Consider the following 57,432-nt stretch of genomic DNA (forward strand, 5'->3'; position numbering starts at 1 on the left):
CACCTGGACGGACACGACTTCAAACGGTCCGTCAAAGTATAAAGGGTGTTGTAGATCATGCTGCTTGCGTCCACTATGTGGTTCCCGGACAACAACACCGTTGTTGCTACCTGGAACACGAACCATGCCTCCCTTGTCCGGGGGGCGGGTTCACAACTTTTACCGCACTGCCGGCACCCACCACCGTTTTCGAACGGGTCGGGGGTTTCGGGACGTGTTGTAACCATTGTTTTCCCCACGCACACCTTGTTGGTTTTGGGTGTGTGGTGCGGGTGGAAGGGTTACGGCGGTCATAGCGTGGGGGAAACGCCCGGTCCCATTCCGAACCCGGAAGCTAAGACCCACAGCGCCGATGGTACTGCATCCGGGAGGATGTGGGAGAGTAGGTCACCGCCGGACAATATTTGAATAATCAGGGGGAGCCCGTACCAGTGTTGGTACGGGCTTCACTTGTTTAACGGCGGCAATCGTACCTGGTCAGCCACTGTGTTTCTTCCGACATCCAGGACCAGTCCGGAACGGCCCGCCGTGGTCGAAACGGACTGAAAGACTTGGTAAGATTAAGGAGCAGAACCCGAAAGGGCAGCCTGTAATCAATGACTTCCCGACGCATTGCCGTCGGGGCTAGGGTTACGGCGGTCATAGCGTGGGGGAAACGCCCGGTCCCATTCCGAACCCGGAAGCTAAGACCCACAGCGCCGATGGTACTGCATCCGGGAGGATGTGGGAGAGTAGGTCACCGCCGGACATACGTTGGGATAAGGATCCGCACAAGGATGTGCGGGTCCTTATCTGTTTAACTGCGCCTCCCGGCTCCTTTTCCTTCGGCCGAGGCTCGACCCGCTGTGGAATGTGCGTAAGCATGGTCCGGTGGCCGGCGAATACAGCAACAACATGGGGTTTGCCCGAGCGAATTCCGGGCCGGACCTGGACCGCACCATGTTCTTCAGCGACGCCGTCTTCGCTATCGCCATGACGCTGCTGGCCGTGGGTATCGACGTTCCCCAGGTGCCGGCCGGAGAGCTTGGGGGGGCCGTGGCGGCGCAGCTTCCGGAGTTCGGTGCCTACGTGCTGTCCTTTGTGGTGGCCGCCGCCTATTGGCTTAGCCATCACCGGCTCTTCCGGCTCCTCAAGGGATTTACCGGCCGGCTGCAGCAGCTGAATCTGGTGCTGCTGCTGTTCGTCGCCCTGCTGGGGTACGCCACCGACATGCTGGCGTTCTACGGAGACCAGCTCCTCGGCGTCGTAATTTATGCGGCTGCACTGGGGCTTATCGGCACCGCCAATACCGGGCTCTGGATCTACTGCAGCCGCGTGGGGCTTTTCCGGGATGACGTTGATCCCCGGCTTCCGGCCTTCGCGCAGGTCCGCGCTCCGGTCACCCCCGCGGTGTTCCTGGCCTCAATCCCCATTGCCGTCCTATGGAGTCCGCAGGCCGCCACCTGGTCCTGGCTGGGAATCATCGTTATCAATCTCCTGCTCCACGGCCTCGGCCGCAGACGAACAGGCTCGGCCTAAGCAGCCCCTCAAATGACGCCGATTCGTTGGTTTGGGCCTGTGTCGGGTAGTCTTATATCTGCTTCTACGGGAGCAAGCCTGGAGGATTCGCCTAGCGGCCTATGGCGCACGCCTGGAACGCGTGTTGGGTTAACGCCCTCGGGGGTTCAAATCCCCCATCCTCCGCCAAAGAGAAACACCCCGGTCTTCGGACCGGGGTGTTTCTCGTTAACCCGCTGGCTGCATCAAGGGCGCAGCGCGGCACGTGTGGCTACCGCGATGGAGCCGAAGCCAAGCGCCGCCGTCGCACCGGCAAGGCCCAGGTACACGGCCGGCACAATCGTCGGGAACGGCAGCCCGGAGACGCTCACGGCGATGCCCATCAGCGGCGGCAGTGCCAGGACGGTGCCGATGACGACGGCGGCCGCGACTATCAGCAGGGATTCCGCCCCCATCATCCGGCGCAGCTGGGTATCCGACGCCCCCAGGGTCCGCAGCAGCATCAGCTCGGGACGGCGCCGGGCCGTTGCCATCACCAGCGTGTTGACCACGGAGACGGCGAGATAGCCCAGCAGCACCAGCATCGCGATTACGGAAACCCACGCGTCGGCATTCCGTTCGGCGGCTCCGGCTGCCCCGAGCTCCTCCTTGTCCAGGAGGGTCAGCCCGAGCCCGGCCACGGCGGAGGCCAGTTCCCCCGGGTTCGTGTCCGCACTGACCAGCAGATAGTCGTTCAACCCGGTGGTGGTGTGGCCGCGCAGCGTTTCGTTCGCCACCGCCACATCACCGAAGCCCAGCCCGCGCTCGTAAGTGGCGACGACGACGGCGGTCGCCTCGGTTCCGTCCCCGTAGTAGAAGTCGAAGTCCTCGCCCATAGCCGTACCGGATTCCCGGGCCAGATCCACACTCAATGCCACCGTTCCGGGCTCCGCCAGCCGGTCCAGGGACCCGTCCCGCACATCCAGGTCCAGGGTTCCACCAAGGTCCTGCGGCGCCAGCCCCTGGATGGCGTAGGGCTGCACGCCGTCCTCCATACCGGCGAACCCGGCCTTGGCGAGGACCGCGGAACGGGCCACCGGTGACGTGGACTCCACCCCGGGCAGTTCCGCCACCTGCTCGGCCAGATCCTCGGAGACGCCGGTGCCCGGTGCGCTGACCAGATACCCGGCCACCACCCCGTCCCGGGACTGCCTGTCGGCTTCCGTTGCCACCGTTGCCGGCATAAAGAACTGCACCGATCCGAGGGCAATGGCCAGGGCCAGCGGAACGATCCCCGAGGCCAGCCGCCGCGGGAAAGCGCCGGCGTTGGCTTCCGCCAGGGCCAGCGAAGCGGAGGGGTTGCGGCGCAGCAGCGGCTGCACCACTTTCAATGCGCCCGTCACCAGCCGGGGGCCCAGAAGGCCGGCGCCGATCATCAGGAGCAGGATGCTGGAGGCTGCCGAGGCCAGCCCCGCAGTCCCCGGAACGGCGATCGGTACCAGGGCAGCAACCAGGCCGGCACCCAGCAGCGACAGTCCGGTGATGACGCGCCCGCGGCCCAGCCGTGATGCTTCGGTCGAGGAGTCCCGCAGCGCCGCCGTCGGCGCCGCCCGGACCGAACCCCGGGCAGAGACGAGCGAGGCACCCACCGCTGCGATGATGCTGATTACTACCGCGGCCAGGGCCGGCAGCGGACTGTAGGCCAGGACGAAGGTTTCCGGAAGCACCCCGCCGGCTGCGAACTGCCTGCCGAGGAACTCCGCAAGCAGGAAACCCGGTGCCGCCCCCAGCGCTGCGGCCGCGCCGGAAACCAGCAGGACTTCACGCACCACAATGCCCAGGGTCTGGTTGGCCCCGGCGCCGACGGCACGCAGCATCGCGAATTCACGCCGCCGCGCCATGATGGACAGGGACAGGGTGCCGGCGGTTACGAAGACCGCGGTCATCACGGCCACCCCGGCCAGCGAGCCGCTGAGCAGCAGCAGCGTGGACCGGGCGGGGGACCCGCCCAAGTTTTCCACGTCTCCGCGGCGGTCCCCGGTGTAGCCCACGACGTCGGCCACCTGCGCCTCGATGTCGGCGGAGAGCTGCTCCGGGCGGACGCCGGGCTCGGCAAGCACGCCCACGGTGGCCACCGTGTCACCGTGGGGCCACAGGGCTTCCGCGCCGGCGGTGCTGAGGAACGCGGCAGGACCGGTGTCCACTCCCGCTGCGGGAGCGGCGAGGCCGGACACGGTGTACTCGGACGGTTCCCCGCCGTGGGTGAGGACGAGGCTGCTGCCCGGGACCACTCCGAAGGATTCATCAACCACTACCTCAGCTGCCCCTGTGGGGGCGTCCCCGGAGGTGAGTGTGAAGGGCGTCAGGGCAGCGGCGTCCCAGGCAGCGGCGGACACCACCGTCCCGTCGGCAGTGGCCAGCGGAAGCTCGATGGTGCCGACGGCCCGTTCCACGCCGGGGACGGCGGCTATCTCGTCAACGGCGTCGGCAGGGAGCAGGACCCGCTCGGCGAACGGGGCGTCCGTGTCCTCGACCACCGGATGTGCCTGCGGGGCACCCACAACGACGTCGGCACCTTGCAGGCGCTGCGGGGCGATCCCGCCGCGGGTCCCGGATTCGATCAGGACGCCCATCGCGGTGATGAGCGCCGCGCACAGGAACACGGCTACGAAGACCCCGGCGAACCCGCCGCGGTGGTGCCGGATGGATGCTTTGGCAAGGGTCCACATGTCAGTGCTCCCCGAGGGTGGCCATGCGTTCGCTGACGTCGAGGGCAGTGGCACCGGTCATGCTGCCGTCGAGCCGCCCGTCGGCAAGGAAAATGACGGTGTCCGCGTGTCCGGCGGCCACGGGATCGTGCGTCACCATGACCACCGTCTGTCCCAGCGAGGAAACCGTGTGCCGTAGCAGGTCCAGCACCTGCCGTGCGGTGACGGAGTCCAGGGCTCCGGTGGGCTCGTCCGCAAAGACGGCGTCCGGGCGGGTGATCAGCGCCCGTGCAATGGCCGCCCGCTGCTGCTGTCCCCCGGAGAGCTCCTGGGGTTTCCGTTCCCCCAGGCCGGCCAACCCCACGGCCTCCAGCACATAGTCCAGCCACACCGTGTCGGTGCCGCGTCCGGCGAGCAGCAGCGGCAGCGTGACGTTCCGTGCCACCGTCAGCTGGGGGAGCAGGTTGTAGGACTGGAAGACAAAACCCACGTGGTCCCGGCGGAAGCGGGTCAGGGCCTTGCTGCGCAGACGCGAAATTTCGGTGGTTCCCAGCAGTACCTTTCCGCTGTCCGGGGCGTCCAGTCCGGCCGCGCACTGCAGCAGCGTACTTTTGCCGGAACCGGAAGGCCCCATGACGGCGGTGAAGGTGCCGGCCGGAATCGCCAGGGAGACATCGCGGAGGGCCGGAACCGTGGTGTTGCCGGAACGGTAGCTTTTGGACACGCCCTGCAGCTGTAGGGCTGCGGTGCCGGAGAGTTCTGAGGGGTCGGTGAACATCGGGTCATCCTTTGGGTAGGCCGGGGAGAACGGGATAACTTGCTGACGTCGACGCTACGGATGACGGGAACGGGATCCGATACAGCCAATAGCCCGGTTTGGGGTAGAGCTGGCTATACCGACAGCGGGAAGAGGGTCGGGCATAATTCAACGGATGAGACCTCCCAGCCGCGCCGGCACCCGAACCCGGGACGTGAGCTTCCTGGTGCGCGAGGGCGGCTACTGGCTGGTGTCCCTGGCCGTCCTGCTGGCCGGAATTGCGCTGCTTCCGTTCGTGGCCCTGGGGGTTGGCCTGTACGCGGTTCCGGGCTTCCTGGAGATCCTGAACCGCCTGGCCGGCCGGGCACAGACCCGCTCGGCGGCATTCTCGTCCGCCGTTATCCCCTTTGACCCGCGCCGCCTCAGCGGCCGGTATTCATTCACCGAGCTGGCCGCCCTGCTGAGCGCACCGGAAACCAAGCGGGACCTGTCCTGGCTGCTCTTCCACTGCGCGTTTGCCGTGCTCGCAGCAGCGCTGGCCCTCGCGCTTCCCTTCGGTGCCGTGCTCTATGTGGCGGCGGCACCCCTGTGGCAGCTCTTCCCGCCGGATGCACCGCTGGAACTAACCATCTTTGTCCGCAGCTGGAGCGACGCCGTCCTGATGGTGCTGCTGGGACTTGGATATGCGGCAGGGGCGTGGGTGCTGCTGCCCTGGCTGGCACGGCGGTTCAGTGCGGCCACCCTGGCTATCCTCTCGCCCCGCCGGTATGCGGACCTGGCCCGCCGGATCTCCGATCTCTCGGCGGCCCGGGCCAGCGCCCTCGCCGCCCACGCGGCCGAACTGCGCCGGATCGAGCGGGAACTGCACGACGGTGCGCAGAACCGGCTGGTCGGCGTCGTGATGATGCTGGGGCTCGCCCAGCGGGCAGCCGAAACCGACCCGGCCGCCGCCGTACCCTTCATCGGGCGCGCCCAGGACGCCGCAACCGAGGCCCTGGCCGGACTGCGCGCGGCCGTGCATGACATTTATCCGCCGATCCTGGACGAACTCGGCCTGGGCGGTGCTGCCTCCGCCCTGACCAGCCGCTCACCCATACCCTGCACCCTGGACGTAGACGGCCTGCTCCGTGCTCCTGCCGCGGTGGAATCAGCAGCCTATTTTGTCCTCGCCGAAGCGCTGACCAACGCCGCGAAGCACTCCAGTGCGTCTCGGATTGACGTGCTGCTGCGGACCGAATCACCTCCGAAGGGGGATGTCCTGGTGATCCTCGTGAACGACGACGGCCGCGGCGGAGCGAAGGTGGACCCGACCGCCGGCGCGCAGGCTGGCGCCGATGCCAACGGCTCCGGAACGGGGCTTGCCGGAATTGCCCGCCGTGCAGCCGCCTTTGGCGGCAGGCTGGTGCTGAACAGTCCCGACGGCGGACCGACGAACCTCAGAGTGGAGCTGCCGTGCGCCTTTTAATAGCCGAAGACGATGCCCTGCTGCGGGCCGGTCTCGAACTGCTGCTGCAGGGCGAAGGGTTCGAGGTGGTGGGCTCGTGGGACAACGCCGATGACCTGCTCGCGGCCTTTACCCCCGGCAGCGCCGACGGTGCCGTGCTGGATGTCCGGATGCCGCCGACCTTCACCAACGAGGGGCTGCGGGCCGCCCTGGAACTGCGGTCCCGGGTGCCCGACTTTCCGGTGCTGGTCCTGTCCGCCTACGTGGAGGACCGCTACGCCAGCCGGCTGCTGGCCTCCGGCGCCCAGGGGGTGGGCTACCTGCTGAAGGAACGCGTGGGCAACGTCGGTGAATTCGTGGACGGGCTGCGTCGCGTGGCCGCCGGCGGCACCGTGATGGATCCGGAGGTCATTGCCCAGCTGTTCAGCCGCCGCAGCAGCCGGGATCCCGTCCGGTCGCTGACCCCGCGGGAGTTCGAGGTGCTGGGGCTGGTGGCCGAGGGCCTGGGCAACACCGCCATTGCAAGGGCCATTTCCGTGTCCGAAACCGCGGTCAGCAAACACATCGGCAACATCTTTGCGAAGCTCGGGCTGGCCCAGTCGGACAGCGGCCACCGCAGGGTGCTGGCAACCCTCGCGTACCTGCGCTCCTGACCGGTTCCCCTGCGGCCTTTTCGCAGCGGGTCTTGTTTCCCGGACGGCACCGGTGACAAGGTGTGATGCACTACAGCCGGGCGCAGGAGGACACACGTGGAACAGGGCGGCGGAAAGGTAGCGCTGATCACCGGTGCTTCGCGGGGGATCGGCCGGCGGGTGGCGGAGCGGCTCGCAGCGCAGGGAACCGCCGTCGTCGTCAGTTACCGCCGCAACGCGGAGATGGCCAAGGAAGTGGTGGCCCGCCTGCAGGAACTCGGCGGCGGCGGGATAGCGGTGCAGGCGGACGTGGAAAACCCCGAAGACATTGTCACGCTCTTTGATGCCGCAGCGGACGAATACGGCCGGTTGGACTATTTCATCAACAATGCCGCCGCTGCCGCGTTCAAGAACGTGGTGGACCTGAAAACCCATCATCTGGACCGTGCCTACGCCGTGAATGTACGCCCGTTCGTCCTCGGCGCCCAGGAAGCGGTGAAGCTGATGGACGACGGCGGCCGGATAGTCGCGCTCACCAGTTACGGCAGCAGCCGGGCCTTCCCCACCTATGCCGCCCTCGGCTCGTACAAGGCGGCGGTGGAGTCCTTTGTCCGCTTTATGGCGGTGGAATTCGGCCCCTACGGCATCAACGTCAACGCGGTGAACGGCGGGCTGATCGAGTCCGATTCGCTGGACTACTTCTACTCCATGGACGGGATGGCGCCGATGGACAGCGTCATCTCCCGCCTCCCGAAACGACGTCCCGGCACCGTCGACGAAATGGCGGCCACGGTGGAATTCCTGCTGTCCCCGGGCGCCGGGTACATCACCGGCCAGGTACTGGCGGTCGACGGCGGTCTCTCGGTCATTGCCCCGCCGTTCCACGCCGAAGCGTCCGGTCCGCCGGTCACCCTCCCGCCCCGGCCCACCCGGGACCGCGGCCGGTAGCTGCCCGCCGTTCAAACCGAAAGGAAGCATCAGTGAGCTACGATCCCACCCGTTACCGGAACTACTTCGAGCACTCACTGACCTACGCGGCCGGCTTCGTCCGCAACGTGGCGCGCTATGCGGACCGCGTGGCCATTACCGATCCGCCGTCCGGCCGGGAACTGACGTACGCCCAGCTCGGCGACGCCGTGAACGCCGTGGCCCGTGCCCTGGCCGAGCGCGGCGTCGGGCGCGGGGACCGGGTGCTTTACCAGCTCTACAACAGCGTCGAGTTTGCCCTGCTGTACCTGGCTACCCAGCGGCTGGGGGCTATCAGCGTTCCGGTGAACTACCGGCTGGCGCCGGGGGAAACCGCGCACATCCTGCGGGACAGTGATCCGGCGGTGTTCGTTGTGGACGCCGAGCATACCGACGCCGCGGCGCAGGCGCTGGAGCTGGCCGGGGTTTCGCCGGTGGTCCTGGTGGCCGGCGGCTCGGGCCAGCTGGGTGAGGACTTCGACGCCGCCGTCGACGCCGCAACCGGGGAACTGCCGGATCTGCCCGCGGATTTCTCCACCTTCGAGGAGAGCACCCGTTTCTACACCTCCGGCACCACCGGCATGCCCAAGGGGGTGCCGCTGCCCTCCATCGCCGAAGTGATGAGCGCGCACGACGTGATTATGCACTTTCCGCTCTCCCCGGCCGACCGCACCCTGAACATGACCCCGTGGTTCCACCGCGGCGGCCTGCATTCCGGTGGTCCCAACCCGGTGTTCTATATCGGCGGATCCGTGGTGCCGATGCGCAGCTTCAATCCGGCCACGGTGCTGGACTGGGTGGGGGAGCAGGGCCTGACCTACCTGATCGGTGCGCCCACCACCCTGGAGCTGATCGCCGTCGAACAGGAAAAGAAGCCGCGGAACCTGGAGACGCTGCGCGGCATCGTCACCATGGGCGCACCGCTGGACCGTGCCGCGGCCATCCGGTACCAGGACCTGCTGACGCCGCGGATCTTCAACGGCTACGGAACCACCGAGGGCTTCTGGAACACCTTCCTGCGGCCGGAGGACCTCCCCGCCCATGCCGGCAGTGCCGGGCGCGCATGCACGGACGACGACGTCGCCGTCGTCCGCGTGTTCGACGGCCGGCGGGGGCAGCCGCACGAGCTGGCCGCCCGGGACGGCAGCGAAATCGGCGAGGTGATTATGCGCTCGCCGAAGTCCGGGTTCAGCTACGCCAATCTGCCGCAGGTGGAGGAGGAGAAGTTCCACGACGGCTGGCTCTACCCCGGGGACATGGCCACCTGGGACGCCGAAGGCTACCTCACGATCATGGGCCGGACGGATGACATGATCATTTCCGGCGGGGAGAACATCCATCCGGTGCAGGTGGAGGCGGCGCTCGCGGACCACCCGGGCGTCCTCGATTCTGTGGTGGTGGGCGTGCCGGATGACCGCTGGGGCCAGCGCGTGGTCGCCTACGTGGTGCGCCGGGACGCCGAGCTCGACGCCGAGGGGCTGGACGCGTTCTGCCTTGCCCATCCCGGGCTGGCGGATTTCAAGCGGCCCCGGGGCTACCGTTTTGTGGAGGACGTTCCGCTGACCGCGACCGGCAAGAAAATGCACTACAAGGTGGCCGATTCCGCGGCGCAGGACTGGCTGGGCGGCCGGATGGATGTTCCGGCGCCGGCCCGGAAGGCGGACTAAATGGACGAGCGCGTGGTCATCACCGGAATGGGGGCGGTGACGCCGCTCGGCGGTACCTGGGGTGAAACCTGGGCGGGGCTGAAGGACGGGCGCAGCGGCATCGACAAAATCACCGCCTTCGACGCCTCCGAGTTTCCCACCCGGATTGCCGGGGAGGTGAAGAACTTCGATCCGGCGCAGTATCTGCCGGTCAAACGGCTGCGCCGGTCCTCGCGGGCGTCGCAGCTGGCGGTGGCCGCCTCCCGCGAGGCAGTGGCCGACGCCGGACTGGGCGTCACGCTGGAGGACACGGACGCGGCGGTAATCATCAACAGCGCGGTCTCCGGGTATCCGGAAATCCAGGCCGCCACGGAAATCTTCGGCCGGGACGGGCTACGCCCGATCAGCCCCAGTTTCGTGGCGTCGTCGTTGACGAATATGCCCGCCTGCGAGGTGGCGATCGATTTGGCCGTCCACGGTCCGGTGAACGCCAGTGCCCTGGCATGTGCCAGCGGTACCTCCGCTTTGCTGGAGGCGCGCCGCACCCTGCTGGCCGGCGACGCGGACGTGGTGGTGGCCGGCGGAACCGATGCGGCCATCACGTCGGTGATGTTCGCCGGGCTCAACGCCATGCGCGGGTTGTCCCGGAACAACGATTCGCCGCAGGAAGCCAGCCGGCCGTTCGATGCCGGCCGGGACGGGTTTGTCTTCGCCGAGGGAGCCGTGGTGTGTGTGCTGGAACTGCTCAGCCATGCCCGTGCCCGCGGTGCGGACGTGTATGCGGAGCTGCTGGGCGGTGCACTGACGTCCGATGCCTTCCACATTGTCGCTCCGGCTCCCACCGGGGAATATGCGGCGGAAGCCATCTGCCGCACGCTGGACCGGTCCCGGTTGAATCCGGAGGATGTGGACCTGATCTGCGCCCACGGAACCTCCACGCAGGCCAATGACCGGACCGAAACGCTGGCGCTGCACACCTCCTTCGGCGAGCATGCGCCGTCGCTCGCAGTCACGGCGCCCAAGTCCATGACCGGACACCTCATTGGGGCTGCGGGGACCCTCGGATCCCTGCTCTGCGTGATGGCGATCGTTGAGGGTGTCATCCCGCCGACGCTGAACTACGCCACCCCGGATCCGGAGTGTGACCTGGACTATGTGCCCGGTGCTGCCCGCGAAGCACCGGTCCGCTATGCGCTCACCAACGCGTTCGGATTCGGCGGCCAAAACGCTGTGGCGGCTTTCGGGCCTGTCTGAGGTGCGTTCCGTGCCACCGCAGGGGGCCAGGAGCGTTTACTTGCAGTAGAGGTCGAGTCCGGCCTCGTAAGCCTCCGGATAGAACTCCACGGCCAACTCGAAGGTAGCGTCACTCCACTCGGCGTCCCGGCCACTCCAGGCCGACGACACGTAGTCCGTACTGAACTCGGGTTCCAGGCGGGAGTTCCAGATGTTCCGTTTTACCGGTGACGGATGCAGCCAACGGTCCGGTTCGCCGGTGCAGGCGGCATCCCAGTACTCCACAAGATCTTCATAGACCATACCGACGGCCAGCCTTCTGCCGTTATCCTTCGCGGCCTCATCGAGAACCCAGTCGGTGTACTGCTGGGCATGCTCCCGCACGCCGGGATCCACGATTTGATCGGTCTCGCGCTTTTGCCTGTAGGCCGCCGTCCCGCGGTGGTCGATGACGGCTTTTTCCCCCACCCGGTCCAGGTAGGCCTGGACTTCCGGCGACGTCATCACCGGGCTGTTCCAGAAGGCCTCGTAATCTTCCGCCGTCAGCTGCCCCGCCGCGTTGGGGTGCGTCTCCAAGGATTCCAGCAGCATATCTGCCTCATGGGTAACCGAGAACAGGAGGTTCATATCGCCCGGATGGCTGCTCTCCGGCGGTATCGGTAACTTGCAGAAACGGGGGAGGGCGGCTTCAAAGGCAGCAGGGTAGACCTTGGCCACCAGGCTGGTTGCCTGTCTTGCAGAGTCCTCGGATCCCAGCTGCGACAGGATTTGGGGCTGGGTGGTAGTCCAGTTTCGAATGGGATGACCGTTGGCCTGGTAGGAGACGTCGTCCATGTCCCAGCGGTGGCAGGTCTTTCTGGACAGCTGTGCCAAGTCGTCATAAACCGCACTCTTCGCACCCTGGACCGTGCCGTGTGAGACGAGCTCGGCTATCTCGTCCACGGCGGCCTGGGCGTTGGCACGTTTGGCTGGGTCTACGATCTCGTCCACCCTGTACTCCATGTGCTTCACGTCCTCTTGGAGACGCGCCTTCCATCCCTCGTTGATCACGTCCAGCAGTGCAAAGGCGTCCGGGGTGTTCAAGGCAGGTTCAGCCCAGAAGGCCGCGTAGTCTTCCTCGCTGATGTCTGCGGGGAGCGGGTCCGACGCGTAATGCACAGTGCTGCGTGAGGTCACCACTATGTAGCCTTCCGCCCGGGAATCCCCGGCGGCCTCGGTATACGTCAAGTACTCGACCCACAGATAGGCGGCGACAAGGGCGGCCACCACAAAGAGGCTCACAAAGGTTACGACTGCCACCTTGAGCGGGCTGAACCTGCGTGGCTTGGGAGTCAGATAGTCAGGCAGCACGATTGGATGTCCGCTCAACGTGCCGCCTCTCAGTAGGGGTGGTTCCCGCTGAGGAAGCCTACCGCACGGACGAGGCGAGCTCCGGCTCGACGTCGGGTGTTGCCGGCACCTTCCGGTTCCCGGCGTTCACGGCCTTGGCGGCCAGCCACACCGACACGGCGCCGAGGGCAAGTCCGGCAACCACGTCCAGGACGTAGTGCCAGCCGAAGTAGACCGTGGCCAGCGTGGTCAGAAGGACGTAGATCCACATAACCCAGCGGGCCACCTTGGGCAGGCGGGTCAGGTGTGCCACCAGTGCCGCCGTGAACACGATGGACGTGTGCAGGGAAGCGAAGGCAGCAATGCCGTGGACGGAGCTGGTGGCAAACGGATCCGCCAGCACTTCGATCCGGTTCTCGTACAGGGAGTCCTGCAGACCCGAGACGGCGGTTTCCGGCAGGTCGCTGAACGGGGCGGCGTTGTAGTAGATGGGTCCCATGGACGGCAGGGCGTAGTAGCTGACGGTGCCCAGAATCCAGTTGAAGGACAGGGCCGTGGCGTACCAGGCACCGCGCTGCAGGTTGTTGGACCACACCAGCGCCGCAGCGAGGGAGACCGGAACGAAGACCATAAAGAGCATGTAGACGCCGGAGAGCAACTCGGCGCTGAAGCCGGTGCCCAGCAGTTCCTGCAGGACGTCACCGGGGTAGTTGCCGCCTGCCAGCCACTTGTCCGACTCGTCCAGCATCGTGTCCGTCAGGTGATCCTGCAGGAAGGGCAGGAAGCTCTTGAGGTTCCGGTACGACATGTAGGCGAGGTAGAAGGTGATCAGTCCTGCCACTGCCACGGCCAGCCGGGGTCCGGACCAGCGGGTCCGCAGCACATCGGCGGCTGCGGCTCCGACGCCGCCCAGTTCACGCCGTCGGGCGAGAACCCGGGGGACGACGTCGGCCGCAATCATCAGGAGCACCATCAACGGCAGGCGCACGTAACTCGGGCCGAGGAATCCTTCCGGATCACGCACGGGGAGGCCCGCGAATACGGCGGCCACCAGCATCACCAGGGTAAAGGCGACCGAAACAATGAGGGGGACGCCGAAGAGGCGGCGCCAGGCAGGGCGGACGGAGCCGGCTTCGATAGTCATGAGACATTTTTATCTCACGATCGGTATAAACCTGTTATCGGGGTGCCTCTACCGTCAGTATGCTTTCGATCACACCTACTGCCGGTTCCGCCTCACGCCCGGCTAAGATGCCCGCGTCTACTTGTTGAGGGCTGCGTCCAGCTGTTCCTGGATGGCGCCGTAGTCAACGGAGTCCAGCTCGAGGATCCGGTCGTCGAGGATCAGCGAGGGCGTGCCGCGAAGCTGGAGGTCCTGGGCGTCCTCCAAGTCCCGGGCCACCCGGTCCCTCACGGAATCCGAGGCGTAATCAGCACGGAACTTCTCCATGTCCAGTCCGAGGTCCTCGGCATAGGAGACGAAGAGGTTTTCGGCGTCCTCCGTGCTCAGGGCCTTCCAATCCTGCTGGTGCTCGAAGACGGACGCAGCCATCTCCTCCAGGGCACCCTGCTCTGCGGCGGCTTCCACGGCACGGGCAGCCGGCGCCGCATTCTGATGCTTGGGCAGCGGGTAGTTCCGCACGAGGATGCGGACGTCATCTCCATAGTCCTTCTTGGCCTGCTGGATCACCGTGTCCATCTGCGCGCAGTAGGGGCACTGGTAGTCGGTAAACAGCACCAGGGTGGCTTTGGGGTCTGCGGGATTGGTGATTGCCCTCGCATCCGCGGGAGCCACCTGCTCCAGACGATCAGCCGGGATGGATGTCTCTGCCGACGGGCTGGCCGATGCTTCCGCCGTGGCGGTGCCTCCTGACGGTTCGGAATTCGACGCCGCACAGGAGACCAGGGTGCCGACTGCGAGCAGCCAGGCGATCAGCAGGGCGAGGATGCTCTTGCGCATAGTTCCTTTCGGTGACGAGTCAGGGGATTGTGGTTCGGCGCGCTTTGCGGGCCTTCAATGGCGATACCTGCCACGAGGCGACGTCCGCCATGAGACCAGGCTGCGCCCACTATTTTCGATGCTCCCACCGGATCGGCCGGCCCGGTAGCCCGCAATCCGGTATGGGTTTATATGCTTTTGATATGGCTCATGCGTGGCCGAACCTTCAGGTGCTGGAACTGTTTATTGCCGTCGTGGATGAGGGCAGCGTGGCTTCCGGGGCGCGGAAACTGGGCATGGCCCAGTCCAATGCGAGCCGGTCTATTGCCGAGTTGGAAGCGGAGCTGAAGGTTCCCCTGCTGGAACGCAGCCCGCGCGGTTCGGTGCCCACGGCGATGGGACTCCTGCTGGCCGATTCCGCCCGGGAACTGCTCGAGGCGGCGCGGCGCTTCAACAGTGTGGTGCGTACCAGCGGCGGAGAGGCGATGGAACTCCGGCTGGGCGCCAGCCACACCATCGCGGACATGCTGTTGCCGGCCTGGCTTGCCGAGCTGAAGCGCCGGCTGCCGCAGGCCCGTATCGACGTACAGGTGGAGAACTCGGCGCAGGTCATAGAAGAGGTGCAGCAGGGAACCCTCCAACTGGGGTTTGTGGAAACGCCGAATCTTCCGGTGCGGCTAAACGCCCTGGTGGTCCGTGAGGACGAGCTGGTGGTGGTCGTTGGTCCGGATCACGAATGGGCCAACCGTCCGGGCCGGATCGGTCTGCAGGAACTGGCGGAAACCCCGCTGGTGGTTCGGGAATCCGGGTCCGGTACCCGCGAAGCGCTGCAGGAAGTCCTCGCCGGGTACGACGTCGTCGAGCCCGCCCAGGTGCTCAGCAGCAATGCTGCGGTGCGGGTTGCTGTTGCTGCCGGAGCCGGCCCTGCCACGCTGAGCGAGCTGGTGGTCCGCGACCAGCTCGCCAGCGGGGAGCTGCTGCGGGTTCCCTTCGAAGGCGAGGGCATCACGCGTCCCCTGACGGCCATCTGGTCCGGTCCCCGGCGGCTGACCGGAGTCGCGGCAGAGCTTGTGGCGGTGGCGGCGGGGAAGACGTAGGTTCAACCCGGCGTCAGCAGCAGGGCTGGTTGGACGGTCTTGCGCATCACTGTCTTGTTCTTGCCGATGCGGCGCTCGAACGTGAATCCTGCCTTCTCGAACATGGCGCGCGTGCCGTTGTGAAGGAACGACGACGATGTTCTCTTGCCGGGGGCGAGTTCGTTGGGGAACGAGACCACCTCGCCTCCGCCTGCCAGGGCGATCAGTTCGAGGGCGCCGTCCAGTGCCTCCCGTGCCACGCCGGACCGTCGGTGGTCGCGGTCGACGAAGAAGCACGTGATGCGCCACGGCGCCGGCCTGGTCTCGCCGGCGTCGTACTGCTTGCGATGGTAGATCCCCGGCAGCTCGAGCGGACTGCCGTACTGGCACCAAGCGATTGCGTTGTCGCCGTCGAAAACGAGCGCGGCGTGTGCTGCGCCTTCCGCCACGAGTCGCTGCTTGAATGTCGGCCCGTCGTGCTCGCTTTTGGCAGTGTTCTCTGTGTCGCCGTGGAAATATGAGCAGTAGCACCCGCCCCAGACCCCGTTGTGTTTCTGCGCGAGTGCTAGCCACGCGGGGAAGGTCGCCGGAGTAAGCGGCTGAATTACGTGCGGCATCGCGTCCGTCCTGTCACGAGTTCAAGAGGGTCAAGATCCAGCCTCCGTCACAGGCATCTCGGCGACGCACAGGACCGCAGTGTTGCCGTCCTGGTCGGCAATCACAGTGAGCGACGGCGAACTAGCGTCATCTACGACGGTTCCCCCTGCGGCGACGGCGGCGTTGATTCGTTGCCCGGCCACCTCGGGCGCCACGTAGACCTCGACGTGGAACCGCTGACTCTCGTGTTCGTTGGCGTCGCCGAACCACAGGTTCGGTATCCGCCCCGTGGAGTCCCGGATCTCGTCGCTGGGTGACCCGTGGCCCTGGGCGTCTGCGTTGCCTGTCAGCAGGGCTGCCCACACCGGGGCGATGGTCGCGGAGTTTGCGGTGTCGAGGCCGAGTTCGAGGACGCTGACGGAGGCCGGGTCGGCGTCGATCCGGTGCTCCGCGGCGATCCCGGTGATCAGCCTCGCGAGGTCGACATCCTGCTGGGTGACCCATTCGACGACGTGTTCGGTGCCTTCGCCGTCGCGGTAGATGGCGTCTGCGCTGACCAATTTGAGGTCGACGTACCCGTTGCCGATCGACACGCTCGGGTAGTGTCCGAGCGCATTGCCCGCCTCGCCTATGGCGGTAACGAACCGGGCGCTAGTGCCGAAGTCATCGACCAGGTAGCGGGCGTGCAGTCCCTGGGCCAACTTGCGCCAGTCGGTCAGCCTGGCCTCGGCGATCGCCTCGCCGGACAGCATGTCTCTGTTCCGTGAGTTGATACGTGATTCAGCTGCAGCGTTTGAGCTCGTCATTTCTGAGTGCCTCCTGTGCGTGTGCGAACAGTAAATCCGACGTCGAATGCATCTACAAGGAAAATCCGCCTTTGGTGTCTTGGGGAATTCCGCCAAGACCCTCTTACTGCGAAGGTGCCCGCACGACGACAGAGATCGCTGGGAGTTCAGGGTCAGGTGCGGCCGCGGCGTCGTTGTCGGGACTGACATCAGAAGCAGAGGTACCCGCTTCGGCGGTCCCGACGGGCACGGCCAGTTCAGCCCGGTACACCGACAAGGTGCAGGGCGGGCGCGGCGGCTCGGCACCGCAGGCCTGCCCTTCCGGCTGCTGGTTCCCACTGCCTGGTTCTTCGGTTATCCGTTCGGTGTTCCCGAGCTGATCCATACCTCAGGATTTCATCCGGCACTGACATTTCGAGCCCAAAACCAGGCCGAAAACGGAGCTCCGGGAAACTTCAAATACCCGTCTTTTGAACGCAATTACCTGCCGCAAAGACGATGCCTTCCTGGCCTGGACACATGCCCGTCTGGCCCAGCAGTGTCGCATATTGCATCGCTAACGCTGCTGTTCCGCGCAATGGTCATCGACTGCCGCGGCGTCGGTGAAACGCACGGGAAGACCGGTCCGGGATGACTCGTAGACCGCCAGCAGGATCCGCAGGGCCTTGGTGGCGTCTCGGCCTGTGACCGCCGGTTCGGTGCCGTTTCTGATGGCCAAAACGAAGTCGCGGATCTGGCTGGTGTGATGCGGGATGAGTTGGCCGTTGATGGTGGCCAGGTCTACGTTTGGGTGAAGTCCGTCGGGGTGGACAGGTTCGGTATGGATGCTGTCGGACACGGCCCACAGATCCACGCGGCCGTCGCTGCCCTCGGGAAATTCGGTCAGCGAGGCTGAGGCGCCAGTTTCACCGGTAACGCGGAGCTGCACCCCGAGGCTTGGGGACACGGCCGTCGAGGCTTGCAGGGTGGCCATGGCTCCGGAGGCGAATGTAATGAGGGCAGTGGCGGAGTCCTCCACCTCAATGTCTTCGCGGTGCTTGTAGGTGTTGATCTTGCCGTAGATCTCAGCCACGTCTCCCATGAACCACTGGAGAAGGTCGATGTAGTGAATAGCCTGGGTCATCAATACCCCGCCGCCGTCGTTGGCCCAGGTCCCCCGCCACGCGTCACGGGAGTAATAGTCAGGTTCACGGTAAAGCATCACCGAGCACTGACCCATGGTGAGCCGGCCGAGGGCGCCATTGTCGATGGCGGCGCGGATACGTTGCGCCGCCGGCCAGAAGCGGCGTTGGAAGAGGACGCCCAGCTTTACACCGGCGTCATCACACGCACTGACCATGCGCGCGGCCGACGCCAGCTCGATGGCGATGGGCTTCTCGCAGAGCACATGGACGCCAGCAGCGGCCGCCTCACGAACCACTGCTTCGTGGGTGGGATGAGGAGTGCAAACGGACACGATGTCCAGCCCCAAGCCAAGCAGCTCTGCCACGGTATCGGCGGCTGTAGGAATCCCCCATGCCGCGGCGGTGGCGCGGGCCCGATCACTATCGATGTCGCAGACTCCCACGATTTCCACATCGTCGATGGCGCGGAACGCTTCAAGGTGGTTCCGGGAAATGGCTCCGCAGCCCGCTAATCCAACGCGAAGTCTACGGGGCTTTACGGGTGCTGGGGCGGTCACGGGAGGGCCAACTTTCTGAAGATGAGGTGTGGGAAAGCTGCGGAGCCCGGCTATTGCCCTGCGCAGGCTATGAGGCCATTGAGCAGGGCAACGACGTGGGCCTCGTCACCAGTTTCCCCACGGTCCAGACTCGGAACTTCGGCGCTGAGCGGCAGGTCCGCGGGTAGGGCCTCAACCAGCTTGGCCAAGCCGAACCTGCCCGTTCCTGGGACCATGCGTGAACTGCGGGATTCCTCGATGAGCCCCTCCCGGTCGGCGGGATGCTCGGCCGGGCCGTCGCACAGCTGCAGCATGGGTGCTGTGCCGATGTATTGGGCTACTTCGGCGTCCGTGCCGCCGAAGCGGCGGATGTGCAGGGAATCGGGCAACCAGAAACATCCGGCCTGGGCGGCGAGGGCGGCAGCCTCAGGGATCGAGCGTACGGACTGGTAAGAGATGGGCTCGAGCGTGGGGGTCACCCCGTATTGCCTGCCATCCTCGGTCAGCGCCGCCAGCGTGGCGGTAAGCCGGGCGCGGTCGGGGTCCGCGGCGGTTACCGTCAGAGTACGGGCGCACAGCTCCCCGCCGGCCTCCAGCATAGGTAGCCAAGTCTCAGGACCTACCGTGCCGTCCAGAGCGAGGAATTCAATGTCCACCACCGGCAACCCGGTCCCGGCCAGGATGGCTTTGACCTGTCTGAGCCGTGCTGAGCCCGGCAACAAGTTGAAGTCCGGCTCTGAGGCGGTCACGGGTTTGACCCGCAGGCCCACGAAATCGAAGCCGGTGTCCGCGGCGATCCGCACAAACTCGGCTGGTTCGGTGCCGAGCAGGGACAGGGGTGCCAGTCCGAGTAACCGGCGGTTCACCTGCCGCTGCCCTGGTGGTTCAGGCCCGGCGCGGGCGTGCCGTCGTCCTCGTAGGCGGTGGCCCCGGCGAGGTCCCGCCCGGCGACGTACCCGAAGGTCATGGCCGGTCCAAGGTTCACCCCACCGGCCGGATAGCTCCCGCCCATGATGTTGACCTGATCGTTTCCGGTTGCATAGAGGCCTCGGATTATGCTGGCGTCACGGCGCAGTACCCGGGCCTTGGAGTCCACGGCAATGCCAGCGAACGTGCCGAAGGAGCCGGGGAGGACCTTCACTGCATAGTATGGGCCCTTTCCCAGCGGGGCGAGCGTAGGGTTGGGCTTCACGTCGGGGTCTCCGCCGTAACGGTTAAAGGGGGTCTCGCCACGCCCGAACCCGGGATCCACGCCGCGTTCGGCATTGGCGTTGAACTCCTGGACCGTGCGCGCCAGCTGCTGCGGGTCGATCCCACACTTGGCCGCCAACTCCTCGATCGTGTCCGCTTTGATCAGGTACTTGAGCGCCTTGGTGTAAAGGAAGACGGGAAGGGGGCGGGGCTTGGCGAAGCCGAGCATGTAGGTGCGCAGCGCACGCTTGCCCGAGATCAACCAGGATTCGACCGGCTGGTCTTCGGGGACGGCTTTCATCATGCCGTCGACGTAGTCCCAGTAGCCGTTGGCCTCATTGACGAAGCGCTTGCCGTCACGCAGCACGCCGATCACCCCGGGCTTGGCACGGTCTGCGATGTGCGGAAACACCCCCGTGCGCCCGCCGGGAAAGTTTACGAGGGAGACAGGGCACCAGGCGGCGGCGGAGGTGACATCCGTGTCTACCCAGCCCCCGACGGACTCTGCCAGGGCTGCGCCGGCGCCGTCGCAGGTGTCCGGGGCCAGGGTCCAGTGCTCCCGGCCAGTCGGGGTGCGCTCAAAGGTCTGTCGGCGGCGTTCGATGTTGGCGGGGTAGCCACCCGTGGCCAGGACGACACCCCTGCGGGCGTTCACGCGCACCCGACCTGTGGGCGTGCTCAACCAGGCGCCGACTACTGCCCCGGCGTCGTCGAAGGTCAGCTCTTCCACGCTGGTGCTGACCTCGATCCTCACGCCGAGGTTGTCGGCGGACTGCAGGAGCCGGCCTGTGAGGGCCACACCGTTGACCATCTGCATGTTGCGGCGGTACACGGCCAGATCGAAGAGGTGGGTGAGTACCCGTCTGGCGGCGTGGTGGAAGCTGGACGGCTTCCGCAGGGCGGTAAGGAACTTGGAGAGGTCCTCGCCGGCCATGATGCCCATGCCCATGAAAGAGGTCATGTAGAACTGGTGTGCCAGTTTCCGCCGAATTTCGGGCCTGAGCTCGGTGCCGTAGAAGGGTTCCGGGGCCACGGACCGGTGTCCGGTGCCCGCGCCCGGAAACTTGCCATAGATGTCATTGACCTTTGTCCCGGGGACAAAACGCAGGGCTGTCTTCTCGTGGAAGAAGGCGACCATGTGCGGGACAGCCTCCAGGAAAGCCTCGATCCGCTCGGCGTCGTAGTGCTCGGCATCAATGACGTGCCGGAGGTAAGTGCGGAAGGCCTCGCGCGGTTCTTCAACCCCGGCAGCCTTGGCCAGCGGATTGCCGGGGGTCCACATCCAGCCCCCGGAACGTGCGGTCGCCCCGCCGCACGTGGGAGCACGCTCAGCAACAAGGACGTCCAATCCGTGGTAGGCCGCGGCGACTGCCGCAGATAGCCCGCCCGCGCCGCTGCCTGCCACGAGGACGTCAACGTCCCAGATGGGGAACTCTTTGGGTGTGGAGGTGCTCGGTGTCATCAAGATCCTTCAGGTTGAAGCCGACACGAATAGTTATGCCATTGGAAAGCGGCAGACCTTTTTTACCGCCTGAGCGGAGGAATTCTCCGACACTGTTCCAAATATTGGCAATGATTGCTATATATTGGGGCTGTAAGCATGACGTACATCACAGTCAGGGTCAAGAGGGAGTGGCATGGTCGCGGACAAGTCCGGAACAGCGGGCAAGGCGCTGGGAGTGCTTGTCTTGCTCGGTGAGTATCCGGCGGGGGCGACGGCCGGGCAGATTGCACGGGCCACCGGCTACCCCTTCAGTACCGCGTACAGGTTGCTGAACACCTTGGTAGATACTGACTTCGCCACGTACGACCCACCGGAAAAGCGCTTCCGTCTGGGACTGCGGGTCTACCAGCTGGGGCAGAAGGTCGCTCACCACCGCGGTTTCGAGGGCGCGGCAGCGCACACCCTCCAGCGGCTGACCGGAAAGACCGGGGAAAGTTCGATCCTGCACGTGCTTGACGGGGACCAGAGCCTGACGATCCATAAGGTCGATGGACCCCAGTTCCGTACAACCACCGACCCCGGAGACCGGGTGCCGCTGCACACCAGCGCCTCGGGCAAGGTCCTGCTCGCCTTCGCCGATCCGGCCACACGCCGCCACTTGCTGGACACCATCGACCTGAAACCGCGCACCGAATTCTCGGTCACTGACCGTGACGAACTCCGCCGACAGGTGGAACAGATCCGTACACAGGGCTGGGCCGGGCAGTCGGAGGAGAACGACGTCGGTATGGCCGCCGTCGCCCTCCCGGTTTTGCCTCCATCGGGTCGGCTGATCGGCACCCTCACCTTGGCCGCCCCCGTCTTCCGCACTAGTCTCGAGGACCTGAGGAGCCACCTGCCCGACCTGCGGAAAGCCGCCGCCGAGCTGGCCCTGGAACTGCCCCAGCGCTCATGACGCCTAACCTTCCTGTACCAACACCGGCATGAAGGCCGGCCGACAACAAGCGACTAGATGCAGGTGAGCGTCATCGATCCCACAAGTACCGGGCAAAACCCACTAAACGACTCCCTACCGAAGAGGGGACAGCGGCCGCTGATAGCCGGACGCTTGCTGGTGTTCATGGGCATCCTGCTCATGGCCCTCAGCGCACGGCTCGCAGTGGCAGGAGTTTCGCCGATACTTACAGCGATGACCGGGGATCTGCCGTTCGATGCAACCTCCATCGGCTTGCTCGGGATGCTTCCGACTGCAGGGTTCGCGTTGATGGGATTCCTGACTCCACAGCTGATACGCCGCATCCGGCTTGAGCCGCTGTTGCTCGCCTCGATTCTGCTGGCCGTCGCAGGACAGCTGGGCCGGGCTATGGGAACAAACCTGGCAGTCTTCCTGGGCCTCTCGCTGCTCACCATGGTCGGGCTGGGTCTGGGAAACATCGTGCTGCCGCCGCTGGTGAAGAAGTACTTTCCGGACAGGGTCGGATTGCTCACGGCCCTGTACGTCACGCTGTTCGCGATCAGCACGGCATTGGCACCGCAGCTCGCGGTACCAATTGCCGAGAGTGCGGGCTGGCGGGTCTCCATTGGTATCTGGTCAATCGTCGGCGTCGTGGCTGCGCTGCCCTGGATCGTCCTGCTCGTCCGAGACAGGTCGGCACGACAGGCCCCGAGCCCTCCGCCCACCGATGATCTGCCCGCAGGCCTTCCCAGGGTCCGGCCCTGGAGATCGCCGATCGGGTGGGGGCTGGCCCTGATCTTCGCTGGATGTTCCAGCAACACCTTTGCCCTCTTCACCTGGCTCCCCGCAGTTCTCATCGACCGCGGCATGAACCCGGGCACAGCAGGCTCCATGCTCGCCCTTTTCGCCATCATAGGGTTGCCCACCAGCCTCGTCGTGCCACTGCTGGTAGCCCGGATGCCGCGGCCGTTCCCCATCGCCCTCTCGTTCACGACGATGTTCGCAGTTGGCTACGCGGGATTGCTCCTGGCTCCCACCAACAGCGCACCCTTCTGGGTCATCATGGCAGGACTCGGCCAGGGCACGTATTCCTTCGCCCTCCTGATGATCAACAAACGCACCCGCACCACAACCGGTTCCGGTGCACTATCCGGCTTCGCCCAAGGCATCGGCTATTCGTTGGCGTGCCTGGGACCGCTGCTATTCGGACTCCTTCAGGACCTCAGCGGAACCTGGGTGACATCTTTCGCCATGCTCGGCGGATGGCTGCTCGCCCTCACCGCGGGACTACTCATGATCAACCAACCTCGCATGCTGGAAGACGGTCCAGGTGTCCTGGTAGACCAGACAAGGCGCTCGTGAGGATCCGGCTAACCTAGCGCAGCAGGATATCCACCGACCGGGAGTTGCCCATCGCCCGTTCCATCACACCGGACCGGTTGGTGACGTCGTCGCGCAGGATCTCCGTAACCGAGCCCAGGAAGCGGGAGAGGTCCACCTTGTCCTCCGGCGCGGCGAGCAGCAGCTGGAAGCCGAACTCGTGCAGCGCGTTGATGGACGCCTCCGCAAAGGACAGCGACGACTTCACGAACGCCTCGTCCATCATCACGGTGCCGTAGGTGCTGAACCCCTGGGACACAATGCCCAGCTGGTAGGCCAGCGCGGACGCCATGATGAACGCGGTGAACCGCTGGCCCTCGCCGCCGGACATCAGCGACGCCTGCAGGTTGGTGAAGGTGTTCCCGCTGGCAAGGCGGTGCGTGCAGGTGATGGTCACGTGCGAACGGACATCGAGCACCTCGGCCCGCCAGCGCTTCTCCTCGGGATCCTTCAGCCGGTCCACCAGACCCTCGAGCGCGGCGTAGCGGGCATCCATGTCCGCCCGGTCCTGCCGCGAGCCCATCATCGGCAGCGCGTTCTTCAGTTCGGTGCGGAACTTGTGCGCGGCGTCGGGAACGGTGGTGGCCACCTCGATCTCCAGGTGGCTGCCGGCGGAGTATTCCACCCGGCGCAGCACCGAGTTCAGCGGCAGCAGGCGCGAGGAGATGCTGCGGCGTTCCTCATCGAGCAGCTGCAGCAGGTCGCTGAAACGCTCATAGGTGCGGTTGTTGAAGTACTCGCGGAACTCCGCTTCGCGCTGCGGCAGGCCCTCCGAAATGATGTCCTCGAAGCGGTCCTCGTAGGCGCCGGCGGATTCCACCGACGTGCCGAAGTCCGACCCCCACTTGTCGCTGAACGTCTCGAACGTGCGTTCCAGCTTCGCGCGGGTTTCCAGCAGGGTCTTCTCCAGCCGGCCCTGTTCGGTGATCAGGGACCGTTCCACCTCGCCGGCGGCCTCCTTCAGCCGGGCCGGGTCGGTCAGGTCCCCGAACGGTTCGAACAGCTCGGCCAGCGCGGACCGCAGCCCCTCGGACAGTGCTTCGGGGGCCTTCGCCGAGAGTACGGTGCGGCGCTCGACGGCGGCGGCCAGGTCGGCGTCGAGCCTCGCGGCGTCGCCCTTGAGAACGCCGACCTTCTCGGTGGCTGCGGTGAGGTCCAGCTCGGCGGTGTCGAGCTCGAAGCGGATCTGCTCCAGATCGGCGTTGGCATCCCGGGCCGAGTCCAGCCGGTCATTGGCGACGGCGACGGCGGCCCGTGCGGCGTCGGCCGACAGGTCCTCCCACGTCCGCTCATCCGCGGCGATGGCACGTACGGCGGCGAGTCGGCGGACGAGCTCATCCTGCTCCTGAGCGTGCTGTCGGGAGAGGTTGTCGGCTTCCTCGAACACGCCGCGCAGGGCCAGCAGCTCGTTGCCGAGCGCCGCGACGGTGTCCTTGTTGTCAAAGCCCAGGACGTTGTCCGAGGCCTTGGTGTGCCGGTCATCCTTTTCCGTGGTGCTGCGGTTGCGCTTGACCGCACCGCCGAGGCTCACACCCTTGGCGACGTCGGCCAGCCCGGCCGGGTCCTCGACACAGACAAAGTCGTAGTGCGCGGTGATCTTGTGGCGGACCCACTCGCCCATTTCGGAGTCGTGGGTGAGCAGCTTGGTGATCAGGTCATCGGGGCCGGGCTCGGTGGGGCCGTCCACGGGAACGGAGACGTCGATGCAGCGGACGTAGCCGTGCATGTCGTTCTCGCTGAGGTAGCGGGTGACGGCGGCCATGTGCTCGCCGGGCACCAGCAGCGCGGTGGCGAGGGAACGCAGGGTGCGTTCGGCGGCCGGACGCCACTGGACGTGCTCGTTGGGCAGGTCGATCAGTTCACCGGCGAACGGCATGTCCGCTTCGTCGATGCCGGTGGCGGCGCAGATCCGGGTCCGCTGGTCCAGGGAATCCTGCCGGATGTTGGACGTGCGGCGGCGGAAGGAGCCGATCTCGTTTTCCAGCTTGGCGATCTGCCCCTTGAGGGACCACGCCTCGCCGTGCGCGTTGCTGCTGCGCTCGCGGGCGGCGTCGAGCTCGGTGCCGAGGGACTTCACCAGCTCCGCGGCGCGGCTGCGGGCGGTGACCAGGCCGGCGGGGGAGAAGTCGACGTCGATGCCCGCCGCGGCGAGCTCGTCCTTGGCGGCGTTCTCCACGGTTTCCCGGGAACGCAGCTGCGCGGAGGCGGCGGCGAGTTCGCGTTCCAGGGTGGCGATGGCTCCGCCGCCCTCTTCGGTGTACCGGGTGCTGAGGGCATCGCGCTGGTCCTTCAGCGTGGCCCGGCGGGTTTCGGCGGCGGAGAGTTCGGAGCGGGCTTCCGTTGCGGCAGCTTCCAGCTTCTGTGCGGTGCGCTGCGCGCCTTCGAGGGCAAGGCGCTGCCGGTAGGCGGGCAGGCCTTCCTTCGCAAGGGCACGGTTGCGCGCCAGGGCGTCCGCGGCTTCGCGGTAGCGGGTGTGCAGTTCGGGGACGTTCTGCAGGTGGTCGCGCTGCTGCCGGGCGCGTTCGAGCTGGCGGCGGATGCTGCGCAGGTGGCTGAAGTCCTCCACGGCCTCTTCGGCGGCGGTGAGGGTTCGCGGGGTGTCCAGCACGTTGTTGCGGAAGAAGTCATTGACGGTGCCGCCCAGGCCCTTGCCGGTCTGCAGGATGCGCAGCAGGTTGAAGGCCTTCTCGTCCTCCACACCCAGGGCGTGGCGGTAGCGTTCGGCGAACATTTTGTGCGAATCGAACACGGCCGCGCCGGGCAGCAGGGTTTCCAGGCTTCCCTTGGTGAAGCGGCCGCGCATACCGGCCTGCAGGGCCTTGAGGTCCAGCGGGCGGTTGTGCACCAGATAGTAGCGGCCCAGGTTGTGTTCGGTGCCGGTGGCGGGCAGGTCCATGACCACGGAGAGGCTGGTGATCTGACCCAGGCCGTTGTCGAACGTCAGGCAGACGGCGGACCAGGTGGCGCCGGGGCGCTGGTAGGCGGTGCCCGCGCCGTCGTCGGCTCCCTGGGTGCCCAGGCGTCCGCGCATGTAGGAGAACGCGTTGCGCTTCTCCTCGGCGTTGGTGCCGGAGTTGTTCTGCGCGGCCTCGTTCATTCGCGGCCGGGCATCCATGACCTGGAGCATGGCGTCGAAGATGGTGGATTTGCCGACGCCGGAATCGCCGGTGAGCAGGGTGCCGGCGCGGTCCACGGAAATGGTGTGCGCGCCGTCGAAGGTTCCCCAGTTGACGATCTGCACGGAGGCGAGCCGGTTCTGGCCGGGGTTGATCAGGTCTCCCATGGGGAGGGTGGTTTCGATGCTCATGCCGGCTCCTCGCCGTCGTTCATTTCGTCAGCGGGGGTGCCGTCCAGGTCCAGGGCGGGGACGGCGTCGTCGTCCCCGCCGAGGGTCTGCATAAAGGTGATGATGTCGCCGATCTGGCTGTACGGCAGGGCCAGCGGCAGGGCGTTGGAAATCACCCAGACGTTGTCCAGCTCGGTGGGGAGCAGCAGCCGGCGGTCCTGCACGAGCTTGCGGATGGCGGCGTCGGCCAGGTCCTCCACGGACTTCGCGTCGCGCTGGCCCGGGTCCACGTAGCCCTCGAGCACCTCGATGATGTCCTGCCGGGCGATGGTGGCCTCGTTCCCGGTGCCGGTGTGGCGGTCCAGGATCAGCCGCATGCGCAGCAGCAGCAGGGTTTCCTCGCGGGTCATTTCGCGCTGGCGCTGCAGGGCGGAGGTGTGCGGTTCGGCCATTTCCACCGGGCGCAGCAGGGCGACCTTGCGGTCCTCGTCAATGACCAGGGTCAGGAACAGTTCGCTCAGCCGGACGCGCAGCTGCTCCTGGTTGTCCACCACGGTCTCGTACACGTTGTCCGAGGAGTTCGCGTCCAGGTACGGGCCGCGCAGCAGCCGGATGAGGGCCTGGCGCAGCTTCAGCGGCAGGGAGCCGATGTCGCCGGGGAACAGTTCCGGGCCGTCGACGAGGAGGTCGCGCGGGGCGTCTTGCTCTGCTTCCAGCTCCGGGTCGAATTCCTCCGGTGCCTGGGACAATTCTGCGGTGGTCTCGCTCATTTTTCGGGGGCTTTCGCGACGGCGACGGCGGGCAGCAGCGCGGTGCGCTCGCTGCCGTCGATCTGGGTAAAGGTGACGGATTCAAGGGGATTGCTTGCATCGAAATAGGCTGAGCCACCGGCGAGCAGGGCGCGGATGCTGTTCAGGTGCCGGTGTTCGGGCGGCAGCTGCTCGAACACCTGGGCCACGGTGGCGCTGGCGCGGGTCGCCGTCGCCCGGGCGACGGCGTCGGCCAGTACCCGCCGGTCCGCGCGCGGAGTGCGGACCGAGCGGTGGATGTCCGCCTCGGTGAACTGCGGCGGTTCGGGCAGGGTGCGCGGGGCGGCGTGGTCTTCGGGGTTGTAGACCCGGACCATGCTGAGGGATTCGAAGCCCGAGCCGTGCAGCTGCGGTGCGGGTACGACGGCGGCCCGGCGGCGTCCGCGCGGAGCCTTGTGGATGGCGGTTTCGGCGGCGCGGATGAGCTGGCGCAGCTGGACGGATTCGCGGTACTCGTCGCTCTGCACATAGGTGTGCATGGATTCGGAGAGCCGGCCGTAAATCCGGTGGATTTCGGTGGCCTGGTCCCGCATGTCGCTGATCAGCCGGTAGAGGCTCTGCCGGTCTTCGGGGCTCATGTCGTCGGCGAAGTCCCGTTCCAGCACCTCCGCGATGGCGGCGCGGAAGCGGGCCTGCTGGTCGGCGTCGTTCAGGAAGGCGGTGAAGCCCTCGTAGGTGCGGCCTTCTGCGGTGCTGCGCAGCTTCTTGTCCGCTTCGAGGATTTCGCCCATGGTCAGGCCCTTGGCGGCGTTGGATTCCACCATTTCCTGGCGCAGGTCATGGAGCATCTTTTCCAGGCCGTCACGCATGCGTTTGAAGTCGGCGGGCAGGGCGGCGGCCAGGTCGAGGATGTCACGGGCGGCTTCGACGGCGGTGTCGTCCGGCAGGGGCGGAGGCGCCTCGCCGGATTCCAGGGCGCGGATCATGTCCTCGCGGCGGGCGACCTCTTCTTTAAGGACGGCGATGCGTGCGGCCGGGTCCGGGTTGGATTCCTGCGCGAGGTTTTCCACCCGGTCCAGCAGGGTGGCCAGACGGGAGGAGTTCAGCGAGGTTTTGTCGCTGGTGTAGCCGTCCAAGTAGGAGAGGAAGCGGGCGGAGGATTCGGTGAGTTCGTAGACGAACTTTCCGTCCGCGCGGGGGCGGGCCAGGAAGCGCCGGGCGACCCAGTCATCGGCGTAGTTCCGGCCGGTCCAGTCTTCGCGCAGCTGCACGCCGTCCATGCGGAGCCGGTTCAGGAAGGAGTCCGTCATCGCGTGGAAGTCGTCCAGCGGAACCCGCGGCCGGGTACGGGTGAAGGCCTCGCGGAAGAGCGCCGGGACCCAGGCATTGGCGTTGGTCAGTTTCCAGCCGGGGGAGGCCTGGAGCCGCTGCAGTTCGGCCCAGCGGGCAACGGCGTTCTCGATGAAGGACATTCTGCGCTTTCCGCCCGTGCGGTGGGGAAAAACGGGCCTCCTCGATTTTAGCCGGGTGGAGGGGCGGGGTGGGTCAGGGGCGTAGGGATCGACGCGAACGCGTGCGGTTACTTCTTATAGGTGCCCTTTACGACCGTCTTCTACAGGGCCTTGTGGTGTAGGCGCGTCTCTTCTGATTTCCTTTCGCCTGGTGGGCATCTTTGGGTGCGAGTCACTTTGCGGCAGGCGGCGAGATCCGGCGGGGTCTGTATCAAACCACAAATCTAAGAGGTAGCTGCGCCGACGGTCTCTCGGGTGAGAGGTGCTAGCCGCAGAGCTAGTATGGTCCGGGCAGATACGAGACACGAGGCGAACATCTTGTCGAGATTCTCGGCAGGCTTGCCAATGGTTCCTCGATCGCATAGCCTCTTCCCATACTAAGAGGTCAGACGCCCCTATTTCTAAGGACCAGCGATTGGCTGAGAGCCCCCGGTACGCCGGGGGTTTTTCTTTTAACTGTTGTTCTATTGGTTACAGTGGCGTATGTGAACACAATATCTGGACCCACCATGGAAACGGTTCCTCGATTAGGAGTGCTGGAACGTGCACTCTTCATGAGTGAGTCCATCGCCGCGGCCGCGGATCCGCGTGCGCACCTTTCGGTATCTGCGTGTTCGTTTCTGATTCCCCCAGCTGCTCTGAGTGAGAGCATTGAAGCCCTCGAGGCTTTTCGGAATGAGCCGGAGCATGCGTTCAAGGCGGTTGTCCCGGCTCTCAGGAGAGCCCAGCGATCTGTCGGGCGCAGTGCCGCCGTGAAGATTATGCAAGACCCGGCGATAGTATCGTTTTTGAATCTTGCCAAGGACGCCATCATCCGTGAGAACAATAAGGGCGTTCTGTTGGCGTTTCTAAAGACGAACCGAACGGCGTTAACCGAAGCGGCTGCCAAGGCGGCTAAGGTATGTGAGCATGGGCTGGCTTACCTTTCCGCACTCACTTCATCGATGGCGGGTCTCCTTGAAAGTCAAGAGAAATTCACGCGGGGCCAACAAACGCGGGTGTCCTCACTGTCGCGCGAGCTAGTTGCGGCTGTCGCAAACCAAGGTAGGACACCGGAGCTATTCGCTGCTTCGGTACAAGAAATAGTCGAAAGATGTGGAACAGCGACGGCTGTTGCGACCGAATTTAGGGCATACATGGATGTTGCTCCCCGCAACTTCCAAGTCGCGGTCGTTGTCGACGCAACTGTGCGGACCTTGGGTATAGACACACAGATTTTCCGCCGTATAGACCCGAAAGAGTCGGTAGGATGGTCCGCGCCTACATCAGCGTCGAAGCGACCAACTGCAGACATGGATCTAACACGATTCTGCTTGCGGCACTGGGGTATGGACGGCTCCGCCGATACAACAGCAAAACACGGCCTTCAATCGCAGATTCTAATAATGAAGGCCCGAGCATGGGACGGGGAGCAGGCGCGCCATGCTGCGCTTGATGCTGCCGAGGGGATTGTTGACCGAATCAACGCCGAACACCGAACGAGCCAATTCGGCGTGAAACGCAAAGTTATGGTTTGGGAGGAAGGCGACAAGGGTGCCTTCGAAGTCCTTTCAAGGAACAAACTGGTACCGACCACCCGCATGCTTAACATTTCGCAAAGTCCGAGCGTAAATAGATCTCTGCGTTTTGCATCACGCGCCGCTGGTGAGAGAGCTGGTTCGATGCAGGTCTTTTTCGCATGGATAGCCCTCGAGTACCTGGGCCGCGGCACCCAGAAAACCCCCCAGAATCTTGTTGCCGAGAATGTCCCTTTCGTTATCTCCCTAGTTGCTCTCCGGCAACTCTGCGTGCATGCTTGGTGGCTACTCACTCGAGAATCTGGTGCAGGAAGTTTGCCCACGAGCGTTCTCGATGTGATCAAGCGGGGTACACGCAGCAAAAGCCGGCATGGACTTGGCACTAAAAAGCGAAACCCGAACGAATTCGATATGAACAAGCTGATGGCGCTCCTGATTTCTGACGGACTTCATCTTGAGCAACTAGCAACAGCCACTGGGGTTTCAGTAGAGATCGCGGAAGCGGCTGTTAGGGAATGGGTATCTTTTCAGCAGAACCTGAGCCCCTATTCCGCCTATCAGGTGAACCATATCCGTGGCACACTTCGAGATGACACGCGCCTAAAGCAATTTATGGAGGAAGTTCGGATAGACGCTGACGAAACGATGCAGCGTATGCGCTTTGTGCGCAACCAAACCGCGCATAATGCGGGCGTAGGAAGCACGGAACATCTGCCGCTCTCGGAAGCGGCACTCAAAGTTCTCGACGCGGTGTTTGAGACCGTGCCACAGTGGGGCGGTTCGCCCGCTGTGTCCCTTGGCTCCATTTCAAAGCGATGGAAGGAAGTGGCACTGGGTGTCCAAAAGCGCGGAAACGCACGACACGAGTTGCCATTTGATGCGGTAAAGGTGCTTAAGCCCTGAGAAAGCCGGCAGCCACCCAGCGCCCCGGCATCGGTCGTCGGCATAGTTGCCTCCCTGACTCCACGAAGCTGGACGGAAAAGACCAACGGAGCAGACTCAGGGTCTGCAATCCAGCACACTATGCAACCCGCTCCTCGGACATGCGAGTTGTTTGCCGCTGAAGATCGACAGAGGTGTTGTCTTGTTGTATGTTATAGACGAGCAACGCGGGTAACCCGTTCGAAGGTGTGAGTTGAAGTCGGAGTAGGCTTCAAATTTCCTAACCTTCCTGCCGGTGAGGCGTCAAGCCCCAGATGTCCATGGACTGCCTGGGGCTGCTCTGTTTAACACTGCGGACGGGGGCCGGCATCAAAAGCACACTGGATCAGTACTATGGCGCCAACGAGCACCCCGTCGCATACCTAGATGAGAGCTTTGACTTGGCTCATGCTCGCACTTTTTACATAGTCGGTTTGGCTGTGGTGAAGAAGGAGTATCTTCATAACACTAGGGAAACTCTGCTCGATTTTTACGATCGTGAGGCCCTTCATGCGGCTCCAATGTATGACAGGCGAGAGGACACTACGCTTCGCCAGGCCACCGAGCTTGTTGCCAGGAATCACGACGGTCTAGACGTCGTAGTTTGTGCTCCTATCAGCGGTGACGACAAGACTGGTGAGGCTGCCAGGCGGCGTTGTCTGGAGTATCTTCTACCCAAGATTCAAGATGAGTTGCAAACAGGATTGTTTATCTTTGACAAGCGCAACCTCATGAAACAGGACGAATATGTTGCCAGTGACCTGCGAAGGGCTAAGGAGTTGAGTAGAGATACTATCGTCTATCACTGTCAGCCTTCGGAGGAGCCACTCCTAGGCCTCCCAGACGTACTGGCGTGGTCTTACCGGCAGGATTACAGAGGCCATCCCCAATGGTTCGACCCCATGCGCGAGAAGACTGAGGTCAAAGTTCTGGGAGCGCCTCGCCGCCTCATCTAACGGGGTATTCGTCCCAGGTTTCAACGGTGATGTGCGCTTGCAGAAGACATTTGGTGCAGCAACTCACCTAGAGTCCCGCCACTTAGCATGCTTTAAGTGTCGGCACACTACCTCTAAGTGCCAGAAAAGCGTGAAGCCCTCTGTACCTACGGCAATCCAAAGGCCGCCACCTTGCCATCGCCGAACAGATCGTCCCGTAGCCAGGTGCGGAACGATGTTCCAGCCCAGGGCGTCGGACGCCAGATGGACGTCCACCTCCCGGCGAGCCGGGCAACAGTCGCGGGAAGTCCTACAGAGGTTTGTCGCCTTCGGCCGGTTGGTAGACGACAACCCGTCAGTGCCGCGTGGTTAGATAGCAGCGTGCGAATTAGGCAGACTTCCATGAGTCCAGAAGGATCTGAGATAAGGATGAGTGGAGAGTTCATTAGAGGCCGAGATCTGGCCCCTGTTCTCGGTACCGTCACCCAGGTTTACACGACGGCGACGGAAGCTTTGGGGCGGGCCATTCCTGAGGCAGAGCGGGCCAGGCTTTGGGCGCGGATTCCTAAGGAACAGGCCCTAGTGGTGATTGCTGCAATGCTAGCGGATATTGACCTAAGTCTAGGAACGGAAAGAGCAGCGGTCGACCGATCGTGGGCTGCTCGGGTGTCTGATCGTCACCTCCGGGATCGTCTTCTTGCTTCCGCTGGCCTAGGTTCGACCCTCTTTGTGCCACAACTCCTATTACTAGCGTTGAGGGAAGCTTTAAGGTACTGCCCGTCTGGCCCACCTTCCAATGACTTGATGGGCCTTGACAACATCGTCCGTTGTCTTCTGGGTATCGGTGACGAGGCGTCTTCTACGGCGAGACGCGATAGCTGGGGAGGTCTGCCCAGTGGACTAGCAAGCGAGATGATCGCTAATCAACAGTTCAATCGATCGATTGACATCGGCTTTCAGTTGGCCTGGGTGGATCGAGCATGGTTTCAAGACTGGCCCATGAGCAGCAAGTCCACGCAAACAGTCGGTGGCCAACCGCAGGAGCTGTTTGAGGAAGCAACAGGCGTTGGGCTCGTAGACTTCGCCGCTGTTGCAATGAATCTGTATGTTCAAGCTCGTCGAAACATCCATTTCCCCCCCAAGTTTTTTGAGACTCTTGGACTCCCGAAGTCAGCGATCGCACATTTCCTTGAGGCGACGTCTCTGACCGTTGCTGAACTTCGGACGCGGATGGATCAAGAATCATTTGAAAGTCAAGGGTCGTTGTATGCTTTCGACACGGTTCGACGGTTCCCGCTTGTCCGATTAAGCACCGGAGCAGTCTTAGTATTGCGGGTCAACTTCGTCGTGGAACGGGCACTAAGTGAGGTTACCTATTTTGATGTTCGTCAACACCTAGCAGCAGTGGACAAACGCGATGGCACAAGGCGTGAGAATGCGTTTATCGGTTGCACCAACAATGTCCTAGAGTTCGAAACCGGTGCAACGCTGAAGCGTGTATTTTCCAAGGGCAAAGGGTGGGTATTGACCGAATTGCAACTTCAAAAGAAGTTCGGATCAAAGACCAAAACACCTAGTGTTTGTGACTTTGCTATCCGTAGAGGAAACACATGGCTTCTTATAGAAGTTACAGATCGAAGCGTTCCCCGACAGGTGATTTTTGGGCGAGCTGCGGCGACTGCATTAGACGCTGAGTTGGACCGCGTCCTGACCGACCGGAAGGCAAGCCAACTATCTTCTACCATCGATTTGCTGCAGAACGAGAGCGCCACGAATGGTAGATCCGCTTCCCAACTGGCCTTTATTCCGTTAGTCCTTACTGCACCTGGCGGGCTCGGATGGAACGCAGCTGTGCATCGACGCGTCAGAGAACGACTGAGCGAGGATGGCCGCTTCTCTGATGCCTTTTCCTCGTCAGTTGCACTAATAACACTCAAGGACCTACGGATATTGGAAAACCTGGCCGACCGCGGATGGGATGTCATCAAACTGCTACGTGCATGGCGGGAGCAAGCTCCGGGAGATGCGTTGGATCACTACATACTAAACAGCGGCATACCGCTCGGAGCACCCGAATGGGAAAAGCGCAGGGCGGGACAAGTGATCGATAAATTTATTGTCCGGATGCGAGGGTAGCAGGAAGAAATAGCGCACTTATCGGGGAAAGATGGAATCCGGCTCCGGGATGGATATCCTGCGAATCCCCTCAGCACAGCGATGCACTTAGAGGGTCTGCGAGGCACTACTGGTATGTCACCGCTGGATCGGGAAATCGCCCAACCGGGCGCAGCGTTCTCGAGTGGCGCAGTTCCCTCGGAGGTGAGCCGCTGGGCCGGTTCCGGCCGGCTCGCCCATCCCCGATCCAACCCACAGTACCGTCAGAAGCTTGTGCTCGTTTGGGACGGTAAGTCCGTGGCCACCAGAGGCTTCTCGCGTGCGGTCGGTTTGTAGGCAACGGCCTCGTCGCCGATCCAGCCCGGAAAAGTGGCGTTCGACGCCGTCGTCAGGCTGCCGGTGAGCGTCAGCTCGGCGGTGACCAGATCGGGCGTGCGCATCATGCTCCGGGGAAGGTGCAAGCGTGCCCGTCCACGTCGATCCGGCTGATAGCAGATCATGCGAATTGGACGTCCCGCAGCTTTCCGCGTGCACTTCCCGAAGACATGGGCGTTGCCGACCGGCATCTGTACCCGCGACCATTCGGGGCCGTCGTCGGGTCCCAGCCGACTCATTAAACCGGCACAGAACTATTCCCGAACAGCCTTGAGATCGTCATTCTCCAAGAGCTCCAGTGGGTACTCGCCGGAACGTTGAGCCCACCAACTGCTCACCAGACCTCTAGCCCCACCCGCCCTCGCCGCCTAGACTGACGGGGCCGTCTGAGCGCGCCGAACGGAGGAGCAGCATGCCCACGATCGCCGAGACCGTTGTCCACAACCTCGCCGCCAATGGGATCCAGCGTATCTGGGGAGTTCCCGGCGACTCCCTGAACGCGGTGACCGAGGCCATCCGCCGGGAGAAGGGCATCGAGTGGATGCTGACCCGGCATGAGGAGGAGGCCGCGTTCGCCGCCGCCGGGGAGGCGGCGCTGACAGGGGAGCTCGCGGTGTGCGCGGGCAGCTGCGGCCCCGGCAACATGCACCTCATCAACGGGCTCTACGACGCGCACCGCAGCCGGGTTCCCGTGCTCGCGATCGCCTCGCACATCCCGAGCGACGAGATCGGCAGCCAGTACTTCCAGGAGACCCGGCCCACCGAACTGTTCCGCGACTGCACGGTCTTCTGCGAGATGGTCCTGAGCCCTGAGCAGATGCCGCGGCTGCTGGAGATCGCCATGCGGACGGCCATCGAGAAGAGGGGCGTCGCCGTGCTCGTGATGGCGGGCGACACCGCGCTTGAAGACGCCGTGGACGAGCGTGTCTTCACGGTCCGCCGCACCGACCCGGTCACCGTGCCCTCCCCGGCGGAACTGCAGGAGGCAGCCACCACGCTGAACGCCTGTGGAAACGTGACCATCCTGGCGGGCGCCGGCGTCGAGGGGGCGCGCGAGGAGGTCCTCGCCCTCGCCGACGCACTGGGCGCGCCGATCGTGCATGCCCTCCGCGGCAAGGAATTCATCGAACACGACAACCCGTTCGACGTCGGCATGACCGGGCTCCTCGGCTTCGCGTCCGGCTACCGGGCGATGGAGGACTGCGACGCGCTGCTGATGCTCGGCACCGACTTCCCCTACCAGCAGTTCTACCCGAAGAAGGCGAAGATCCTGCAGATCGACATCCGGGGCGAGCAGCTCGGCCGCCGCGTGCCGCTCACCCAGGGCATGGTCGGCGGGGTGCGGGAGACGGCGTCGGCGCTGCTGCCGCTGCTCGAGCGGAAGTCGAACCGCACTCACCTCGAGAAGTCCCTGGACCACTACCGCCGCACCCGCGCCCAGCTCGACGACCTCGAAAAGCAGGGCCCGGGCACCATCCATCCGCAGCACCTCGCCCACCTGATCGACGAACTCGCGGACGACGACGCGATCTTCCTGCCCGACGTCGGCACTCCGGTTATCTGGGCGTCCCGGCACCTGCACATCGGCGCGCGACGGCGCCTGATCGGCTCCTTCTGGCACGGCACCATGGCGGCGGCGACCCCGCTCGGCATGGGCGCCCAGGCTGTGGACCGGAACCGGCAGGTCGTGGTCCTCGCCGGCGACGGCGGCCTCGCGATGATGCTCGGTGAGCTGCTGACGGCGGTGCAGCACAAGCTTCCGATCAAGATCGTGGTGTTCGACAACGCGGCGCTCAGCTTCGTCGAGGTGGAGATGAAGGCGGCGGGCATCGTCAACTTCGGCACCGGGCTCGAGAACCCGGACTTCGGTGCAGTCGCGCAGGCGGTGGGGATGCACGGCGAGAGCGTCACGCGCCCCCAGGACCTCGAGGGTGCCCTGCGCCGTGCTTTCGCGTACGACGGCCCCGCGCTCGTCTCAGTCGCGGTGGAGCGGCAGGAGCTGTCCATGCCGCCGAAGATCGAGGCGAAGCAGGCCACGGGCTTTGCGGTCTACGCGATGCGCACGGTGCTCGCCGGTAACGGCCGGGAGCTCATCGATCTGGCAAAGGCGAACGCGCGCCAGCTGCTCTGAGCCGCTTCATCGCTCGGGGCAAGCCGGGCGTGGGAGTACCCTTCCGCTGGGTCCCTCTAACGCTTGCACGTTAGCTCTGTTAAAGATGGTGCGACTTTTCCGACTGTTTACGGCCACAAACCGAATTAGTGAATTGCTGTCGTGTTGGAGGGTGTCAAGGACGGCTTCAGGGACGTCGGGATTCAGTGCCACGAGGATGGCGAGGTCAAGGCTTCGGCCGGCTAGGTCAGCGAGAAGAGTGCCTGGCGTGGCGCCGTTGAATGCTACCGCCTGACGAACCTGGTCGTCTTGGTCCTCAGCGAGGGAGGCCAAGACTTCGGCGGGCGTGTTCGGGTTGGCAGCGACGGCCCGCCGCACCTGGGAGCTTCGTCGTTCTCCACCAAGTAATGCAAGTAGGTCCGGATCAGCCCCCGGGTTGAAAGCAACTTCCATTCGCACTTCTGCACGCTTGTTCGCGACCATCTCCTCAAGTGCAGCACGGTCCGGAGGTGAAGGCCGAGTAACCCGTTCCCATGAGGCTTCCGCTTTACGTACGAGCTCCACCGGCGTCGCAGGGTTTTTCAGCGCTGCGGCGCGTACGTCGGCCTCAGTGTCGGAGATCAGGTTTTCGAGTATTGCTTGTGGGATCTTGGGGTTCCCAGCTGTCCGAGCACGCACTCGGGAATCCCCGTCATGAGAGAGTGTCTTGAGAACATTTGGCGGAGAGGCCGGGTTGTCAGCTAGTCCGGCCCGCACGTTTGCTTCAGGATCGCCGACGAGGCGCAAGATTACAGCCACAGGTGCCGCGGGATTTCCGGCGACCGCGCCGCGGACAAGATCATCAGTGCTCCGTGCCAGACGCGACAGAGTTTTGCCACTGCTTCGTCTGTCATCTGCTACAACCACCCGCATATCGGGACAACGCACGCGACTCTTTGATAGACGGTCGAGGGCTTCTTCGATCATTGCCAGTGGCACGTCAATGTCTGCCCGTTCCCCAGTGAAGGTAAGCACGGCGTGCAGATCCTCGTCTATATCGACTAGGAGCATGGCCGCCGCAATAGAACTAGCAAGATCACCGGGAGTGACGACATTTTCCAGTACTGCCAGCCGTACTGCGCGCTTTGGGTCCACAGCCAAGGAAGATAGGGCAACTGTCGGGGCGAAGGGGTTTTGCGCGGCTGCAGTACGCACTCTAACGTCTCTGTCTGCTGCCAGATCGATCAAGACGGTCTCCGGCACCAATTCCAGAGAAGCCAGCAACTCGCGAGCGGCAACGGACTTGCTGGTCTGCATTGACCGGAAAAGCGTAGCCCGGTCGTCAGCTTCAAGGGCAGGGTTCTGGATGAGGCTAGTGAGCACCTGCGCCGAGGTGCTCGACATCAACGTCAAGAGTGCGGAGTAGGGAGTTGCTGGGTGGGAAGCGATCAGGCAAAGCGTCTCGTGCTGGTATTCAGAGACGCTGTGTGTCCATTCACGCCTGGCACCCATACCCTCCGTTCGGAACTTTAACCTTGCTTCTCCGGAGGCTGCAAGGTCCACGAGTAATGTGCTGACTGGCTCATCGAGGATATCGGCGCTGCGCTTCAGCGTGATCCAGCGGATCTCCGGATCGGCATCGTTCAATAATTCTTCACGTACCGTAGGGTCAAATAGAGGCATCGTCCCGGCGATCATCCTTCGGACCCACACGGGCCGATCCGCCCGCATCAAGTCCTTCAGGACCTGGTCCGGCAGGTTCCGCCGCCGCATCCACTCACCCAAGACAAGAGGTCGACCGGTCTGTGAGCCCCAGCGATAACTCGCATCCGGAATCGGCATACGTTCCCTAACCCCTGTTGTTGTTTGGAGGAAGTCGGCGAACCATTTTGAGTCGAGTGCCGATTCGTCTCGGTCGTGGCCGATTCGAACAACATCGTGACTTTCTCCAATGGCGTCTTTGCCCGCCGACGGCGCTCCGGTCGCTAGTGGTGTTTCAACACCGTCGCTCTTCTTGGCAGCGGATTGCGGATCCCGCTTGGCGTCAGTCGCCAAAGACCTCATCGCGGGTGCGGGGGCCTTGGGGTTCATTGCCGCGGCTCGTCGAACTGCAATGCTTCGATCGTGCGCGAGTTCGCCCAGGACGTCTCTGGGGGCTGCTTCATTCCGTGCAACGCCTTCGCGAACCGAGGAATAAAGATCCTCCGCGAGTATTCTGAGGGTCTCTTCAGGTGTTACAGCGTTTCGTCCCACACGCCGTCGGATGTCGATGTCCTTACTCGACGCCAACGCGGCCAACGTTTCATACGGCGTATGCCGGTTATCCGCGAGCAGCTGATGCCTGCGCTTTGCTGAAATCGGCGAATGGGGCGCAAGCTGAGTTTTCTCGGTCGCTTTGATGAGCCCTTGCCGCAGTGAAGGAAGTAGTTCTTCAGGATCTCCGCCGAGAAGGCGCGTAAGACTCCAAGTTGGTGTCATGCTCTGGCGTGGGAGCCAAATACCGACATGGCGAATACCCAAGCGGTCATCGGAATCGAGCATCACGTACCCAAGTAACTGACGGATGAAGTCGCGAAGCTTGGGAACCGTCAACGCGCTGTATACCTTGCAATCGATCAGGGTCTCACCGATGACCCAGTCAGCATCTGCCCCTCCGACGAGCCCGGAACCGACGAATGCCGGGTTTGGGTCGTAGGGGTCTCCGTCTTCGATTTGCTCCTGCCATGTTTCAAGCTGATCTGCGTTAGTCAGCAACAACGATCTGATATCTGCCAGTGCGAGCGCATTCAGGTTATCTGCAAAAGATTGGCCATCGATAGCTGCATCGCAGGCATCGCCGACGGAACCCTTCATTGCCTGCACGCCCGCCCGAGCGATCTGTTCGCAGTGGGCAAGCAAGATGGCTGCACGGTCGAGATCCGAATCGCTGAATGGCTCACGCACTAGGGTTGTGGCCAGGTGAAACGCCTCTGTAAGGATCCTGGCGCGGTGAGGGCCGTTCTCTATCAGGGGAACGTAGTTGGGCAGTAGAGCAACTCCTGCGGCAGCCAGTGAATGATCAGGGTTAAACTCCTGGAGCTCAATTCGTGCCCGAAAATCAAAGGCCGTTCCGATGAGTGGTAAATCGGTTCCCGGGAAAGAAGGCACTAACGTTCTTCTTCTCACAAGTTTGGACAGCCCTAGGGCCTCCACCGCCGCACTCCAGCCTTCGACCGGACCGCTCAAATCTCCGAGGAGCGGAGAAATCCCATCCAGGTAAACACGCACTGAAGATTGTGGATCACGAAGAAGCGATGTGAGGCTCATTGAATGACTTTACCTATCAACCCTTATGCGGCGTGGGGTCGAATCGTGGCGAACGTTACGGGCTGATAAATCGATCAGGGCTGACGCAGGGGGCCTATTGGTGGCCAGTGTGATTGAGGCACCAGCTGCGATTGTCGAATACGACAACAGGGGAGGTGCAGAGTCGGCGGCAAGTCGATGCCCCGGGAAGCTTTACGAGCATAAGTAGGCTCTTGTTCTGTTGCCGCTTTTTTCTTCCCTGCTATGGCATGCTGGCTTCCGTGGACTCCCAGATAAGACAGCACAAACGATGGTTCGGCCCTGGGATGCGCGGAACGGTCTGGCTAGTCGTGGCTGCAGCGCTTGGATTCATCATCGTCAGGGCCATTCGCAACCCGGTGAATTACGAGTCAGGTATGTCGTTGGGTGTCATGGCGGTTTTTATCCTGTTCTTCGTGTTACTCTTCGTCGCTCTACGTAGCGCATACCGGGCCTTTAGTCGGGCGCGGAACAACCTTCCGGACCCAGCGAGTCCGTCCTCATTTCTTCTGAAAGCTTTGTTCTGGCTGGGACTCGCTGGATATTTTTTCTCTGCTGAAGTGGCCGCTGTAATCGACGTGCTGACCAACGGCAAGATCACCATACTAGGTATCCCGGATCTCCGACTGTTGTTGCTTCTGGTGGCGATCGTATCGGTTCCAGCCTTGGCCTTCTTGGGAGCTGGTCTGCGGAATGTCGATTTGTACCGGCAGCAAAGAAACCGCAACCCCCTTAGAACAGCGGCCAGGGCACCGCAGGCATGTCACCGCTCGGAGACGGAAACACCCCAGCCGAACGAAGCCGGGCACAACGGGCGGCAAACGAAGCAATTTCCTCGGCAGTGAGCAGCTTCGCCAGCTGCGAGCCCAACTCACCCTTGAGCCCCGAGAGAACCCGGTCAACACCCGCCAGCTCCTCGGCATTCAACGCATCCCCGATCCACCCCCACAGCACCGTCCGCAGCTTGTGGGCCCTGTGAAAGGTGAGCCCGTGGTCCACGCCGTACCGGTGCCCGTCGCCCATGGCCAGGACGTGATCACCCTTGCGGTCGGCATTGTTGACCAGGACGTCGAACACCGCCATCCGCCGCAGCGCCGGAGTGTCTTCGTGAATCAGGGAGACGATCCGCCCGTTTTCATCCTGCCCCTGAAGGACCTCTTTCCACCCGGTGTCCGGCACGTCGTCGGCCGGCACCAGGTCCACCGCGGTCTGCTCCGGGTCGGTCTCCTGCCAGAGCTGGACCATGCCCTCACCGAACCGGCCATCGCGCAGCCAGGTCCGCGGCACGATGTTCCAGCCCAGCACCTCCGACACCAGATAGGCGGCCACCTCCCGGTGCGCCAGGCACCCGTCGGGAAAGTCCCACAGCGGCTTCTCGCCCGCGATCGGTTTGTAGACGACGGCGGCGTCGCCGATGCTGCCCAGGAAGGTGGCGTTGGACGCCGTCGTGAGGCGGCTTGTGAGCGTCAGCTCGGCGGTGACCAGGTCCGGCGCGGGCATCAGGCCTCGGGGAAGGTGCAGGTGTGCCCGTCGGCGTCGATCGGCTGACCGCAGATTACGCAGATGGGACGCCCGGCGCCCACCACTTCCCGCGTGCGCTTCGCGAAGGCCCGGGCGGTGCCGACCGGCATCCGCACCCGCAGCACCTCTTCGGCGTCGTCGGTCTCGTCGTCGTTCTCCTCGAGGAAGCCGTCGTCGTCCTCATCCACCTCGTCGAGGGGGTAGGCCTCGATGACGATCTGCGCCGTCGTCGGGTCCCAGCCGAGGCTCATCACGCCGGCGCGGAACTGTTCCTGAACCGCCTCAAGATCGTCATTGTCCACAAGCTCCAGGGGAGTGCTCGCGGGAACGTGGAAGGGGTTGCCGTCGACGGTCATGAGCTGGTCGAGGATCTCGTCGATCTTCTCGGCGAGCTGGGCCGACTGCAGTTTCTCCAGGGCAATACTGACAATCTGCTTCCCGGCGCGCACCTGCAGGTAGAACGTGCGCTGGCCCGGAACGCCGACAGTGCCGACGACGACGCGGTCCGGCCAGTCGAAATCGTGAACGGTTGTAGGCATAGAACTACTCTAGGCTCATCGGGCCGGCGGTGCCGCGTGACCTGCACCACCGCCCACCGGGGCATCGTCCGACGTCGGCCTGGCCGCCAGCCAGGACAGGTCCCCGGCGTCGGTGTTGGTCGCGAGGACGGTGGGGCGTCCCGTGCCGTAATGCACGATCGACACGGAGGCCGGTCCCACATTGATGCGCTGGAACATGTCCAGGTGCATGCCGAGCGCGTCGGCGAGGACCGACTTGATGATGTCGCCGTGGCTCACCGCCACCCACACCGCCCCCGGCCCGTGCTCGGCTTCGAAGGCTGCATCGTGGCGCCGGATCGCCGCTACCGAGCGGGCCTGCATCGCTGCCATCGACTCGCCGCCGGGAAAGGTGACCGCGGACGGCTGTGACTGCACCGTCGCCCACAGCTTCTCCTTCGCGAGCTCCTCGAGCGTGCGGCCCTGCCAGGAGCCGTAGTCGCACTCGGTGAGGTCGACGTCGACCGGCGCGTGCGGGGTGCCCGGCTGGCGGTCGAGGATGAACTGCGTGGTCTGCCGGCAGCGCTCAAGGGGACTGGATACCACTCCGACCACCGGCACGACGGCGAGCCGGTTGCCGGTCGCGGCCGCCTGGTCGCGGCCCACCTGGTCGAGTTCGACGCCGGGGGTCCGGCCGGCCAGCAGGCCGGAGGCGTTCGCTGTGGTGCGGCCATGCCGCACGAGGATTACTGTTGCCATCTCCCCAGAGTAGTCATGCGTGAAGACGCCGACGGCCGGGTGAACGTGCTGGTGTGAGCTGTCTGTACCGCGCGGGCAGGCGCCGCCCCGGTTGTAGCTATTGTTGGCGCATGGAAATTGTCCCGTATTCCGCCGAACACCGCGAGCCACTACTGGCCCTCTCATTGCGGGCATGGGAACCAGTGTTCCAGTTACTCAAACCAGCTGTCTCTGCCTTCGTCTATGAGTCGTTCTACCCCGAAGGTTGGCGTAGCCGGCAAACCGACGATCTAAAAGCGACCCTCGACGGCGAGCCGGAGAATATCGACGTCGCTCTCATCGACAACGCACCTGCCGGGTGGGTCTGCACGCGACTTCATCCCGAGGACAGCATGGGTGAGGTCTATGTTCTTGCTGTCGACCCCACGCACCAAGGGAAAGGACTCGGTCGGGCACTCATGCAGAGTTCAATTAGCCGAGCCCGATCACAGGGCATGCGAATGGTGATGGTCGAAACAGGCGATGACCCTGGACATGCGCCGGCCCGTCAGCTCTACGAGGGGTCCGGGTTCGAGCGGTGGCCTGTTGCCCGCTACTTCAAGGAGATAAGCGGCGAAACGTAGTACACGAACTGCACTAGAGCATCCCCATATGGGACTGGAGCAAATGACCCATGCTGAGGAATTGACCGGAATGGCCCCAGCGCCAATCAGGAGGGAGAAGCTTTGAAAAGGTTCTATGTTGCGTCGAGCTTCAGAAATATCGTCAACGTCAGGTACGTCGCGCAAACCCTGGAAAGCAAGGGCTACGTCAACGCGTACGACTGGACCCGGAACGCGTCAGCGCGCGATGCGGGCACAGTCACCCTCGATCATCTGTGCGATATCGGGCAGCGTGAGAGAGATGCAGTGATGGGGGCCGACGTCGTTGTTATCCTGCTTCCAGGCGGGAAGGGCACGCATGTTGAGCTTGGCATCGCACTCGCTCAAGGCAGAAGAACAATCCTGCATTCGGCGGACGAAGACATCAATAACCCCGAGACCACCAGCACGTTCTACCACCTACCTGAGGTGGAGAAGTGCCACGGAACTCTGGACGACCTCCTGGCTATGATCGCGACGTGCCTGTCGCCTCGGTCTGACTCGATTCTGTCGCATTGAGGGACCGGCGTACGGGGCACAAAGTTTCGTCGGCAGTTGGCCTACTCTGCAAAGATACATATGTGAAAAAGAGCCGGAAGCCGCGCCGTCCAGACGTCGCATCTGTCGAGCTCGTCGGTGGTCCTGAGAAGTACGAGCTGGGGCTCTGCATCCACGACGATAAATGGGCAGACACATACCTCGACCATCGACGGCGGATTAGTGATGCCCTGGGCGGTGAGTACTTCGAGATCGAACATATCGGTTCCACCTCTGTTCCGGGACTGGCAGCCAAGCCAATCATCGACATCGTGGTCGCAGTGGACGACATCACGGCCGAGGAGGACTACCTCGACCCGCTTCTCGCAGCCGGGTACGAACTGCGAGTCCGAGAACCACGGCACCGGCTGGTACGTACGCCGGAACGCGATGTTCACGTTCATCTATACGAACGGGGTGATCCTGCGATCGGCGAGTATCTCCTTCTGCGCGATCATTTGCGTCGCAACGTAGAGGACCGTGTCCTCTACGAAAGAACCAAGAGAACTTTGCTCGAGAAGCAGTGGGACGACATGAATGACTATGCCGCTGCAAAGACCGAAGTCATCCTGGCGATCAAGGCGCGGGCAAGGGCAGCCTGCAGGTATTGACGCTATACAAGCGGGAGCGGATCGCCCAGAGGGATCGCCCTGAGGAAGGCTCTGGCTAGACTCGGGGGCATGACAACGGGGGATCAGCGAACAAGAGCTGCGGGTCTGGTGTTCGGTCTCGGATCAGCGGCTGCTGGCTGGTTCGCCATAGGACCCGATCACCTCGTCTACGCGGTCGTTGTCCAGGGTGCTTTCCTCTTCATGGCGCTCCTGACAGGTCCAGCACTGGTGGACATTGCCCGCTACCGCTACCGGGTCAGACCATTCGAGCCGCGGATTTACACCCTGCTGGGAGCGGAGGCACTCCGACGCTTACTCGGCCTCGTCGGCTGGAACAGAATCATCAAAGAGATGCGTCAAACAGAGCAAGGAGCAACAGGGATAGCCCGCTTCCTTAGAGGGACCGAGCAGTCCGAAACCGGTCACCTTCTCGGCTTCTTCGCTACCGCAGTACTGGCCATCATGGCCGCGGCTACATCACACCCTCGAGGTGCTGCACAGATTCTGCTTCTCGGGATGATCCTTCACTTGTATCCCGTCATGATCCAGCGCATCACCCGCTTTAGAATCACCAGCCGTCGAACCAACATCAATGGAAGCGGACGCTGAAGGATCCTACTCCACGCCTGACCCACCCGGCTCCGGCAGGTAGGAAACGCTCGCTGGGCGAATGACGATAGCCCTGTAACAGGTAAATAATCTTCGCCTACCTGCCTCAACGCTTTTGTTGCGCCGGATTTCGCGAAAGTAGTTGCGTAGGGACGGCAAACCGAATCCAATAGTCCAATGACGAATGATCCCGGCACGACCACAGCAAAACCACCAACCGGGCTGAAGCGGGCAATTGGTACGCCGCTGCTGTTCGCGTTTATCGTGGGTGACACCCTCGGCGCCGGCATCTACACCCTCGTGGGTACCATGGCCTCCGACGTCGGTGGCGCGATCTGGATACCCCTGCTGATCGCACTGGTGGTCGCGCTGCTCACTGCCGCGACATACGCGGAACTGATCACCAAGTACCCGCACGCTGGAGGAGCCGCGCGCTACGCCGACCGGGCTTTTGGCATCCCCTACGTGTCATTCCTCGTCGGCTTCCTGATGATGGCCTCAGGAATCACCACAGCCGCTGCCCTCGCGAACGCCTTCGCGGGCGATTACTTAACAGCGCTCATCGACGTGCCGGCCGCCCCCGCAGCGGTCGTATTTATCATCTTGCTGACCTTGATCAACCTTCGCGGAGTCCGGGAGTCCCTCGGAGCGAACCTCGTAGCTTCCGTCATCGAGGTAACCGGCCTCTGTATCGTTATCGTCGTCGCCGCCATCGTCCTCGCCTCCGGCAACGGGGACCCGTCCCGGCTGCTTGAGTTCGCACCGGACGTACCGCCGTTCCAAGGTGCCTTCGCCGCATCGATCGTCGCGTTTTTCTCTTTCCTGGGCTTCGAGGCCGCAGCAAACATGGCCGAGGAAGTACGTAACCCCTCCAGGGCCTACCCCCGCGCACTGTTCGGCGCGATCTGCACCGCCGGGGTCGTCTACCTCCTCATCGCTCTCGGTGCGGTCATCGTTATGCCCCCGGCCGAACTGGCCGACTCCACCGGACCTCTGCTCGACGTCGTCGCGGCCAGCGGCGTCGGAATCCCGCCCGGACTGTTCAGCATCATCGCGCTGATCGCCATTGCCAACGGAGCACTGCTGTTCATGGTCATGGCCAGCCGTGTCGGCTACGGATTGGCGGAAGCAGAGCTGCTCCCTCGTGCCTTCGCCCGCGTGCTGCCGGGTCGCCGCACCCCCTGGGTCTCCATCGTTGTGGTTGCCGGATTGACGATCATCCTTACCCTCCTCGGGAATGTCGCCACGTTGGCCGAAACCACCGTGCTGCTCCTCCTCCTGGTGTTCCTTTCCGCCAACGTCAGCGTCCTCGTCCTCAAAAAGGACAAAGTCGACCACGACCACTTCAGCGCCCCCCGCATCCTGCCGGTCCTCGCGATCATTGCGAGCATCGCACTCCTCACGCAGCAAACCGGGATCATCTGGCTCGGCGCCGCCGCCTACGTGGTGGTCGGATCCTTGCTGTTCCTCGCTGCCCGGGCCGGACACAAACGCGAGGAACGCGTAAGCGCCAGCTAACTCGTGGCAGGCCCACTGCTGGGGGTTGGAAGGGGGAGCGGGGGATTTCCGGTTGGCGGTAGTTGCCGCGCGGGCCGCAGGTCCAATCAAGCTCGCCGCGGTGAAGACGCATCCAAGAGCATGGTTCTTGCCTGCCCCGGCAATTAAACGAAGAGGGCGTCTTCCCTATACGATAAGCGCACTTAGCATTGACGGCCACCAACCGGAAATGCCTACAGCAGCGGATCTGCACCCAGGCAACGGCCGAGGAGCGGATCCGGTGCTGTTCGTTAATATGAGATGGACTATGTCCGCCGATATGAGAGTGAATTATGGAAGACGCCGTTATGACGGGCACCAGTGTGGATTCGAGTGGAGAAGGCAAACACCGGCCAGCTGGCCCGGCCCGCCAGCGGCACACCAGCGACTTCACGGCATTGACCCGGCAGATCCAGGAAGCCGGGTACATGCGCCGGAACTACGGCTACTACTGGGCCAAGCTGATTGGGGTGACCCTGATTGGTCTGGTGCTGGGCCTGGCTTTCATCCTGCTGGGGGACACGTGGTGGCAGATGGTGACCGCGGTGGTGCTGGCATTGCTGATGACGCAGATCGCGTTCCTTGGGCACGACGCCGCGCACCGGCAGATCTTCGTGTCGCCGAAGTGGAATGAGTGGGTTTCGCTGATCGTGGTTAATCTGTTTGCCGGCATGGGCCTTGGCTGGTGGAATGCCAAACACAGCAAGCATCATGCTGCACCGAACAAAATCGGCACGGACCCGGACATCGCTCCCGGCGTCCTGGCCTTCACCCCCGAGGCGGCCGAAGCGCGCAAGAACCGTTTCACGCGCTGGCTTGCCACCAAGCAGGGTTACTTCTTCTTCCCGCTGCTCCTGCTCGAGGGAGTCAACCTGCATGTGCAGGGCATCAAGCGGGTACTGGGAAAGGGCCGGATCAAGCGGCGGTGGGTGGAACTTAGCTTCATCGCGGTGCGCCTGGTCAGTTACGTGGTGCTGGTCTTCCTGGTTCTTTCACCGGGCAAGGGCGCAGCGTTCATCGGCGTCCAGCTCGCCGTTTTCGGGCTGTATATGGGTATTGCCTTCGCCCCGAACCACATCGGCATGCCGATCGCGCCCCGGGACGCCGGCATCGATTTCCTGCGCCGTCAGGTATTGATGAGCCGTAATATCACCGGCGGCCGGTGGGTGGATACCTTTATGGGAGGACTGAACTTCCAGGTTGAACACCACCTGTTTCCCTCCATGTCCCGCCCGAACCTGCGAAAAGTTGCCCCGCTGGTTCGCCAGTACTGTGATCAGCTGGGGGTGCGGTATACCGAAACCGGGTTTGGCCAATCCTTGAAGGACGTCACGGCCTATATCAACAAGGTGGGCCGCGGCGGGGTCGATACGTGGGCATGCCCGCTGGCCAGCACGCACCGGGTGTAAGTCCGGAAACTCTGCCGCCTGCGGTGCACTGCTTTTAGATCGTAAATGAAACCGGATCACCCCCAAGGGGGTGGTCCGGTTTTGGTTTTGGCAGCAACCGTCCTGTTGGGCGAGGGCGAGGGCGTGTGCGGACCGGCAGTACCAGCAGCCCGGCTGCGCAGAATGGCAAGCCATTGACCGGTGGCCAGGCTTGCCCACAGGCCGAGTCCCAGGATCACCAAGCCGTACACCGTGGGAAAGAGCAATGACGGTTGAGTCGTGCTTCGCCGTTGCGCCGCAGGCCAACTTAACGTGAATGAGAGCGCCCTCAAACCAGGGTCCGTGCCGTCGGTCCCGTTTACTGAGCAGGTAACGGGCTTATCCGCGCCCAATAGCCCCGTTATCTGCTCAACACATGAGGCTTCACCAGATAAGGCTGCCCAAGCCCGTGTTCATCGGGCCGAGACGGAGTTCGTACCCTCGGTTTCGATCACGGGGTCCCCGGAGGTGTAGGTAACGGTGTTGTTCTCGCCTTCGACGTCGATGTCACGGCTCTCCTCGACGCCGACAGTGTTCGCGGTCCCATCCACATCGATGTCGGGCACATTGCTGAGGGTGGCTTGATTATTATTACCCTCAATGTCGAGGCTTTCCGCGTCCTCGCCACTGACTGTGTTGTCATTGCCGTTGATGTCGATGTCTTCACATTGGCCAGTGGTCTGCACGGTGGAGCCATTTGTCTCGACGTCGATGTCCCCGCCGCCGGAGCAGGTAATGCTGACGCTGGTGTTCGCTTCCGTAATTTTGTGTTCCTGCCCGCGGCTGAGGCTGACGGTCGCACCGGAGCCAGCGGGTGCGGTTGATGCGCCTAAGTCTGTCGGGGAGGCCGTGGACGTGTTCTCCGGTGTTCCGACGCTGGTTGACGATGGGGTTCCGGTTTCCTCCGGCGTCGGGGCCGGGTCGGCGGTGCATCCGGTGATGAGTGCCAGGCCCGCGACGGCGGTAAGCACGGGTGCGGAGATGCGGCTTCGGTACATGCGGGTTCTCCTCAGCTAGCGGGCTGGGTGTTGGTTGGCCTGCCCGGCGAGAACCGCAACTGCTGCAGCAGTTCCTCACCCGGGGCCCTTCCGCTTTCCGTTCCATTCTCCTGCATCTCGGGCAGGACGGCCACGCATCTCCGCGGAAATGCCGGGCGGATAGTTCCCGGGGAAACCATGAGAAAAGCTGCCGGACAAGCAGCGTCGAGATGAGCGCGAAGGATGAACTCCAGGACCGATGCGAGCCCTATGAGGCCGTCAGCTAGTACTCGATCCGGGCGTTTGAGCCGCCGGAACTCCTCGCTGCCATCGCCGTCGTGCCTGATTGCCAGCAGACTGGCTGTAAGGGGCTAGGGAACGGGGAGGCCATGAACGCGGAAGTGGTCATCAGTGTTCAGGGGCTGGAGAAGTCTTTCGGGAAATTCCCGGCATTGAACGGGCTGGACCTGCAGGTTCAGCGCGGGCAGGTGCACGGCTTCCTGGGACCAAACGGTGCCGGGAAGTCAACAACCATCCGCGTGCTGCTGGGATTGTTGAAAGCCGACGCCGGAACCCTGCAGGTCCTGGGACAGGATCCGTGGCGGGAAGCCGTGCCGCTGCACCGGCGGTTGGCCTACGTGCCGGGTGATGTGTCGTTGTGGCCGGGGATGACCGGCGGGCAGGCCATCGACCTGCTGGGCTCGCTCCGCGGCGGGCTGGACGAGCGGCGGCGGGCGGAACTGCTGGAGCGGTTTGAGTTGGACCCGGCGAAACGCGGCCGGCAGTACTCCAAGGGAAACCGGCAAAAAGTAGCCATCGTGGCGGCCCTGGCCTCCGACGTCGAACTCCTGGTCCTGGATGAGCCAACCAGCGGGCTGGACCCGCTGATGCAGAACGTCTTCCAGGAAGTGATCGGTGAGGCCAAGCACCGCGGCACCACAGTGCTGCTCAGCAGCCATGTCCTCGCGGAAGTGGAAACCCTCGCGGACCGGGTCAGCATCATCCGGGACGGCCGGATCGTGGAGGAAGGCACGCTGGCCCAGCTGCGCGGGCATACCACCACCTCCGTCCACGCCACGCTGAAACGTGCCCCGCAGCCCGGCCAGCCGGCCGTGTTCGAGGATGTGAACCTCGACGGCGACAGGCTGACGGCCGTGGTGGACTCCGCGCGGGTGGGTGAGGCAATGACAGCCCTCATCCCCTTCGGTATTACCTCACTGACCGTTGAACCGCCCTCGCTGGAGAGCCTGTTCCTGCGGCTTTACGACGACGGCAGCCCCTCCCCGGGGGCGCGCCCATGAGCAGCGCCCTGACTGGGAGCGCACCCCTGCTGCGTGCAACCGTCCGGTTCGACGGGCGCCGGTTCGTGCCTTGGATTCTGATCACGACGGCGCTCTCCGCGTCTTCCGTGCTGGTCTACCCCTGGGTCTTCCCCACCCAGCAGGACCGCCTCGGGCTGGCCCTGGCCATTGGCTCCAACCCGGCTCTGGGCCTGATCTTCGGGCCGGCCTACAATCTCAGCACAGACGACGGATTCAATGCCTGGCGCAGCCTCGCCCTGGGCGGTTTTCTTGCCGCACTCGGATCGATTTTCACCGTCACCCGGTCCAGCCGCGGCCAGGAAGACTCCGGACAGGCAGAACTCCTGGCCTCCGGCGTACTGGGCCGGGGCAGTCGCCTGCTGGCGGGAGTCAGTCTGGCCCTGATCGGCGCAACGGCCCTCGGCGTCGTCGCCGGCACGGTCACGCTCTGGTGCGGCGGCACCTGGACTGCCTCCCTGCTGCTGGCGGCAACGTTCACCGCCACCGGGTGGATGTTCGCTGCAGTCGCCGCCGTGGCCGCGCAGCTGGGATCCGATGCGCGGACGGCGAACTCGCTGGCCGTGGGCACCTTCGGCGCACTGTTCCTGCTGCGGGGCTTCCTGTATTCGATCGAGGCGCCCGAGTGGACATCCTGGATAAATCCGCTGAGCTGGATGACGGAAACCCGTCCGGCCAGCGGTAACCACTGGTGGCCGCTGCTCCCCGCGGCGGCCCTCACCCTGGCCCTGCTCGGTATTGCCTTCCTGCTGCAGTCGCGCCGCGACTTCGGGCAGGGGGCGATCGCTCCCCGGCCCGGACCGGCCCGGGGGAGGATCCGAACTCCGTGGAGCCTGGCGGTCCGGCTGAACCGCGCTCCGCTCCTCACCTGGACCATTGCGTTCCTGGTTATCGGAACGGTCTTCGGGTTTTTTGCCCGCTCGTTCAAGGACATCCTCAGCGGCGACAGTGCTGCCGCCTCGGTTCTCGCCTCCGGCGCCACCACCTCCGAGGACCTCGCGCCGGCGTTCCTGGTGACGATTCTGAGCCTGGCCGGGATCATCGCCGCCATCCCGGGGGTGCAGATCCTGCAGAAGGTGCGGACCGAGGAGCTGGAGGGCCGGCTGGAACCGGTTCTGGCCGCCGACGTAAGCCGTCCGCGCTACTTCACGGCGAACGTTGTGCTCGCACTGGCCGCACCAACGGTCTACCTGCTTGTCGCCGGAACCATCATCACGGTGCTGGCCTCCGGTGAGCTGGGCATCGACGCCGGCAAGGTTCTGCTGCAGGCCGTGGCGGCCGTTCCGGCCGTGTGGACGGCCACCGCCGCCGCGGCAGCCGTCGTCGGTGCACGCCCCCGGCTGGTGATCGCGTCCTGGGCGGGCGTGTTCATTTCCTTCGTGCTGACGTTGCTGGGTCCGACGTTCCGGCTCTGGGACTGGGTGCTGGCGATCAGCCCGTTCTGGCACGTTCCCAGCGTTGCCGCCGACGACGCCGGGTGGGCCGGGCTGGCGGGGATCTCCGCCGTGACCGCAGTGTTCCTGCTGATCGGGTTCACGGGCTTTCGCCGCCGGGACCTCGACGGGTAGCGATCCGTCGCCCAACGCCGGACGATGGAAGGGCCCGGCCGCCCGGCTCGACCCCGGCGTAGACCCGGTCACACCTTCCGACCACCTGTGCGTGGGAATCGAAAAGGCGCAAATGACGCCGGAGCTTCCGGCCGGTCAGAGGTTCATCATCGAGAGCGGAAGATACGCGCTGACGATCCAGTTGGGCTTATCCACAACTTCACTGATCTTCAGGTCCACAATGACCGAGGACAGCAGATACGCCTCCTGGGGTTCGATGCGGTAGGTGAAGCACATGTGCTCGATCATGTGCCGAAGCGCATTTCGGGCGGCCTCGTGCAGATCGGGTCCCACGCCGGTGGTGGCGTAGTATCCCTGGTCCTCGATGCCGGGCCGGAGCTGTCCCGCGGTTTGGAACTGCGGTGAGGGGATGGACCGTCCCTTGTGCAGGGTGACCTTGAGCGCTCCGCTCATGGGAGCCTCGATGGCAGTGACGCAGACTTCCCCGTCCCCCTGGGCGGCGTGCGGGTCACCGAACATCAGCCTGGCTCCGGGCAGGCTGACCGGCAGGAAGATTTTGGTGCCCACCACCAGGTCGCGGATGTCCATGTTGCCGCCGAAGTTTCCCGGCGGCATCACGGGCAGCGGGTCCACAGTCGCCGGGGTGCAGGCCAGTACGCCCAGGAAGGGGCGCACGGGAACGGTTGCTACGTCCAGGAAGGCGGCGGTGGGACCGGTGGACAGATCCCATTTATAGGCGAAGGGTTCGGAGAAGTCCTCCGGGAGGAGGCCGGCGCCGGGACGGCTGGCGGTGAACCCCCAGCCCAGCGGTGCGAACTCCAGCGGTTCGATTTCCAGCACGTCGCCCGGTTCCGCGCCGTGCACCATCACCGGTCCCCGCAGCGGATAGCTCCGGGCAGGATCGCTGGCGGGGACGGGCGTCCCGTTTTGATAGTCCTCCAGCTGCCCGTCGCCGGCATCCCTGACGTCAAAACTGATGGTGTCACCGCTGCTGACCGCCAGCACCGGCTCGTGCTGCGGCGTCCACAGACGGTTATAGATATCCGGTACTTCATGGTGCGCCATGGATGTGCCTCTTTCGTGGTGCGGGGTCCGGCGGCCGAGGCGCGCGTGCCCGGCAGCGAGCTGTTTCCAGCAGCGTACGGCCAGGGCTGTCCTGCGGAGTCATTCATGACGAGGCCCGGTCCCCGCCGGGGCGTTACGAGCCGGGGCCCGGCCGCCGGGTGAGACGCTCGGTGAGGAGCCGGTTGGCCCAGTTCGGCGTCACCTGGGAGAGCGCGGCCAGGAAGCGTGCCTGGGATCCGACGGCGTGGTGGACGTTGCGGGGCCGCTTCGGGTTGCGACGGGACCTGATGCTGCGTTCCACGGCGGCGACAGCGGCTGCGGCAACATCGGTTTCGTTCAGCCGCACCCCGAACGACTGGATTGCTCCGATGTTGACGCCCTTGACCATCCCGGTATTGACGAACAGCGGCCATAGATCGAGCACGGCAATGCCATGCTCCGCCCATTCCAGTTCCAATGCCTCGGTCAGGCCGCGGACCGCGAACTTCGTGGCGCCGTAGGTGGCAAGATCGGGCTGCCCGTAAATGGCTGAGGCGGATCCCAGGTTGAGCAGCACCGGCCGGTCAGCGTTCTTCAGGTACGGGAACGCGGTATGCGCGCCGTTGATTGTCCCGAGAACATTGACGTCCACGAGCGCCCGGTGCCGGTCAAGATCGGTATCGACGAACGGCCCGGCAGCCAGCAGCCCGGCGTTGTTGACCAGAAGGTCCAAGTGGTCCTCGCAAACGGAGGCAAGGGCTTCGCGCCACTGCTGGGCGTCCCGGACATCGAGCGTTCCCGTGACCACCGTGGTGCCATGTGCCGCAGCGATGTCCTTGAGTTCGGCCAGGCCGTGACTTTCGATGTCGAACGCGCCGACTATCCATCCGCGGCGCAACAGACGGGCTGCGGTGGCGTGCCCGATGCCGCGGGCGGCGCCGGTGACGACGGCGACGCGGCGTGAGTGCTGCTCAGTGTTCCCGGCCATGTCAGGCCCCCACGCGGTCGGTTGCGGCCTGCGCAGCGGTTCTGCGCCGCGCTCCGGCATCGCGCTCCCTGCGCAGGGCACGCATGTAATCGACGAAATCCACCTGGATGGTGTGCCGCTTGCTGGCGACGTACCTTTTGGTGATCGCCTTGCGGTGGCGGTCGATCTCGGCGTCCATCGCGGCCCGCTCGGGCAGGGCGTAACGGCCCTGGAGATGGTCGGCGGCGAGCTCGGACTGCCGCTCGGCGATCGGCATGACCGCACCGAGCGGTTGAACCAGTCCGATGAAGTGCAGCCCCGGCACCGTCGGGTGGAACATCCGCTGGTAGAGCCGGATCTCGTTATCTCCGGAGGGGTCGAGGAAGCCGGCGTCAAAGAACGGGAACGAGATCTTGTAGCCGGTGCAGTAGATCACCAGGTCGGCCGCGACGCGGGTGCCGTCGGTGAAGACTACGCTGTCACCGTCGAAACGCTGGATGTTGGGCTTCGGGACCACGTCGCCGTGGGCCAGCCTGTCGAGTATCCGGCTGGAGACGGTCGGGTGGGCCTGGGCGAACTTGTGGTCGGGTTCCTGAAGGCCGTAACGCGACATCGGGCCAGTGGCGGCGCGCATGACCACGCGGGCGACGCCCCAGCGGACCCGGGACGGGATCTTCTCGTGCGCTCCGATCTCGTCGAAGGGCTTGCCGAAGACGTACTTGGGAATGATGTGCACGCCCCGACGGTGGGAGAGGTAGGTCTCGGCCGCGTGGTAGCTGGCATCTGTACAGATATCCATGGCCGAGTTGCCCATGCCGAGCACCACGATCCGCTTGCCGGTGAGCTGCTGCTCGTCCGTGTAGTCGTGGGAGTGCATCTGCTCACCGGTGAAGCCTTCGGCGCCGGGCAAGGGCGGCTCCGGCATGCGGGGGTCCCAGTGGTGGCCGTTGGCCACTATGACCGAGCCGTAGCGCCGGGTCTCCGCGGTGCTCAGCCGAACCTCGAAGCCGCCGCCGGGCAGGGGGCGCACGTGCTCCACCCCGGTGTTGAAGGTGATCTTGTCCCGGAACCCGAAGTGCTCGACATAGGCGTCGAAGTACGCCGCAACCTGGTCGTGGCGTGCGAAATTGGGCAGGTCCGCGGGCATCGGAAAGTCGCTGAACTCCATCCGGCTGCGCGAGGTGTTGATGTGCAGGGACTTGTAGGCCGCGGACACTCCGTTGCTGTTGCCCCATACCCAGTTGCCGCCGACCCGGTCCGAGAGTTCAAAGCAGTCGAAGGCAAGTCCCCGTTCGTGGAGAACTTTGGCCGCCGTGATTCCGGAGCAGCCCGCGCCGATGACGCATACGCGCTCGCGCTCGCTGCTGTCGAGCTCGTGGGTGTACGGGGTGCTGTGGACTGTCGTCATTGGCGCTCCAAGCAGGTGGATGTGTCCGGGTCTATGTGATGTACGTCACTGTAGACTCACCCGGCCGCGCCCAGCGTTAGCAACACCCCGGCAGGCGGCGTCGTGCTGGCTACTTAATCCCGAAGTCGAAGCCGCCCTGGCGGTGCCCGAACCGCTCCCGAAGGAAGTTGCCCGTGTTGGTCAGCTCCGCGGAGGTGCGGCGGTGACGGCTGGCGTGCAGCGTCTCGGCCTGTCCGGCAAGGAGCTGCAGCTGCTCGGCCAGTTCCTCGTTGGGGGTCCTTCCGCTCGCCTGTTTGGTCTCCAGCATCTTCGGCGGAATGGCCACGTAATTCTGGAGAACGCTCGGCAGGTAGTCACGCACCGTGGCGGACAGTTCGTACTCAAATTGGGGATCGCCCAGCGGCTGGCGCGTTTCGGCGTCGATCACCGCGTCCAGCGTCTGGCAGGTTTCCAGGATGCTGACGTACGCCTCGGACGGAAGCCGGCTCCTGTTTCGTTTGGCGAGGGCGGCAGACCAGGCCAAAGCCGAGGACAGGTCCTCCGGCGGCGTGGTCACTGCCCCTGACTGGGTCATAACCTGCGGTCCGCGGGTCCTGGGGTGCAGCCACAGGTCCCGGAGCATGTAGGACCGCATGCCCGCTACGGCTATGAGCCCGAGAACCACGAAGAACGAGAGGATGAACTGCGCTGCGTTCCCGGGCAGGGCGACGGCCGCCAGGACGAGCGCAACGTACAGGCCACCCTCAAGGATCACTTTCCAGTTACTCCTGCGCACCCCGATCATCAGCACCAGGAGTGGCATAAAAGGAAAGAAGAGGAGCGCGACGGTGACTTTGAAGATGTTCCCCACGGTAAGGCGAGACATCATGATCCTCTCGTGAATGAATAGTGGCGGAGCCGCAGCCAACTACGCCAGATTACAACTACACCCTGGTCATCGGCTGTGGACTCCGATCCCGGTTTAGGCTGCCCCGAAAGCAGGTCCTCCACCCCTATATAACCGTCCCGGCAGGCTTTGAATTCCCACAGGTTGAACACCAGGGGACCTCCAAACCTGGTCGGGCTTGGTGGGTGCGCCACCGGAATCGCATCTAAGGTTGAGATGAAAGGCAATCAGCCAGCAACGGAAGGACTTTACGCCATGCCGCACTACGTCGTCTTACAGGAAATCCTCAAAGAGAAACTGTTGGGAACCGGTTCGGGCAACCTGACCTCCTTGGAGAAGGCCATCAACGATCAGGCTGCGAAGGGCTACCGCCTCCACACCATCACCACATCCAGCAGCGGGAGCAAGGGGTTCGGCGGCGGGGACCGCATCCAGGCGACGATGGTGTTCGAAAGCCTCGGATAATCTTCCCTTTCAGCTGAAGGGACCATCCGGCTGTAGCGTTCGGGCGGCAACGCCGTCGTCCGCCCAAGCGACGTGAATTCCAGGACGCGGTCAGGTGGTCCGGCCGGCGAGGGACTGCGTCGTGCGGGCGAGGGGACTGGCAGGATCGCTGAGGGCCCGGTGCACGGACGCGACGGCGCTGGATCCTTCGCCGACCGCTGCCGCGACGCGCTTCATGGAGCCGTGGCGGACATCGCCGGCTGCAAAAACCCGTGGCGTCGAGGTTTCAAAAGGCATAGGTTCGCGGCCCAGCGGCTGCCACTGGTCCAGGGACTGGAGGGCGATGTCGGTTCCTGTGCGGATGAATCCCGCAGTGTCCCTGTCCAGGGTAGGCAGCCAGGCACTGGCAGGGTCGGCTCCGATGAAGCAGAACAGCCCGCGTGCCTCCACCGGCCCGGCGGTGTCGATGCGGACCGATTCCAGGGCGGAGCCACCTTCCAAGCCGATGATGTTCGACTCGGTATGGATATGGATCCGGGAATTCTCCCGCAGGCGGTCTACGAGGTAGGAGGACATCCGCGCACCAATGTCACGTCCCCGCACCACCAGATGGACCTGGCATCCGTGGGATGCGAGATAGAGCGCGCCCTGGCCGGCTGAGT

General features: G+C 64.1%; 46 protein-coding genes, 1 tRNA gene and 2 rRNA genes (1 of these 49 only partly in view). 25 read left to right on the forward strand and 24 right to left on the reverse strand.

Going from position 1 to position 57,432, the window contains the following annotated elements; translation table 11 throughout:
- Nucleotides 1-282: 282 nt before the first annotated feature.
- From rrf (LOC60_RS12430) to LOC60_RS12445, 4 genes are all read left to right on the forward strand, one after another.
- Nucleotides 283-399, forward strand: a 5S ribosomal RNA gene (gene rrf / locus LOC60_RS12430).
- A 232-nt stretch (nt 400-631) separates the two neighbouring features.
- Nucleotides 632-748, forward strand: a 5S ribosomal RNA gene (gene rrf, locus LOC60_RS12435).
- Between the two features lie 122 nt (nt 749-870).
- Nucleotides 871-1,518: a TMEM175 family protein gene (locus LOC60_RS12440; protein WP_230025625.1), complete on the forward strand. Its 648-nt coding sequence runs from the start codon at nt 871-873 to the stop codon at nt 1,516-1,518.
- A gap of 80 nt (nt 1,519-1,598) precedes the next feature.
- Nucleotides 1,599-1,686 (forward strand) — tRNA-Ser (locus LOC60_RS12445).
- A gap of 56 nt (nt 1,687-1,742) precedes the next feature.
- Here LOC60_RS12445 and LOC60_RS12450 read toward each other — a convergent pair.
- Complete coding sequence (locus tag LOC60_RS12450; RefSeq protein ID WP_230025627.1) at nt 1,743-4,205, reverse strand: ABC transporter permease; 2,463 nt, start codon at nt 4,203-4,205, stop codon at nt 1,743-1,745.
- A 1-nt stretch (nt 4,206) separates the two neighbouring features.
- Complete coding sequence (locus LOC60_RS12455) at nt 4,207-4,962, reverse strand: ABC transporter ATP-binding protein (RefSeq protein ID WP_230025629.1); 756 nt, start codon at nt 4,960-4,962, stop codon at nt 4,207-4,209.
- Between the two features lie 154 nt (nt 4,963-5,116).
- Here LOC60_RS12455 and LOC60_RS12460 point away from each other — a divergent pair, with 154 nt between their 5' ends.
- The 5 genes from LOC60_RS12460 (at nt 5,117) to LOC60_RS12480 (ending at nt 10,883) form a co-directional block, all read left to right on the forward strand.
- Entirely contained in the window at nt 5,117-6,406 is a 1,290-nt protein-coding gene (locus tag LOC60_RS12460) for a sensor histidine kinase (RefSeq protein WP_230025630.1), read from the forward strand.
- The gene (locus LOC60_RS12465; protein WP_230025633.1) at nt 6,394-7,038 is read left to right on the forward strand and encodes a response regulator; all 645 of its coding nucleotides are present in this window, start codon (nt 6,394-6,396) and stop codon (nt 7,036-7,038) included. Before LOC60_RS12460 ends, LOC60_RS12465 begins: the two co-directional genes overlap by 13 nt.
- Nucleotides 7,039-7,134: 96 nt before the next feature.
- Nucleotides 7,135-7,965: an SDR family oxidoreductase gene (locus LOC60_RS12470; RefSeq protein WP_230025635.1), complete on the forward strand. Its 831-nt coding sequence runs from the start codon at nt 7,135-7,137 to the stop codon at nt 7,963-7,965.
- 32 nt (nt 7,966-7,997) lie between these two features.
- Nucleotides 7,998-9,650 carry a class I adenylate-forming enzyme family protein gene (locus LOC60_RS12475; RefSeq protein ID WP_230025637.1) on the forward strand — a complete coding sequence of 551 codons (1,653 nt, stop codon included), beginning with the start codon at nt 7,998-8,000 and terminating at the stop codon, nt 9,648-9,650.
- On the forward strand, nt 9,651-10,883 hold the full coding sequence (locus tag LOC60_RS12480) for a beta-ketoacyl-[acyl-carrier-protein] synthase family protein (protein ID WP_230025639.1): 1,233 nt from the start codon (nt 9,651-9,653) through the stop codon (nt 10,881-10,883).
- 36 nt (nt 10,884-10,919) lie between these two features.
- Here LOC60_RS12480 and LOC60_RS12485 read toward each other — a convergent pair whose 3' ends face one another.
- From LOC60_RS12485 to LOC60_RS12495, 3 genes are all read right to left on the reverse strand, one after another.
- Nucleotides 10,920-12,230 (reverse strand): hypothetical protein, encoded by a 1,311-nt coding sequence (locus LOC60_RS12485; RefSeq protein ID WP_230025641.1) that lies wholly within the window; start codon nt 12,228-12,230, stop codon nt 10,920-10,922.
- 40 nt (nt 12,231-12,270) lie between these two features.
- Nucleotides 12,271-13,335: a phosphatase PAP2 family protein gene (locus LOC60_RS12490; protein WP_230025643.1), complete on the reverse strand. Its 1,065-nt coding sequence runs from the start codon at nt 13,333-13,335 to the stop codon at nt 12,271-12,273.
- 117 nt (nt 13,336-13,452) lie between these two features.
- Entirely contained in the window at nt 13,453-14,151 is a 699-nt protein-coding gene (locus LOC60_RS12495; RefSeq protein ID WP_230025645.1) for a DsbA family protein, read from the reverse strand.
- 182 nt (nt 14,152-14,333) lie between these two features.
- On the opposite strand from LOC60_RS12495, the gene LOC60_RS12500 reads away from it, so the two are divergent.
- Complete coding sequence (locus LOC60_RS12500; RefSeq protein ID WP_230025647.1) at nt 14,334-15,227, forward strand: LysR family transcriptional regulator; 894 nt, start codon at nt 14,334-14,336, stop codon at nt 15,225-15,227.
- Nucleotides 15,228-15,229: 2 nt separating this feature from the next.
- On the opposite strand, the gene LOC60_RS12505 is transcribed toward LOC60_RS12500, so the two are convergent.
- The 5 genes from LOC60_RS12505 to LOC60_RS12525 form a co-directional block, all read right to left on the reverse strand.
- The gene (locus LOC60_RS12505) at nt 15,230-15,823 is read right to left on the reverse strand and encodes a GNAT family N-acetyltransferase (RefSeq protein ID WP_230025649.1); all 594 of its coding nucleotides are present in this window, start codon (nt 15,821-15,823) and stop codon (nt 15,230-15,232) included.
- Between the two features lie 30 nt (nt 15,824-15,853).
- On the reverse strand, nt 15,854-16,555 hold the full coding sequence (locus LOC60_RS12510; RefSeq protein ID WP_230025651.1) for a VOC family protein: 702 nt from the start codon (nt 16,553-16,555) through the stop codon (nt 15,854-15,856).
- 589 nt (nt 16,556-17,144) lie between these two features.
- Nucleotides 17,145-18,269 carry a Gfo/Idh/MocA family protein gene (locus LOC60_RS12515; RefSeq protein WP_230025653.1) on the reverse strand — a complete coding sequence of 375 codons (1,125 nt, stop codon included), beginning with the start codon at nt 18,267-18,269 and terminating at the stop codon, nt 17,145-17,147.
- 50 nt (nt 18,270-18,319) lie between these two features.
- Complete coding sequence (locus LOC60_RS12520) at nt 18,320-19,114, reverse strand: sugar phosphate isomerase/epimerase family protein (protein WP_230025655.1); 795 nt, start codon at nt 19,112-19,114, stop codon at nt 18,320-18,322.
- Nucleotides 19,111-20,901, reverse strand: coding sequence for an FAD-dependent oxidoreductase (locus tag LOC60_RS12525; protein WP_230025657.1), 1,791 nt, complete (start codon nt 20,899-20,901; stop codon nt 19,111-19,113). The genes LOC60_RS12520 and LOC60_RS12525 overlap by 4 nt, the downstream gene beginning before the upstream one ends.
- A 175-nt stretch (nt 20,902-21,076) precedes the next feature.
- Between LOC60_RS12525 and LOC60_RS12530 the strand changes: the two genes are divergently transcribed.
- Nucleotides 21,077-21,838: an IclR family transcriptional regulator gene (locus LOC60_RS12530; protein WP_230025659.1), complete on the forward strand. Its 762-nt coding sequence runs from the start codon at nt 21,077-21,079 to the stop codon at nt 21,836-21,838.
- 165 nt (nt 21,839-22,003) lie between these two features.
- The gene (locus LOC60_RS12535; protein ID WP_230025661.1) at nt 22,004-23,200 is read left to right on the forward strand and encodes an MFS transporter; all 1,197 of its coding nucleotides are present in this window, start codon (nt 22,004-22,006) and stop codon (nt 23,198-23,200) included.
- Between the two features lie 13 nt (nt 23,201-23,213).
- Here the strand turns inward: LOC60_RS12535 and LOC60_RS12540 are convergent, their stop codons facing one another.
- Genes LOC60_RS12540 through LOC60_RS12550 form a run of 3 tightly spaced genes read right to left on the reverse strand, consistent with a single transcriptional unit; the run spans nt 23,214 to nt 28,725 of the window.
- Nucleotides 23,214-26,525: an ATP-binding protein gene (locus tag LOC60_RS12540; protein WP_230025663.1), complete on the reverse strand. Its 3,312-nt coding sequence runs from the start codon at nt 26,523-26,525 to the stop codon at nt 23,214-23,216.
- The gene (locus tag LOC60_RS12545) at nt 26,522-27,274 is read right to left on the reverse strand and encodes a DUF4194 domain-containing protein (RefSeq protein WP_230025665.1); all 753 of its coding nucleotides are present in this window, start codon (nt 27,272-27,274) and stop codon (nt 26,522-26,524) included. The genes LOC60_RS12540 and LOC60_RS12545 overlap by 4 nt, the downstream gene beginning before the upstream one ends.
- Nucleotides 27,271-28,725, reverse strand: a complete 1,455-nt coding sequence (locus tag LOC60_RS12550) for a DUF3375 family protein (RefSeq protein ID WP_230025668.1) — start codon at nt 28,723-28,725, stop codon at nt 27,271-27,273. Before LOC60_RS12550 ends, LOC60_RS12545 begins: the two co-directional genes overlap by 4 nt.
- A 791-nt stretch (nt 28,726-29,516) precedes the next feature.
- Here LOC60_RS12550 and LOC60_RS12555 point away from each other — a divergent pair.
- The 3 genes from LOC60_RS12555 (at nt 29,517) to LOC60_RS12565 (ending at nt 34,273) form a co-directional block, all read left to right on the forward strand.
- Nucleotides 29,517-31,184: a hypothetical protein gene (locus LOC60_RS12555; protein ID WP_230025670.1), complete on the forward strand. Its 1,668-nt coding sequence runs from the start codon at nt 29,517-29,519 to the stop codon at nt 31,182-31,184.
- A 293-nt stretch (nt 31,185-31,477) separates the two neighbouring features.
- Nucleotides 31,478-32,158 carry a hypothetical protein gene (locus LOC60_RS12560; RefSeq protein ID WP_230025671.1) on the forward strand — a complete coding sequence of 227 codons (681 nt, stop codon included), beginning with the start codon at nt 31,478-31,480 and terminating at the stop codon, nt 32,156-32,158.
- A 783-nt stretch (nt 32,159-32,941) separates the two neighbouring features.
- Nucleotides 32,942-34,273 (forward strand): hypothetical protein, encoded by a 1,332-nt coding sequence (locus tag LOC60_RS12565; protein WP_230025674.1) that lies wholly within the window; start codon nt 32,942-32,944, stop codon nt 34,271-34,273.
- Nucleotides 34,274-34,515: 242 nt separating this feature from the next.
- Here LOC60_RS12565 and LOC60_RS12570 read toward each other — a convergent pair whose 3' ends face one another.
- Nucleotides 34,516-34,695 (reverse strand): hypothetical protein, encoded by a 180-nt coding sequence (locus tag LOC60_RS12570; RefSeq protein ID WP_442860415.1) that lies wholly within the window; start codon nt 34,693-34,695, stop codon nt 34,516-34,518.
- Between the two features lie 344 nt (nt 34,696-35,039).
- On the opposite strand from LOC60_RS12570, the gene poxB reads away from it, so the two are divergent.
- Complete coding sequence (poxB, locus tag LOC60_RS12575) at nt 35,040-36,758, forward strand: ubiquinone-dependent pyruvate dehydrogenase (protein WP_230025675.1); 1,719 nt, start codon at nt 35,040-35,042, stop codon at nt 36,756-36,758.
- Nucleotides 36,759-36,764: 6 nt separating this feature from the next.
- Here the strand turns inward: poxB and LOC60_RS12580 are convergent, their stop codons facing one another.
- From LOC60_RS12580 to LOC60_RS12595, 4 genes are all read right to left on the reverse strand, one after another.
- Complete coding sequence (locus tag LOC60_RS12580; protein ID WP_230025677.1) at nt 36,765-40,022, reverse strand: hypothetical protein; 3,258 nt, start codon at nt 40,020-40,022, stop codon at nt 36,765-36,767.
- 750 nt (nt 40,023-40,772) lie between these two features.
- A complete protein-coding gene (locus tag LOC60_RS12585; RefSeq protein WP_230025679.1) occupies nt 40,773-41,540 on the reverse strand; it encodes an SCO1664 family protein in 768 nt (255 codons plus the stop codon).
- Nucleotides 41,540-42,100, reverse strand: a complete 561-nt coding sequence (locus LOC60_RS12590) for a DUF3090 family protein (RefSeq protein ID WP_230025680.1) — start codon at nt 42,098-42,100, stop codon at nt 41,540-41,542. Before LOC60_RS12590 ends, LOC60_RS12585 begins: the two co-directional genes overlap by 1 nt.
- 15 nt (nt 42,101-42,115) lie before the next feature.
- Nucleotides 42,116-42,817: an MSMEG_4193 family putative phosphomutase gene (locus tag LOC60_RS12595; protein WP_230025682.1), complete on the reverse strand. Its 702-nt coding sequence runs from the start codon at nt 42,815-42,817 to the stop codon at nt 42,116-42,118.
- A 110-nt stretch (nt 42,818-42,927) separates the two neighbouring features.
- Between LOC60_RS12595 and LOC60_RS12600 the strand changes: the two genes are divergently transcribed.
- From LOC60_RS12600 to LOC60_RS12625, 6 genes are all read left to right on the forward strand, one after another.
- Entirely contained in the window at nt 42,928-43,419 is a 492-nt protein-coding gene (locus tag LOC60_RS12600) for a GNAT family N-acetyltransferase (protein ID WP_230025685.1), read from the forward strand.
- Nucleotides 43,420-43,521: 102 nt separating this feature from the next.
- The gene (locus LOC60_RS12605; protein WP_230025687.1) at nt 43,522-43,956 is read left to right on the forward strand and encodes a hypothetical protein; all 435 of its coding nucleotides are present in this window, start codon (nt 43,522-43,524) and stop codon (nt 43,954-43,956) included.
- Nucleotides 43,957-44,018: 62 nt separating this feature from the next.
- Nucleotides 44,019-44,585, forward strand: a complete 567-nt coding sequence (locus LOC60_RS12610) for a GrpB family protein (RefSeq protein ID WP_230025689.1) — start codon at nt 44,019-44,021, stop codon at nt 44,583-44,585.
- 69 nt (nt 44,586-44,654) lie between these two features.
- Nucleotides 44,655-45,194: a hypothetical protein gene (locus tag LOC60_RS12615; RefSeq protein WP_230025691.1), complete on the forward strand. Its 540-nt coding sequence runs from the start codon at nt 44,655-44,657 to the stop codon at nt 45,192-45,194.
- A gap of 177 nt (nt 45,195-45,371) precedes the next feature.
- On the forward strand, nt 45,372-46,712 hold the full coding sequence (locus tag LOC60_RS12620) for an APC family permease (RefSeq protein WP_230025693.1): 1,341 nt from the start codon (nt 45,372-45,374) through the stop codon (nt 46,710-46,712).
- A gap of 326 nt (nt 46,713-47,038) precedes the next feature.
- Nucleotides 47,039-48,139 carry a fatty acid desaturase family protein gene (locus LOC60_RS12625; protein WP_230025695.1) on the forward strand — a complete coding sequence of 367 codons (1,101 nt, stop codon included), beginning with the start codon at nt 47,039-47,041 and terminating at the stop codon, nt 48,137-48,139.
- Between the two features lie 431 nt (nt 48,140-48,570).
- On the opposite strand, the gene LOC60_RS12630 is transcribed toward LOC60_RS12625, so the two are convergent.
- Nucleotides 48,571-49,155, reverse strand: coding sequence for a DUF3060 domain-containing protein (locus LOC60_RS12630; RefSeq protein WP_230025697.1), 585 nt, complete (start codon nt 49,153-49,155; stop codon nt 48,571-48,573).
- 368 nt (nt 49,156-49,523) lie between these two features.
- Between LOC60_RS12630 and LOC60_RS12635 the strand changes: the two genes are divergently transcribed.
- Both LOC60_RS12635 and LOC60_RS12640 read left to right on the forward strand, forming a co-directional pair.
- Nucleotides 49,524-50,435, forward strand: coding sequence for an ABC transporter ATP-binding protein (locus LOC60_RS12635; protein ID WP_230025699.1), 912 nt, complete (start codon nt 49,524-49,526; stop codon nt 50,433-50,435).
- Complete coding sequence (locus tag LOC60_RS12640; protein ID WP_230025701.1) at nt 50,432-52,021, forward strand: ABC transporter permease; 1,590 nt, start codon at nt 50,432-50,434, stop codon at nt 52,019-52,021. The genes LOC60_RS12635 and LOC60_RS12640 overlap by 4 nt, the downstream gene beginning before the upstream one ends.
- A 135-nt stretch (nt 52,022-52,156) precedes the next feature.
- On the opposite strand, the gene LOC60_RS12645 is transcribed toward LOC60_RS12640, so the two are convergent.
- The 4 genes from LOC60_RS12645 to LOC60_RS12660 form a co-directional block, all read right to left on the reverse strand.
- On the reverse strand, nt 52,157-53,086 hold the full coding sequence (locus LOC60_RS12645; RefSeq protein WP_230025703.1) for an acetamidase/formamidase family protein: 930 nt from the start codon (nt 53,084-53,086) through the stop codon (nt 52,157-52,159).
- Between the two features lie 133 nt (nt 53,087-53,219).
- Complete coding sequence (locus LOC60_RS12650) at nt 53,220-54,053, reverse strand: SDR family oxidoreductase (RefSeq protein ID WP_230025705.1); 834 nt, start codon at nt 54,051-54,053, stop codon at nt 53,220-53,222.
- Nucleotide 54,054: 1 nt separating this feature from the next.
- Complete coding sequence (locus LOC60_RS12655) at nt 54,055-55,440, reverse strand: flavin-containing monooxygenase (protein ID WP_230025707.1); 1,386 nt, start codon at nt 55,438-55,440, stop codon at nt 54,055-54,057.
- 109 nt (nt 55,441-55,549) lie between these two features.
- The gene (locus LOC60_RS12660; RefSeq protein ID WP_230025709.1) at nt 55,550-56,308 is read right to left on the reverse strand and encodes a hypothetical protein; all 759 of its coding nucleotides are present in this window, start codon (nt 56,306-56,308) and stop codon (nt 55,550-55,552) included.
- Nucleotides 56,309-56,542: 234 nt separating this feature from the next.
- Between LOC60_RS12660 and LOC60_RS12665 the strand changes: the two genes are divergently transcribed.
- Nucleotides 56,543-56,791: a DUF4177 domain-containing protein gene (locus tag LOC60_RS12665; RefSeq protein WP_230025711.1), complete on the forward strand. Its 249-nt coding sequence runs from the start codon at nt 56,543-56,545 to the stop codon at nt 56,789-56,791.
- A gap of 90 nt (nt 56,792-56,881) precedes the next feature.
- On the opposite strand, the gene LOC60_RS12670 is transcribed toward LOC60_RS12665, so the two are convergent.
- Nucleotides 56,882-57,432, reverse strand: partial view of an FAD-dependent oxidoreductase gene (locus LOC60_RS12670; RefSeq protein ID WP_230025713.1) — the 3' end only. 1,144 nt of this gene lie beyond the right edge of the window; only the last 551 of its 1,695 coding nucleotides appear in the window; its start codon lies beyond the right edge, outside the window; it ends in the stop codon at nt 56,882-56,884.

The organism is Arthrobacter sp. zg-Y769 (assembly GCF_020907405.1).
Taxonomy (GTDB): domain Bacteria; phylum Actinomycetota; class Actinomycetes; order Actinomycetales; family Micrococcaceae; genus Arthrobacter_B.

What these genes read in the sequence shown, in the direction of transcription:
- LOC60_RS12585 (WP_230025679.1), bottom strand. Translation starts at nt 41,540, where the DNA reads ATGCCCGCGCCGGACCTGGTCACCGCCGAGCTGACGCTCACAAGCCGC.
- LOC60_RS12660 (WP_230025709.1), bottom strand. Translation starts at nt 56,308, where the DNA reads ATGATGTCTCGCCTTACCGTGGGGAACATCTTCAAAGTCACCGTCGCG.
- LOC60_RS12500 (WP_230025647.1), top strand. Translation starts at nt 14,334, where the DNA reads ATGGCTCATGCGTGGCCGAACCTTCAGGTGCTGGAACTGTTTATTGCC.
- LOC60_RS12480 (WP_230025639.1), top strand. Translation starts at nt 9,651, where the DNA reads ATGGACGAGCGCGTGGTCATCACCGGAATGGGGGCGGTGACGCCGCTC.
- LOC60_RS12650 (WP_230025705.1), bottom strand. Translation starts at nt 54,053, where the DNA reads ATGGCCGGGAACACTGAGCAGCACTCACGCCGCGTCGCCGTCGTCACC.
- LOC60_RS12460 (WP_230025630.1), top strand. Translation starts at nt 5,117, where the DNA reads ATGAGACCTCCCAGCCGCGCCGGCACCCGAACCCGGGACGTGAGCTTC.
- LOC60_RS12535 (WP_230025661.1), top strand. Translation starts at nt 22,004, where the DNA reads ATGGGCATCCTGCTCATGGCCCTCAGCGCACGGCTCGCAGTGGCAGGA.
- LOC60_RS12530 (WP_230025659.1), top strand. Translation starts at nt 21,077, where the DNA reads ATGGTCGCGGACAAGTCCGGAACAGCGGGCAAGGCGCTGGGAGTGCTT.
- LOC60_RS12550 (WP_230025668.1), bottom strand. Translation starts at nt 28,725, where the DNA reads ATGTCCTTCATCGAGAACGCCGTTGCCCGCTGGGCCGAACTGCAGCGG.
- LOC60_RS12665 (WP_230025711.1), top strand. Translation starts at nt 56,543, where the DNA reads ATGAAAGGCAATCAGCCAGCAACGGAAGGACTTTACGCCATGCCGCAC.
- LOC60_RS12495 (WP_230025645.1), bottom strand. Translation starts at nt 14,151, where the DNA reads ATGCGCAAGAGCATCCTCGCCCTGCTGATCGCCTGGCTGCTCGCAGTC.
- LOC60_RS12510 (WP_230025651.1), bottom strand. Translation starts at nt 16,555, where the DNA reads ATGCTGTCCGGCGAGGCGATCGCCGAGGCCAGGCTGACCGACTGGCGC.
- LOC60_RS12545 (WP_230025665.1), bottom strand. Translation starts at nt 27,274, where the DNA reads ATGAGCGAGACCACCGCAGAATTGTCCCAGGCACCGGAGGAATTCGAC.
- LOC60_RS12620 (WP_230025693.1), top strand. Translation starts at nt 45,372, where the DNA reads ATGACGAATGATCCCGGCACGACCACAGCAAAACCACCAACCGGGCTG.
- LOC60_RS12635 (WP_230025699.1), top strand. Translation starts at nt 49,524, where the DNA reads ATGAACGCGGAAGTGGTCATCAGTGTTCAGGGGCTGGAGAAGTCTTTC.
- LOC60_RS12565 (WP_230025674.1), top strand. Translation starts at nt 32,942, where the DNA reads ATGGGCCTTGACAACATCGTCCGTTGTCTTCTGGGTATCGGTGACGAG.
- LOC60_RS12505 (WP_230025649.1), bottom strand. Translation starts at nt 15,823, where the DNA reads ATGCCGCACGTAATTCAGCCGCTTACTCCGGCGACCTTCCCCGCGTGG.
- LOC60_RS12450 (WP_230025627.1), bottom strand. Translation starts at nt 4,205, where the DNA reads ATGTGGACCCTTGCCAAAGCATCCATCCGGCACCACCGCGGCGGGTTC.
- LOC60_RS12600 (WP_230025685.1), top strand. Translation starts at nt 42,928, where the DNA reads ATGGAAATTGTCCCGTATTCCGCCGAACACCGCGAGCCACTACTGGCC.
- LOC60_RS12570 (WP_442860415.1), bottom strand. Translation starts at nt 34,695, where the DNA reads ATGATGCGCACGCCCGATCTGGTCACCGCCGAGCTGACGCTCACCGGC.
- LOC60_RS12490 (WP_230025643.1), bottom strand. Translation starts at nt 13,335, where the DNA reads ATGACTATCGAAGCCGGCTCCGTCCGCCCTGCCTGGCGCCGCCTCTTC.
- LOC60_RS12615 (WP_230025691.1), top strand. Translation starts at nt 44,655, where the DNA reads ATGACAACGGGGGATCAGCGAACAAGAGCTGCGGGTCTGGTGTTCGGT.
- LOC60_RS12625 (WP_230025695.1), top strand. Translation starts at nt 47,039, where the DNA reads ATGACGGGCACCAGTGTGGATTCGAGTGGAGAAGGCAAACACCGGCCA.
- LOC60_RS12590 (WP_230025680.1), bottom strand. Translation starts at nt 42,100, where the DNA reads ATGCCTACAACCGTTCACGATTTCGACTGGCCGGACCGCGTCGTCGTC.
- LOC60_RS12645 (WP_230025703.1), bottom strand. Translation starts at nt 53,086, where the DNA reads ATGGCGCACCATGAAGTACCGGATATCTATAACCGTCTGTGGACGCCG.
- poxB (WP_230025675.1), top strand. Translation starts at nt 35,040, where the DNA reads ATGCCCACGATCGCCGAGACCGTTGTCCACAACCTCGCCGCCAATGGG.
- LOC60_RS12655 (WP_230025707.1), bottom strand. Translation starts at nt 55,440, where the DNA reads ATGACGACAGTCCACAGCACCCCGTACACCCACGAGCTCGACAGCAGC.
- LOC60_RS12540 (WP_230025663.1), bottom strand. Translation starts at nt 26,525, where the DNA reads ATGAGCATCGAAACCACCCTCCCCATGGGAGACCTGATCAACCCCGGC.
- LOC60_RS12630 (WP_230025697.1), bottom strand. Translation starts at nt 49,155, where the DNA reads ATGTACCGAAGCCGCATCTCCGCACCCGTGCTTACCGCCGTCGCGGGC.
- LOC60_RS12525 (WP_230025657.1), bottom strand. Translation starts at nt 20,901, where the DNA reads ATGACACCGAGCACCTCCACACCCAAAGAGTTCCCCATCTGGGACGTT.
- LOC60_RS12560 (WP_230025671.1), top strand. Translation starts at nt 31,478, where the DNA reads ATGTCCATGGACTGCCTGGGGCTGCTCTGTTTAACACTGCGGACGGGG.
- LOC60_RS12580 (WP_230025677.1), bottom strand. Translation starts at nt 40,022, where the DNA reads ATGAGCCTCACATCGCTTCTTCGTGATCCACAATCTTCAGTGCGTGTT.
- LOC60_RS12640 (WP_230025701.1), top strand. Translation starts at nt 50,432, where the DNA reads ATGAGCAGCGCCCTGACTGGGAGCGCACCCCTGCTGCGTGCAACCGTC.
- LOC60_RS12455 (WP_230025629.1), bottom strand. Translation starts at nt 4,962, where the DNA reads ATGTTCACCGACCCCTCAGAACTCTCCGGCACCGCAGCCCTACAGCTG.
- LOC60_RS12595 (WP_230025682.1), bottom strand. Translation starts at nt 42,817, where the DNA reads ATGGCAACAGTAATCCTCGTGCGGCATGGCCGCACCACAGCGAACGCC.